This window comes from Citrobacter sp. Cb004, from assembly GCF_030337065.1.
Lineage (GTDB): Bacteria > Pseudomonadota > Gammaproteobacteria > Enterobacterales > Enterobacteriaceae > Citrobacter > Citrobacter braakii.
This window is the reverse complement of record NZ_JAOWCH010000065.1, coordinates 280,158-337,828: the sequence shown is the minus strand read 5'-3', so window position 1 is coordinate 337,828 and position 57,671 is coordinate 280,158. Positions and strand designations below refer to the sequence as shown.

General features: G+C 52.2%; 55 protein-coding genes and 3 pseudogenes (2 of these 58 cut by a window edge). 34 read left to right on the top strand and 24 right to left on the bottom strand.

What is annotated here, in order from left to right; all coding sequences use genetic code 11:
* Positions 1-342, top strand: the final stretch of a protein-coding gene (locus OGV65_RS17280) for an aldo/keto reductase (protein WP_047416655.1). It extends 510 nt beyond the left edge of the window; 342 of the gene's 852 nt are visible here — the last part of the coding sequence; its start codon lies beyond the left edge, outside the window; the stop codon is at positions 340-342.
* Between the two features lie 26 nt (positions 343-368).
* On the top strand, positions 369-1,358 hold the full coding sequence (locus OGV65_RS17275) for an aldo/keto reductase (RefSeq protein ID WP_286455265.1): 990 nt from the start codon (positions 369-371) through the stop codon (positions 1,356-1,358).
* 24 nt (positions 1,359-1,382) lie between these two features.
* Here OGV65_RS17275 and OGV65_RS17270 read toward each other — a convergent pair whose 3' ends face one another.
* Positions 1,383-2,276 (bottom strand): LysR family transcriptional regulator, encoded by an 894-nt coding sequence (locus OGV65_RS17270; protein ID WP_235117160.1) that lies wholly within the window; start codon positions 2,274-2,276, stop codon positions 1,383-1,385.
* Positions 2,277-2,424: 148 nt separating this feature from the next.
* Between OGV65_RS17270 and OGV65_RS17265 the strand changes: the two genes are divergently transcribed.
* A complete protein-coding gene (locus tag OGV65_RS17265; RefSeq protein ID WP_286455264.1) occupies positions 2,425-3,216 on the top strand; it encodes an SDR family oxidoreductase in 792 nt (263 codons plus the stop codon).
* Between the two features lie 142 nt (positions 3,217-3,358).
* Here the strand turns inward: OGV65_RS17265 and OGV65_RS17260 are convergent, their stop codons facing one another.
* The 5 genes from OGV65_RS17260 to ycgZ all read right to left on the bottom strand — a co-directional run bounded on the left by OGV65_RS17260 (position 3,359) and on the right by ycgZ (position 5,136).
* Positions 3,359-3,910, bottom strand: coding sequence for a LuxR C-terminal-related transcriptional regulator (locus OGV65_RS17260; RefSeq protein WP_286455263.1), 552 nt, complete (start codon positions 3,908-3,910; stop codon positions 3,359-3,361).
* On the bottom strand, positions 3,910-4,155 hold the full coding sequence (locus OGV65_RS17255) for a hypothetical protein (protein ID WP_016156767.1): 246 nt from the start codon (positions 4,153-4,155) through the stop codon (positions 3,910-3,912). Before OGV65_RS17255 ends, OGV65_RS17260 begins: the two co-directional genes overlap by 1 nt.
* Positions 4,156-4,283: 128 nt before the next feature.
* Positions 4,284-4,550: a biofilm development regulator YmgB/AriR family protein gene (locus tag OGV65_RS17250; protein ID WP_286455272.1), complete on the bottom strand. Its 267-nt coding sequence runs from the start codon at positions 4,548-4,550 to the stop codon at positions 4,284-4,286.
* 34 nt (positions 4,551-4,584) lie between these two features.
* Positions 4,585-4,857 (bottom strand): hypothetical protein, encoded by a 273-nt coding sequence (locus OGV65_RS17245; protein ID WP_047502190.1) that lies wholly within the window; start codon positions 4,855-4,857, stop codon positions 4,585-4,587.
* A 42-nt stretch (positions 4,858-4,899) separates the two neighbouring features.
* Positions 4,900-5,136, bottom strand: a complete 237-nt coding sequence (gene ycgZ / locus OGV65_RS17240) for a regulatory protein YcgZ (RefSeq protein ID WP_016153345.1) — start codon at positions 5,134-5,136, stop codon at positions 4,900-4,902.
* A 319-nt stretch (positions 5,137-5,455) separates the two neighbouring features.
* Between ycgZ and OGV65_RS17235 the strand changes: the two genes are divergently transcribed.
* From OGV65_RS17235 to OGV65_RS17185, 11 genes are all read left to right on the top strand, one after another.
* Entirely contained in the window at positions 5,456-6,667 is a 1,212-nt protein-coding gene (locus OGV65_RS17235) for a diguanylate phosphodiesterase (protein ID WP_049282651.1), read from the top strand.
* 221 nt (positions 6,668-6,888) lie between these two features.
* Positions 6,889-7,620 carry a MerR family transcriptional regulator gene (locus tag OGV65_RS17230; RefSeq protein WP_032931597.1) on the top strand — a complete coding sequence of 244 codons (732 nt, stop codon included), beginning with the start codon at positions 6,889-6,891 and terminating at the stop codon, positions 7,618-7,620.
* A gap of 320 nt (positions 7,621-7,940) precedes the next feature.
* Positions 7,941-8,471 carry a Csu type fimbrial protein gene (locus tag OGV65_RS17225; RefSeq protein WP_286455260.1) on the top strand — a complete coding sequence of 177 codons (531 nt, stop codon included), beginning with the start codon at positions 7,941-7,943 and terminating at the stop codon, positions 8,469-8,471.
* 14 nt (positions 8,472-8,485) lie between these two features.
* Complete coding sequence (locus OGV65_RS17220) at positions 8,486-9,208, top strand: fimbrial biogenesis chaperone (protein WP_016153349.1); 723 nt, start codon at positions 8,486-8,488, stop codon at positions 9,206-9,208.
* Between the two features lie 55 nt (positions 9,209-9,263).
* Positions 9,264-11,549, top strand: a complete 2,286-nt coding sequence (locus OGV65_RS17215; RefSeq protein WP_286455259.1) for a fimbria/pilus outer membrane usher protein — start codon at positions 9,264-9,266, stop codon at positions 11,547-11,549.
* A gap of 13 nt (positions 11,550-11,562) precedes the next feature.
* Positions 11,563-12,531 carry a Csu type fimbrial protein gene (locus OGV65_RS17210; protein WP_047502182.1) on the top strand — a complete coding sequence of 323 codons (969 nt, stop codon included), beginning with the start codon at positions 11,563-11,565 and terminating at the stop codon, positions 12,529-12,531.
* A 321-nt stretch (positions 12,532-12,852) separates the two neighbouring features.
* Entirely contained in the window at positions 12,853-14,127 is a 1,275-nt protein-coding gene (locus OGV65_RS17205; protein ID WP_016153352.1) for a Glu/Leu/Phe/Val family dehydrogenase, read from the top strand.
* Positions 14,128-14,452: 325 nt separating this feature from the next.
* Positions 14,453-15,523, top strand: coding sequence for a dihydroxyacetone kinase subunit DhaK (gene dhaK, locus OGV65_RS17200; RefSeq protein WP_016153353.1), 1,071 nt, complete (start codon positions 14,453-14,455; stop codon positions 15,521-15,523).
* A gap of 11 nt (positions 15,524-15,534) precedes the next feature.
* The gene (gene dhaL / locus OGV65_RS17195; protein ID WP_016153354.1) at positions 15,535-16,167 is read left to right on the top strand and encodes a dihydroxyacetone kinase subunit DhaL; all 633 of its coding nucleotides are present in this window, start codon (positions 15,535-15,537) and stop codon (positions 16,165-16,167) included.
* A gap of 10 nt (positions 16,168-16,177) precedes the next feature.
* Complete coding sequence (gene dhaM, locus OGV65_RS17190) at positions 16,178-17,608, top strand: dihydroxyacetone kinase phosphoryl donor subunit DhaM (protein WP_286455258.1); 1,431 nt, start codon at positions 16,178-16,180, stop codon at positions 17,606-17,608.
* Between the two features lie 171 nt (positions 17,609-17,779).
* Positions 17,780-19,492, top strand: a complete 1,713-nt coding sequence (locus OGV65_RS17185; protein ID WP_286455256.1) for an alpha,alpha-trehalase — start codon at positions 17,780-17,782, stop codon at positions 19,490-19,492.
* A gap of 332 nt (positions 19,493-19,824) precedes the next feature.
* Here OGV65_RS17185 and OGV65_RS17180 read toward each other — a convergent pair whose 3' ends face one another.
* The gene (locus OGV65_RS17180) at positions 19,825-20,079 is read right to left on the bottom strand and encodes a GlsB/YeaQ/YmgE family stress response membrane protein (RefSeq protein ID WP_181221881.1); all 255 of its coding nucleotides are present in this window, start codon (positions 20,077-20,079) and stop codon (positions 19,825-19,827) included.
* A gap of 200 nt (positions 20,080-20,279) precedes the next feature.
* Between OGV65_RS17180 and ycgR the strand changes: the two genes are divergently transcribed.
* Positions 20,280-21,014, top strand: a complete 735-nt coding sequence (gene ycgR, locus OGV65_RS17175; RefSeq protein ID WP_095715404.1) for a flagellar brake protein YcgR — start codon at positions 20,280-20,282, stop codon at positions 21,012-21,014.
* Positions 21,015-21,025: 11 nt separating this feature from the next.
* Here the strand turns inward: ycgR and emtA are convergent, their stop codons facing one another.
* Positions 21,026-21,637 (bottom strand): membrane-bound lytic murein transglycosylase EmtA, encoded by a 612-nt coding sequence (emtA, locus tag OGV65_RS17170; protein ID WP_016153365.1) that lies wholly within the window; start codon positions 21,635-21,637, stop codon positions 21,026-21,028.
* 98 nt (positions 21,638-21,735) lie between these two features.
* On the opposite strand from emtA, the gene ldcA reads away from it, so the two are divergent.
* Complete coding sequence (gene ldcA, locus OGV65_RS17165; protein ID WP_235117153.1) at positions 21,736-22,650, top strand: muramoyltetrapeptide carboxypeptidase; 915 nt, start codon at positions 21,736-21,738, stop codon at positions 22,648-22,650.
* 97 nt (positions 22,651-22,747) lie between these two features.
* Positions 22,748-24,478: pseudogene (locus OGV65_RS17160) on the top strand (potassium/proton antiporter); the annotation flags it as partial.
* On the opposite strand, the pseudogene OGV65_RS25535 reads toward OGV65_RS17160, so the two are convergent.
* The 3 genes and pseudogenes from OGV65_RS25535 to OGV65_RS17150 form a co-directional block, all read right to left on the bottom strand.
* Positions 24,419-24,541 (bottom strand): annotated as a pseudogene (locus tag OGV65_RS25535) (hypothetical protein); the annotation flags it as partial. The pseudogenes OGV65_RS17160 and OGV65_RS25535 overlap by 60 nt on opposite strands.
* A gap of 53 nt (positions 24,542-24,594) precedes the next feature.
* Entirely contained in the window at positions 24,595-25,665 is a 1,071-nt protein-coding gene (dadX, locus tag OGV65_RS17155) for a catabolic alanine racemase DadX (protein ID WP_286455254.1), read from the bottom strand.
* 12 nt (positions 25,666-25,677) lie between these two features.
* Positions 25,678-26,976 carry a D-amino acid dehydrogenase gene (locus OGV65_RS17150; RefSeq protein WP_141875275.1) on the bottom strand — a complete coding sequence of 433 codons (1,299 nt, stop codon included), beginning with the start codon at positions 26,974-26,976 and terminating at the stop codon, positions 25,678-25,680.
* A gap of 322 nt (positions 26,977-27,298) precedes the next feature.
* Between OGV65_RS17150 and OGV65_RS17145 the strand changes: the two genes are divergently transcribed.
* Complete coding sequence (locus tag OGV65_RS17145) at positions 27,299-28,831, top strand: SpoVR family protein (protein ID WP_003833557.1); 1,533 nt, start codon at positions 27,299-27,301, stop codon at positions 28,829-28,831.
* A 75-nt stretch (positions 28,832-28,906) separates the two neighbouring features.
* Here the strand turns inward: OGV65_RS17145 and fadR are convergent, their stop codons facing one another.
* The gene (gene fadR / locus OGV65_RS17140) at positions 28,907-29,626 is read right to left on the bottom strand and encodes a fatty acid metabolism transcriptional regulator FadR (protein ID WP_016153370.1); all 720 of its coding nucleotides are present in this window, start codon (positions 29,624-29,626) and stop codon (positions 28,907-28,909) included.
* 236 nt (positions 29,627-29,862) lie between these two features.
* Between fadR and nhaB the strand changes: the two genes are divergently transcribed.
* The 3 genes from nhaB to OGV65_RS17125 all read left to right on the top strand — a co-directional run bounded on the left by nhaB (position 29,863) and on the right by OGV65_RS17125 (position 32,531).
* Positions 29,863-31,407, top strand: coding sequence for a Na(+)/H(+) antiporter NhaB (nhaB, locus tag OGV65_RS17135; protein WP_181221714.1), 1,545 nt, complete (start codon positions 29,863-29,865; stop codon positions 31,405-31,407).
* 141 nt (positions 31,408-31,548) lie between these two features.
* A complete protein-coding gene (gene dsbB, locus OGV65_RS17130) occupies positions 31,549-32,079 on the top strand; it encodes a disulfide bond formation protein DsbB (protein ID WP_049282152.1) in 531 nt (176 codons plus the stop codon).
* A 110-nt stretch (positions 32,080-32,189) separates the two neighbouring features.
* Positions 32,190-32,531, top strand: coding sequence for a TehB family protein (locus tag OGV65_RS17125; protein WP_286455253.1), 342 nt, complete (start codon positions 32,190-32,192; stop codon positions 32,529-32,531).
* 29 nt (positions 32,532-32,560) lie between these two features.
* On the opposite strand, the gene ycgN is transcribed toward OGV65_RS17125, so the two are convergent.
* The 3 genes from ycgN to OGV65_RS17110 all read right to left on the bottom strand — a co-directional run bounded on the left by ycgN (position 32,561) and on the right by OGV65_RS17110 (position 34,122).
* Entirely contained in the window at positions 32,561-33,007 is a 447-nt protein-coding gene (gene ycgN, locus OGV65_RS17120; RefSeq protein ID WP_016153373.1) for a cysteine cluster protein YcgN, read from the bottom strand.
* Between the two features lie 92 nt (positions 33,008-33,099).
* Positions 33,100-33,759, bottom strand: a complete 660-nt coding sequence (locus OGV65_RS17115; RefSeq protein ID WP_016156786.1) for a fumarylacetoacetate hydrolase family protein — start codon at positions 33,757-33,759, stop codon at positions 33,100-33,102.
* Between the two features lie 69 nt (positions 33,760-33,828).
* Positions 33,829-34,122 carry a YcgL domain-containing protein gene (locus OGV65_RS17110; protein ID WP_016153375.1) on the bottom strand — a complete coding sequence of 98 codons (294 nt, stop codon included), beginning with the start codon at positions 34,120-34,122 and terminating at the stop codon, positions 33,829-33,831.
* A gap of 126 nt (positions 34,123-34,248) precedes the next feature.
* Between OGV65_RS17110 and minC the strand changes: the two genes are divergently transcribed.
* The 3 genes from minC to minE are packed head-to-tail and all read left to right on the top strand — an operon-like array spanning position 34,249 to position 36,062.
* Positions 34,249-34,956, top strand: coding sequence for a septum site-determining protein MinC (gene minC, locus OGV65_RS17105; RefSeq protein WP_049282151.1), 708 nt, complete (start codon positions 34,249-34,251; stop codon positions 34,954-34,956).
* Positions 34,957-34,979: 23 nt separating this feature from the next.
* Positions 34,980-35,792, top strand: coding sequence for a septum site-determining protein MinD (gene minD, locus OGV65_RS17100; protein ID WP_003020956.1), 813 nt, complete (start codon positions 34,980-34,982; stop codon positions 35,790-35,792).
* A gap of 3 nt (positions 35,793-35,795) precedes the next feature.
* Complete coding sequence (gene minE, locus OGV65_RS17095; protein ID WP_001185666.1) at positions 35,796-36,062, top strand: cell division topological specificity factor MinE; 267 nt, start codon at positions 35,796-35,798, stop codon at positions 36,060-36,062.
* An 86-nt stretch (positions 36,063-36,148) separates the two neighbouring features.
* Here minE and OGV65_RS17090 read toward each other — a convergent pair whose 3' ends face one another.
* Positions 36,149-37,066, bottom strand: a complete 918-nt coding sequence (locus OGV65_RS17090; RefSeq protein WP_016153377.1) for a LysR family transcriptional regulator — start codon at positions 37,064-37,066, stop codon at positions 36,149-36,151.
* Between the two features lie 103 nt (positions 37,067-37,169).
* Here OGV65_RS17090 and OGV65_RS17085 point away from each other — a divergent pair, with 103 nt between their 5' ends.
* The 4 genes and pseudogenes from OGV65_RS17085 (at position 37,170) to OGV65_RS17070 (ending at position 42,315) form a co-directional block, all read left to right on the top strand.
* A complete protein-coding gene (locus OGV65_RS17085) occupies positions 37,170-38,252 on the top strand; it encodes a tartrate dehydrogenase (protein WP_019076964.1) in 1,083 nt (360 codons plus the stop codon).
* Positions 38,253-38,507: 255 nt separating this feature from the next.
* Positions 38,508-40,109 (top strand): annotated as a pseudogene (locus OGV65_RS17080) (BCCT family transporter).
* 45 nt (positions 40,110-40,154) lie between these two features.
* On the top strand, positions 40,155-41,279 hold the full coding sequence (gene yeaW, locus OGV65_RS17075) for a carnitine monooxygenase, oxygenase subunit YeaW (RefSeq protein WP_003833746.1): 1,125 nt from the start codon (positions 40,155-40,157) through the stop codon (positions 41,277-41,279).
* 70 nt (positions 41,280-41,349) lie between these two features.
* Positions 41,350-42,315, top strand: coding sequence for a PDR/VanB family oxidoreductase (locus OGV65_RS17070; protein ID WP_049282147.1), 966 nt, complete (start codon positions 41,350-41,352; stop codon positions 42,313-42,315).
* Positions 42,316-42,364: 49 nt separating this feature from the next.
* Here the strand turns inward: OGV65_RS17070 and rnd are convergent, their stop codons facing one another.
* The 5 genes from rnd to yoaA form a co-directional block, all read right to left on the bottom strand.
* The gene (gene rnd / locus OGV65_RS17065) at positions 42,365-43,480 is read right to left on the bottom strand and encodes a ribonuclease D (protein ID WP_016156789.1); all 1,116 of its coding nucleotides are present in this window, start codon (positions 43,478-43,480) and stop codon (positions 42,365-42,367) included.
* 84 nt (positions 43,481-43,564) lie between these two features.
* Entirely contained in the window at positions 43,565-45,250 is a 1,686-nt protein-coding gene (fadD, locus tag OGV65_RS17060; RefSeq protein ID WP_141875278.1) for a long-chain-fatty-acid--CoA ligase FadD, read from the bottom strand.
* Positions 45,251-45,454: 204 nt separating this feature from the next.
* A complete protein-coding gene (locus tag OGV65_RS17055; RefSeq protein WP_016153384.1) occupies positions 45,455-46,039 on the bottom strand; it encodes a Slp family lipoprotein in 585 nt (194 codons plus the stop codon).
* 94 nt (positions 46,040-46,133) lie between these two features.
* Entirely contained in the window at positions 46,134-46,829 is a 696-nt protein-coding gene (tsaB, locus tag OGV65_RS17050; protein WP_047500618.1) for a tRNA (adenosine(37)-N6)-threonylcarbamoyltransferase complex dimerization subunit type 1 TsaB, read from the bottom strand.
* Positions 46,830-46,887: 58 nt separating this feature from the next.
* Positions 46,888-48,798: a DNA repair helicase YoaA gene (yoaA, locus tag OGV65_RS17045; RefSeq protein ID WP_286455251.1), complete on the bottom strand. Its 1,911-nt coding sequence runs from the start codon at positions 48,796-48,798 to the stop codon at positions 46,888-46,890.
* A gap of 141 nt (positions 48,799-48,939) precedes the next feature.
* Between yoaA and OGV65_RS17040 the strand changes: the two genes are divergently transcribed.
* On the top strand, positions 48,940-49,284 hold the full coding sequence (locus tag OGV65_RS17040) for a RidA family protein (RefSeq protein WP_016153387.1): 345 nt from the start codon (positions 48,940-48,942) through the stop codon (positions 49,282-49,284).
* Positions 49,285-49,290: 6 nt separating this feature from the next.
* On the opposite strand, the gene OGV65_RS17035 is transcribed toward OGV65_RS17040, so the two are convergent.
* The gene (locus OGV65_RS17035) at positions 49,291-49,470 is read right to left on the bottom strand and encodes a YoaH family protein (protein WP_016153388.1); all 180 of its coding nucleotides are present in this window, start codon (positions 49,468-49,470) and stop codon (positions 49,291-49,293) included.
* Between the two features lie 83 nt (positions 49,471-49,553).
* Between OGV65_RS17035 and pabB the strand changes: the two genes are divergently transcribed.
* The 4 genes from pabB to pdeD all read left to right on the top strand — a co-directional run bounded on the left by pabB (position 49,554) and on the right by pdeD (position 54,777).
* Positions 49,554-50,915 (top strand): aminodeoxychorismate synthase component 1, encoded by a 1,362-nt coding sequence (gene pabB / locus OGV65_RS17030; protein ID WP_186336862.1) that lies wholly within the window; start codon positions 49,554-49,556, stop codon positions 50,913-50,915.
* A gap of 3 nt (positions 50,916-50,918) precedes the next feature.
* On the top strand, positions 50,919-51,497 hold the full coding sequence (locus OGV65_RS17025) for a CoA pyrophosphatase (protein ID WP_016153390.1): 579 nt from the start codon (positions 50,919-50,921) through the stop codon (positions 51,495-51,497).
* Between the two features lie 183 nt (positions 51,498-51,680).
* The gene (gene sdaA, locus OGV65_RS17020) at positions 51,681-53,045 is read left to right on the top strand and encodes an L-serine ammonia-lyase (RefSeq protein WP_016153391.1); all 1,365 of its coding nucleotides are present in this window, start codon (positions 51,681-51,683) and stop codon (positions 53,043-53,045) included.
* Positions 53,046-53,175: 130 nt separating this feature from the next.
* On the top strand, positions 53,176-54,777 hold the full coding sequence (pdeD, locus tag OGV65_RS17015) for a cyclic di-3',5'-guanosine monophosphate phosphodiesterase PdeD (protein WP_153690277.1): 1,602 nt from the start codon (positions 53,176-53,178) through the stop codon (positions 54,775-54,777).
* A 6-nt stretch (positions 54,778-54,783) separates the two neighbouring features.
* Here the strand turns inward: pdeD and yoaE are convergent, their stop codons facing one another.
* Together yoaE and OGV65_RS25530 are read right to left on the bottom strand one after the other, a co-directional pair.
* Entirely contained in the window at positions 54,784-56,343 is a 1,560-nt protein-coding gene (yoaE, locus tag OGV65_RS17010; RefSeq protein ID WP_016153393.1) for a CNNM family cation transport protein YoaE, read from the bottom strand.
* Positions 56,331-56,489: a protein YoaL gene (locus OGV65_RS25530; protein WP_407056503.1), complete on the bottom strand. Its 159-nt coding sequence runs from the start codon at positions 56,487-56,489 to the stop codon at positions 56,331-56,333. Before OGV65_RS25530 ends, yoaE begins: the two co-directional genes overlap by 13 nt.
* Before the next feature lie 313 nt (positions 56,490-56,802).
* Here OGV65_RS25530 and manX point away from each other — a divergent pair, with 313 nt between their 5' ends.
* A protein-coding gene (manX, locus tag OGV65_RS17005) for a PTS mannose transporter subunit IIAB (protein WP_047416602.1) crosses the window boundary here: on the top strand, positions 56,803-57,671 show its 5' portion. 94 nt of this gene lie beyond the right edge of the window; 869 of the gene's 963 nt are visible here — the first part of the coding sequence; the start codon lies at positions 56,803-56,805; the stop codon falls past the right edge of the window.

The window sequence follows — 57,671 nt, the reverse complement described above, 5'->3', positions numbered from 1 at the left end:
CCTTGGAATCAAAGCCGTGGCATTCAGCCGGAAGCCTGGGCTCCGTTTGCTGAAGGGAAAAATGGTCTGTTCCAGCATCCCGTGTTAACGGCAATTGGTCAGAAGTACGGCAAAAGCGTGGGCCAGGTTGTTCTGCGTTGGATCTTCCAGCGAGGCATCATTTCACTGGCGAAATCGGTGCGCAAAGAACGCATGGCAGAGAACATTAACATTCTCGATTTTGAACTCAGTTCTGAAGATATGCTGCAGATTGCTGCCCTCGACACTGCAACCAGCGCCTTCTTCTCTCACCGCGATCCGGCGATGGTGGAATGGCTGACCGGCCGCAAACTTGATGTTTAAGTCGCGATAAAAGAGGTATTCATTCAATGCAAAAACGTTATCTGGGCAAATCCCGACTCGAAGTATCCGCGCTTGGGCTCGGCTGCATGGGCTTAAGCCATGGCTACGGTCCGGCGACCGATACCCGTCAGGCTATCGAGCTCATTCGCGCTGCGGTTGAACGTGGCGTCACCTTCTTCGATACCGCTGAAGTGTATGGCCCCTTTCTTAATGAAGTGGTTGTAGGCGAAGCCTTAAAACCGTTTCGTGACCGTGTGGTTATTGCCACCAAGTTTGGTTTTACCTTCGGTGCGGACAACAAGCAGCAGATTTTAAACAGCCGCCCGGAGCATATCCGTGAAGCTGTGGAAGGATCATTACGCCGCCTTAAGACTGATGTCATTGATCTGCTGTATCAACACCGTGTCGACCCGGATGTCCCCATTGAAGATGTCGCGGGAACGGTGAAAGACCTGATAGCGGAAGGCAAAGTCAAACATTTCGGTCTGTCCGAAGCGGGCGCACAAACCATTCGTCGTGCACATGCCGTACAACCGGTCACTGCGCTGCAAAGCGAATACTCTCTGTGGTGGCGCGAGCCTGAGCAGGAAATCCTGCCGTTACTGGAGGAACTGGGTATTGGTTTCGTTCCCTTCAGCCCTTTAGGCAAAGGCTTCCTGACGGGATCGATTAAGCCAGGAACCACTTTTGGCAAGGATGATTATCGCAGCACCGTGCCGCGTTTCGCCGAGCAGGCGATTGAAGCCAATGAAAAGCTGGTCACCTTGCTGGGTGAACTGGCGGCAGAGAAAGGCGTGACGTCTGCGCAAATCGCGCTGGCATGGCTGCTGGCACAAAAGCCGTGGATTGTTCCTATCCCTGGTACCACCAAACTGCACCGGCTGGAGGAAAACCTGGGGGCTGCCGACATCATTCTTTCACAGAAGGATACGCAGCAGATAACCCAGGCGCTGGAAACGATTAACATCGTCGGTGAACGTTACTCTCCTGAGCACCAGGCCCGCGTAGGCCGTTAATATCCGAACGGGTCTACGGACCCGTTATTGGGCGTAGCGAAGTGCATCGATCATCAGCGCAAATGCGGGCGGGTGCTGCTTACGGCTCGGGTAGTAGAGATAATAGCCGGGAAAAGATGGGCACCAGTCCTGCAGAACCTGAATAAGCTCTCCTGACTTTATATAATCCTGCACCCTGTCTTCAGGCATACAGGCAATGCCAAAACCGGATAAAGCAGCATCAATCCTTTCTGCCTGCTGATTAAACGTTACCTGCCCTTCCACTCTGACCCGTAACGGTTTCCCTTCCTTCTCAAACTCCCAGTGATAAAGCCCACCGGCAGTCGGCAGGCGCATATTGATGCACCGATGATTTTGTAGCTCGTGCGGCGTTTCAGGTGGAGGGTTTGCCGCGAAGTAAGACGGTGCTCCCACCACGGCCATGCGCATGTCCGGGCCAATTCTTACAGCAACCATATCCTTATCCACGCTTTCGCCCAGGCGGATCCCGGCATCAAAACGGCCCTCAACAATATCGACAAAGCCGTTATCAACCACCAGTTCGAGATTAATTTCCGGATATTCTTTGAGGAAAGGTTTTAACTTTGGCCATACCAGACTTCGCGCGGCATGCTCCCCAGCAGATAAGCGGATATTGCCGGAGGCAGTGCCGTTCAATTGAACCAGCGATTCCAGCTCCTGTTCAAGATCGGCAATACGCGGTTCAAGGCAGGCAATAATTCTCTCACCGGCTTCCGTAGGGGCAACGCTTCGGGTCGTACGGGTCAGAAGGCGGATATTGAGCCTTTCCTCCAGCGCCTTCATCGCATGGCTGAGTGCAGACTGAGATACACCCAGTTTGCCCGCTGCTTTGGTAAAACTTCGCTCCCTTGCCACCACCAGAAAGATTTGCAGTTCGTTGAAGTTTTCTTTGAGCATCGGCGATTTCCTTATGGTGGCATTCCCTTCATCGCGCACTCATGAAGGGTGTTCATAGACACAATCATTTTAGCCCTATTACTGACAATAATGATAATTGATATTCTGGCTGTAGAGAAAATAAGTCTGAATTATCATAAGGTTTATCATGAAAATACTCATTGCAGGCGCGACCGGAAGTATTGGTCTTCATGTCGTGAATACCGCTATCGAAATGGGCCATCAGCCCGTGGCGCTGGTCAGAAATAAACGGAAAGTAAAATTACTTCCGCGTGGAACGGATGTTTTTTACGGCGATGTTTCAATGCCTGAAACACTTACCGATTTGCCGAAAGATATTGATGCCATCATCTTCACGCTCGGTTCCGATGGCCAGGGGCGTATTGGCTCCAGAGCGATAGATTACGGCGGTGTGCGCAACATTTTACGACTCTTCAGGGATACACCTGTACGCATCGGTTTAATGACCACGATTGGCGTGACTGAACGACTCAGTACCTGGAATCAACGCACTGAGGTTCATGACTGGAAAAGACGTGCCGAACGTCTGGTCAGAGCGAGTGGTCACCCCTATACCATCGTCAGACCCGGCTGGTTTGATTACAACAATGATGATGAACACAGAATCGTTTTGCTCCAGGGGGATCGTCGCCATGCAGGAACACCAGAAGATGGTGTGATATCAAGGCAGCAAATCGCCCAGGTTCTGGTCAGTGCCCTGACTAACGAGGCGGCAAAAAATAAAATGTTTGAGCTGGTGGCCGAACGAGGCGAAGCACAGCCGGATCTTACTCCACTGTTTGCAGACCTGCAGGCTGATGATCCACAAAAAAATGATGGCGTTTTAGATATAGACAATATGCCTCTGTGTGAAGAACCTGAGTGCATTATTAACGAGCTGAACCGCACGGGGTTGCTGAAATCTATAAATAAATCATAAGCATCCCGACAAGGCTGTATCATCGCCCTCTTATAATGCGCGTTAATTTATTTTCAGAACAGAAGACATCATCGATGAGATAACCCGAGCGATTGATTTAAACGTACACAAATCGCTGAAGGTAAGTTTAGCGTATCGATGATCAGGCATGCTTCAGCCAGTTCCGGAATATTTGCGCTTGCAGTATTCCCTGAAAATCAATCAGCCCTGAGCAACCAAGTTTCTTGATCAGATTCTGCCTGGCCTGGTAAATGGTTTTTAAGTGTAGATTTAACATGGCAGATATCTCAAAAACAGTTCGCCCCTCCCCTAGCTGCGTTAAAATATATTTATCTCGCGCAGTCAAGGAGATATTGAGTTCCGATTGATGCTCGTGCTTACCACCAGCACGAGTAATATCAATAATAAATTGCTTGATTGAGGCAACATCGCTATCTACTGGCAGTCTGTAAAGTGAGATGTCATTGAGATACTGATACAGATGGCCATCAATCAGCAGCACCAGACGATATGTATTCAGATCGTAATTTTGCTTTTTTACCGCGTCAAAGTGATTAGCGGTGAAGATGACAAGTCGCGCCTTGTCATCTTCAAAAACGATATCTTCAAGGATATTCTTTAACCCTTCCCTGATAAAGATATCATCAATCCATAAAACTGCGTTTCCAGCATGTTCCTGCATGATGTTCATCATTATGACCTCAACGAAAAATCACCATTGACCTCACCGGGCTGCGAAGTTTTATCGAGTTGAAGATGTGCCAGAATCTGTGAATAGAGATCGGTCAGTATCACATTCTTCTCATTCTTCAACTGCGTGCTGAATGCCTGAATAAGAACATCATTACTGATACAACCCTGTTTTAACATGACATTACGCTCTATATCCTTATACAAAGCGCAGCGGAAAATAAAATCTTCCGGAATTGAATTAGCCATATCAACTCCATAATATGCAGTCATAAAAATAAGAGGATGCTATGTATAGTCTTAATCCAAAAAGCGAAGCGACAGAACTTACATCATACAATAATTGTGCTGTGTATTTATATTAATGTGTTATCTCATTAGACGTCATCAGCCGTATAACGTAACACTATTTCCAGGGTTTTTCTGATAATGTCTGCCTTGACAACGTCAGTTGTTGTCTCCAGCGAACTAATCAGGCTTAAAATGATATTTTTATTATTAACATTATCACCTGCCAGAATTACATTTGTTACCGCCTGCCCCAATACCACTGACTCATCTGCTAATAGTTCACCTGCATTATGGAAGTAACTTGATAAAGCTTTATCCGTCATTACACTGTGGACATTAATTTCATGAAGCATGGTAACCTCGCTTGTATAGTCTGGAGAATTATCTTTAATGTAATTTAGGGTTTTTGCTGGCACTGAAAGCACTCTCATCTCTCGTTTTTTCCGGTTTTCTGCTTATCTTCCCCGGATTAACATTTGTGAAATCATTGATAACGCTGTCAATTAATTGTTTACGTGTACCATCCATTTCACTGGCATGCATAAGCCGCAATTGCTTAATCAGTGCAGCTAACGAAACGTCTGTATGCATTCGCAAAATTTCTAGCACAGCCAAACCTGTAATTTCATGTTTCAAGCGTTCACTGTCAGGTTTCTTCATAACTCCTTCACTACTTACCCATTATCATAGTAGGGCTTTATTTTATTCGAAAAGCAGGCCGATTAACGCATTGTAATGTTTCTGTTCATTCTCACCTGATGCATTTTCAAGACGGTGCAGAAGTTTGGTACACAGTGATTTGCGACTGAGATTGCGCCCATCTTTTAGTATCTCAGTCACGATTTCGCCCAACGTTTCCTGTTGGGTTGGCAGATGCGCTTTAGCAAAGTAACGAGAAATCGCGCTTGCAGAATCAGTGCGAACGGTATGCTGCTGCATGGAGTGCTCCTGTAACAAAATGCTGGTGAATATTAAGTTTTATAACAGTAGCAAAGCTGTACCGAAAATGTGTACAACATAGCACGCTAATTTTTAGCAAAAAATGCTAAATTAATTAAATCATGTAGTTATGAAAGTTCAGATCTACATGAAATCCAATTTCTTTGTACAAATCACTTTGTATTATCAATGATAATTGATCTGTATTAGCCCGATTACTTGTAAAGACAAAGTTAGAATTATGTATTAAAATCAGGGCGTAACCTGGTTTGTCTGATTCTGACCAGACCTCTTCTCCTTCCTTGATCCCGGACTGTCCATGCTCACGACCATTATTTACCGTAGCCATCTACGTGAAGACGCCCCTCTCAAAGCGCTTGAGGATATGGTGACAGCCGCAAATATCAAAAACAGGCGATCAGATGTTACGGGGATCTTACTCTTTAACGGCCATCACTTTTTCCAACTGCTTGAAGGCCCAGAGGAGCAGGTAAAAGAGATCTATCGTTGTATTTGTAACGACCCCCGGCACCACAATATCGTTGAACTGATGTGTGATTACGCGCCTGCGAGAAGATTCGGAAAAGTAGGGATGGAGTTATTTGATTTACAAAAACATGAACGGAATGACGTCCTGCAAGCTGTACTCAATAAGGGTACGTCCAAATTTCAGCTCACGTATGATGACAGAGCATTACAGTTTTTCCGCACATTTGTCCTCGCCACGGAAAAATCGAGCTATTTTGAAATACCTGCGCCTGATTACTGGAGTTTTATAACCGACAATACCTGTACCATCCTGGATGAAAGCACACTTCCGTCAGATACAGATTTCAGCTTTGCTTTTCAACCAATTATCGATCCTATGTCACAGCGCGTCATTGCGCTGGAAGCCCTTATTCGCGGTAAAGACGGTGAAACGCCCGCAACATATTTTGACAAATTCAAACCTGAAGATGTGTATACCGCTGATCTGCAGAGCAAAAAGACTGCATTTGCAATGGCAAGCGCACTGGGACTTAATCACAAAATGCTGTCGGTTAATCTGTTACCCATGACCCTGGTAAACAGACCCGATGCAGTCAGCTTTCTTATAAACGAAATCGCGGCGCATGGACTGGTGCCTGAACAAATCATTGTAGAGTTTACCGAAAGTGAAGTTATTTCGCGTTTTGATACGTTCGCGCAGGCCGTGAAGTCACTCAAGGCAGCGGGAATATGTGTGGCGATAGATCATTTCGGGGCAGGTTTTGCCGGGCTTCAGCTTTTGTCTCGCTTTCAACCGGACCGAATTAAGATAAGCCGCGAACTCATCACTGATGTGCATAAAAGTGGACCACGGCAGGCCATCATTCAGGCCATAATCAAATGCTGCGCTTCACTGGAGATTATGATTTCTGCGGTCGGCGTCGAAAAACCTGAAGAGTGGATGTGGCTTGAATCCGCGGGTATTGAGATCTTCCAGGGTAACCTGTTTGCAAGAGCCTGCCTGAATGGTACTCCGTCTGTCGCGTGGCCAGAGAAAAAATGATTTCTCAGCGTTATAATAATTAACGTATTGTTATTACACAATAATCCCGCCACCTCTTTTATGCTGAACATAAAAATTCAGCATTTACTCCCTACGTGATAGTAAAGTAAATCTTAATTTTGCTAGAATCCTATGTATGTTTTGTACAATTTGATGCATGTTGTACAAAGTAGCAGGAACCGCATATCGGTGACGGAGAATCAGGAGTGTCTGGGGGAATTATGGCTTATTACAGCATTGGGGATGTCGCAGAACGTTGCGGGATAAATCCTGTCACCCTTCGGGCATGGCAACGACGTTACGGTTTACTCAAACCTCAACGCAGCGAAGGTGGCCACCGACTCTTTGATGAAGAGGATATTCAACGTATTGAAGAAATAAAACGTTGGATTAGCAGTGGCACACCCGTTGGCAAAGTGAAAGCATTGCTGGAAACCAGTACCCGTGAAACTGACGACGACTGGAATCAATTGCAAGAAGAGATGATGGGCATTCTTCGTATGGCGTATCCCCCGAAGCTGCGAGCCAAAATTATCGCACTCGGTCGCGCCTACCCCGTAGATGCGTTGATTGATCGCGTTTATCTTCCCGTGCGTCAGCGGTTGATACTTGACCATAATACATCCCGCATCATGAACAGTATGCTTGATGGCGCATTGATTGAATATGTAGCCACCCTGCTGTCTGAAACGCGGCGCAAATCAGGGAAAGATGCCATCCTGATGGCCTGGGATGTTGAAGACCGAACCCGTTTATGGCTCGAAGCCTGGCGTTTATCGCAATCGGGCTGGCATATTGCCGTGCTTGCTGAACCCATTGAATCGCCAAGACCTGAACTCTTCCCCGGGCAAACGCTTTTTGTCTGGACTGGTATCACGCCAACCCGCAGACAAAATGAACTTCTACAACACTGGAACGAACAAGGTTATAAAGTCATTTTTCACAGCCCGTAACCAACATGTATCGCAGTAATGAGCTGAGTAAGATAAATCTTACTAATTCTCATTTTTTGGGTGGTTATTTTGAATGCCATCCAATGAATCTGTGTTCCCTACCCGCCTGACTTAATACCCGCAGTAGCATAAAAACAAAACAATATACTCACCCGTGGGTATTATTTTTTTGCAAACGACATCACCTTTTTCCTAAGTAAAATTTATTAGATCAACTGGCGCACGCCTAATACTTATTCTAGGGTTAAACCATGTCTTCCTGTACCACATTATTGTTTTTCTAAAGTAATAAATGTGGTTATTTGAAAAAGGTAAAGGATATGGCTCTAGTCTTAGACAAACGCTTAATTCTTTGTTGCTGCGCCTTTTCCATTATTCCCGTGGCAAATGCAGCAACCGTTAACGGAACATTTCAGGTACTGATGACGATTCAAAAGGCCTGTACCGTGACTGCTGGTTCGGCTTCAAATATCACGCTTGGGCCGGTGAATACCACGGCAACAAATACCAATGCAAGCAACACGATTTCGATTAATTGCTCAAAAACTACGCCCTATTTTATCGGTCTGGCGCCGTCGGCCGCCAATGGGGGGACGACGACGGGCTCAGGCGCCATGTCCTCCGTGGCTAACGCAGCCACCAATACCGATAAAGTGCCCTACCAGCTAAATCGAACATCAGCAACAGGTCCGGTGTGGGGGAACACCGCCACCGACAGCGCGCCTGGAAACGGCGTAGCGGCGACGGGGACCGGGCTGGTGCAAACGTTTACTGTTTATGCCACCGCACCGAGCGCCAACTTCACTCCTGACGACTATGCCGACACGGTAACGGTTAACGTTAACTACTAACTTCAGGAAGCCACATGAGAGTAAAACTGCCTGTTCAGCAGTGTGCCTGCGCATGCCTGTTAGGGATGGTTGCGAGCCTCAACCCTGCTGCCGCCAGCGGACTGCAAATCGCCCCGGTCACATTAACTTTGCTCGCGACGCAAAATGCCGATGGTATCTGGCTTAGTAATGCGGGTGAAAATGTGCTCAATGCCCAGGTTCGGGTTTTTCGCTGGAGCCAGAGCGCTTACGGCGACAAACTTTCCCCCTCTCAGGGGCTGGTCATTAGCCCGCCGATGCTGGCATTAGCCCCCGGAGAACGTCAGTTGATTCGCGTTATTCGGACCGGCCCACCTTCGGCACATGCTGAAGACGCTTATCGGTTATCGATAGATGAGTTACCGCCTGCAAAAGTAGAAAAAAATAAGCTTCAGTTTGTGCTGCATTATTCCGTCCCCGTTTTCATTCAACCAACATCAGCGGCGCAAACGCAGGCTAAATTGCAATGGAAATTACAACAGCTTGATGGCAAAAAATTTATTGAAGTGAGTAACCAGGGAAATGGGCATGCACAATTATCTGCTGCAACATTTATAAGCCCTGACGGTGCTAAAAAAGTTATTACGCCCGGACTGTTAGGCTACGTTTTACCCGGCTCAACGATGCGCTGGATAGTCTCTCCGTCGGCCAGTAATACTCATGATGGCGGGAAAGTTGAAGTCACAATCAATGGCCAAAAAACAGTACAAGATCTGTAACAGATCCTGGCTTCTGGTGAAATATTGCTTTCTCAATGGAGTATTAATATCGGGAATGGTTTGCGCACAAACGCTGAATAATAACCAGAGCGAAGATGGTGTTATTAATGGCGCAGCGCAGCTCGTGGGGATCAATTTGTATCTCGACGTCACCTTAAATGGGAATCCCGTTGGGCTGGTGCATTTGGGTTACGATAATGGAAAGCTCTATGCAGGGGCAGATACCCTGCGAAAAATGGGCTTTCGCTTTGCGCCTGACGCCACTCACGCCGTCTGCCTGAACGATATCCCCGAGCTAACCATTGACTATAACGTTCAGTTGCAAACGCTTTCGCTTACTGCGCCACTCAGTTCACTCGATCTTGCGACCACGCAGCTTAACTCCCCCGTGGAGACCGCGCCGACGGCGACAACATCACGCGGAGCGCTGCTCAATTACGATATCTATACCCAACAGGGGGATGAAAGCGCAATAAATACCTTCAGCGAACTCCGCGCTTTCAATGCTGCAGGCGTGCTCAGCACCACCCAGTTGACGCAGTATTCCACCGAGGAAAATGCGGATAACAGCGTTGAGCGACTCGATACCAGCTGGCGTACGTCATTTCCCGAAACGATGCTGGCGGTAACCGTTGGCGATACCCTGACCAGTTCACTTATCTGGTCCCGGCCGACGCGTATCGGCGGCATTCAGATAGGAACCGATTTTGGTTTGCGGCCCTATATGCCAACCACCCCGCTCCCTGCATATCTTGGCTCCGCGACGTTGCCGTCAAACGTTGAGCTGTACGTCGACGGCGTCAGGTACTACAACGGAGAAGTCCCCGCGGGTAGCTTTCAGATCAACACAATGCCGAACATCAGCGGCGCGGGAACGGGTCAGGTAATGATGACGGATGCGCTGGGCAGAACGAGCGTACAAAATTTCTCGTTCTACAACGATCAGCAACTCCTGCGGGAAGGATTAACTGCCTGGTCTGCAGAACTGGGTACGGTACGCGAAAACTATGGTTACTCCTCTTTTGATTATGCCAGCGCACCGGTACTGAGCGGTACATGGCGTCGTGGGTTTAGCAATACGTTCACCGCCGGGACTCACGCTGAAACCAGCGATGGACTGATTAACGCGGGCTTCAGTAACGACTGGATCCCAGGCACCCGCAGCGGCACGTTTTCGACCTCAGTTGCCGCAAGTACCGACGCAGGAAAGAACGGTTTTCTGTACAGTTTTGGTTATCGTTGGTCCGGCGAACGGTTTAATTTCAGTACCAGTACAACAGCCACTTCCGGCGATTATCGTGATGTCGCCACCCATTATGGCGAGCCGCCACCGACGCTTAACAGCAATACGGTCATTGGCTATTCGCTGGAAGCTGCCGGTAATGTCAGCCTGAGTTACCTGCAGTTTCGTTATCCGCACGAAAATGCGGTGCGCTACGCCAACGCCAGCTGGTTCAAATCGATTACCGACAACATTTCACTGAATGCCGGATTCAACCAAAACATCGACGATAACCGCGATCGCAGTCTCTATCTGATGGTGACAATGACCACTGATAACAATCTCAGTGCCAGCAGCACCCTACAACGCACCAATGATGAAACCGGCTACCAGCTCAACGCCAGCCTGACGCCTCCTGCCGACGGCGGTTGGGGCTGGAATCTGGCCGCCAGTCAGCAGGCTTCCCGGCAAAGCGGTCAGGGAGAAGTGGGATATCTGGGTCGTTATGGTAAAGCGTACGCGGGATTCAGCCGTTTACCGGATAACCACTACGGCTACGCAGGCGCCACCGGATCGCTTGTTACCATGGGAGGCGGCCTGTTTGCAGCACGTGAAATCAACAATGGCTTTGCCGTCGTATCCACTGACGGCGTTCCTGACGTCCCGATTAAATTACAAAATAACCTGATTGGTCGCAGCGACGACCAGGGGCTATTGCTGGTCACGCCACTGAACAGTTATCAAAAAAACCTGATCAGTATTGACCCAATGGATCTCCCCGCCAATATGCGGATCGCGCGCGTTGAGGCGAATGCAACGCCTGCCGATCGTTCCGGTACATTGGTTAGCTTTGGCATTACCCCGGTACGCGCTGCGCAGGTCATCCTCGTCGACAATCAGGGTAAACCCATTCTCGAAGGCAGCATGGCATACGCCATCAGCGGAGCAGGACAATCGTCTGTCGTTGGTTTTGATGGGATGACCTGGTTCGAAATGCTGGAACAGCACAACGCGCTGCGCGTTGAGACAGACACCGGCAGTTGTCGCGTGCAATTTGACTATCCCACTTCCGCAAAGGGGATTGTGCAAATAGGTCCACTGGTTTGCCGGCCACACTAACAGGAGTGCGCTCATGAGGTTAAGGCATCTGTTACTCATCGCAGCCGTACTCTTTTGTCCGGCGATTAGCCATGCCGTAACCTGTTCGGTGAGCAATGTGCAACCCATAAATTTGGGCTCAGTCAATCCGCTGTCTGCGACAGGCGCAACGTCATCAATGACGTTCAACTACACCTGCACCAAAGAGCTTGGCGACGTGCTGGCAGGGATCAACCTCTGTTTTAATATTGGCGCCTCAGCCGTCAGTGGCCAGGTGACACCTCGAAATATGTCATTAAACGGAACACCTGCCAGAACGCTGGCATACCAGCTTTACCAGGATGCCGGACACACCAAAGTCTGGGGGAGTCAGTATCAGTCGGGAACAACTTTTCCAATGGTACAGCTTAACCTGCTGAACCTGACGCCAGTGACGGGCTCACTCACGGTATCAGCACAGATTGTCACGCCACAAACCTCAGCCGTCCCCGGAAGCTATCAGGATAGCTATACGGCGGCGACAGCCCTTGTCACCCTCAATCCTGGATTGCTTTTCCCGCCGACCACCTGTGGCGATACCGTTGCCGCCAGGCTTCCCTTCACCGTATCGGCGACGGTCAGCAAACAGTGCAATATCACCTCTGCAACCAATATTAGCTTTGCGCCCGCCAGGGCGACCGGGCGTAACCTAACGGCTTCAAATACCGTGGGCGTAGCATGTTCCAATAACACGCCTTACACCATCGGACTTCAGCCCTCTAACGGCAATACGGCAGGCAGCGGCGTGATGGCCGGCACGGGGTCAAATACGGACAAGGTCCCCTACCAGCTTAGCTCGACGCCGGGGCCGTCCGGTACGGTTTGGGGCAATTCATCGCTCAATACTGTCGCGGGCAACGGTACGGGAACCACCACCACCTACCCGGTTTACGCCACCGTTCCCAGCGCGAACTACACGCCTGACAACTATGCTGATACCGTTACCATCGCCGTGACCTACTGACCTCAGCTTAATCGCAATAAAGCAAATACATTTTATTATCATATTATTTACTTTTAGAGGTGCGTCATAAATCTGACAAATTGCGATTTTTATAAATCATGCATATTAAATTACCCAATCAGCAAGATAACCGAAATATCAGCATAATCAGAGAATAACTATTCATTTCCCAGCTAAAGCCCATACCCTTCATGCTGATAAACCGTGTTAGCCGGACAGGCCATTCTATGAAATAAATGTTAAATTTAGGTTCATATGGTGTGATTCACTGTATACCACGGCCAAATTAAGAACATATTACTTTTATAACTAAGGTTTATCATGGATAAGTTATCTTACGCTTCAGATAGCAGCACATCTGCCTGGAATACCTACCTGCAACAAATCGAGCGTGTGGCCCCTTACCTGGGCGAACTTTCCCATTGGGTGGATACCCTGCGCCACCCAAAACGCGCGCTGATTGTCGATATCCCGGTGCAGATGGATGACGGTACTATCCGTCATTTTGAAGGGTATCGCGTGCAACATAACCTCTCCCGCGGGCCGGGCAAAGGCGGTGTGCGTTATCATCCTGATGTTGATCTTAATGAAGTGATGGCCCTGTCCGCATGGATGACCATCAAATGCGCAGCGTTGAACCTGCCGTACGGCGGTGCGAAAGGTGGCGTGCGCGTCGATCCGTTCTCGCTTTCCGAAGGTGAACTGGAGCGTTTAACCCGCCGTTATACCAGCGAAATCGGCATTATCATCGGGCCGCAGAAAGACATTCCTGCGCCGGATGTGGGGACTAACGGAAAGGTAATGGCCTGGATGATGGATACCTACTCCATGAACCACGGCACCACCGTGACCAGCGTGGTCACCGGTAAACCTATTCACCTCGGCGGCTCGTTAGGCCGTGATAAAGCCACCGGTCGTGGTGTTTTCGTCAGCGGTCTGGAAGTGGCGCGACGTGCCAACATCGACGTTGAAGGCGCTCGCGTAGCGGTGCAAGGTTTTGGTAACGTCGGCAGCGAAGCCGCCCGCCTGTTCGCGGCAGCAGGAGCACGCGTGGTCGCGATTCAGGATCACACCGCAACGCTGTTTAACTCAACGGGTATCGACATGGCCGCGTTGTCTGCCTGGCAGCTGGAGCACAAACAGATTGCCGGTTTCCCGGGCGCTGAAACCATTGCCAGCGAAGCCTTCTGGAGCCTGGAGATGGATATTCTGATCCCGGCCGCGCTCGAAGGCCAGATCACCCGTCACCGCGCGGAAACGCTGACCTGTAAACTGGTACTCGAAGGCGCTAACGGCCCAACCTATCCGGACGCCGACGACGTTCTGGCAAGCCGCGGTATCGTGGTTGTCCCAGACGTTGTTTGTAACGCCGGCGGCGTAACCGTCAGCTACTTCGAATGGGTTCAGGACATGGCTAGCTTCTTCTGGAGCGAAGAAGAGATTAACAATCGCATGGACAAAATCATGACCGATGCGATGGTACACGTGTGGGAAAAAGCGGCAGAGAAATCCTGCTCACTGCGTACGGCAGCCTACATTGTTGCCTGCGAACGCATTCTACTGGCACGTAAAGATCGCGGAATTTATCCGGGCTAACGCCGAAATCGACCATGCCGACAAACCACCTGCTCTGCAGGTGGTTTGTTTTCCCTAAACACCCGTGAATCAGCTTCCCGGCCAAATACGGCCCAACCTCTCATTTTCGCTGTTTTATGCACCATGACGTTCCAATACGGAACATTATTATGTTGCTACGTTTCGTATTGAAACGCCCATTACAGCAATTTTCTTTTGCCAACCCGTGTGCAAAATTACCTTATCGGCAGCGAGCAGTCGCCGTGGCGTTGTATAACCCGATACCCTACATCAGATGCCTGCCCGAATCTGGCAGCCATCCAGGACTGTCTGCGGAGCATAAATAATGAAAAAATTGATTAACCGTGTTGAAGACGTACTGACTGAACAACTCGCCGGACTGGCGAAAGCGTATCCTTCCCTGGCACTGCATCAGGATCCGGTATATGTCACCCGCGCAGATGCGCCGGTAATGGGCAAAGTGGCGCTGCTTTCCGGCGGTGGCAGCGGACACGAGCCTATGCACTGCGGCTATATTGGTCAGGGCATGCTCTCTGGTGCCTGCCCGGGTGAAATTTTTACCTCACCCACGCCGGATAAAATGTTCGAATGCGCCATGCAAATTGATGGCGGCGAAGGCGTACTGCTGATCATCAAAAATTACACCGGCGATATTCTTAATTTCGAAACCGCCACCGAGCTGTTGCATGAAAGCGGCGTCAAAGTTACCACCATGGTAGTGGATGACGACGTGGCGGTGAAAGACAGTCTGTATACCGCCGGTCGTCGTGGTGTGGCGAATACCGTATTGATCGAAAAACTGGTCGGCGCTGCCGCCGAACGCGGTGACTCACTGGAAGTCTGTGCGGCGCTGGGTCGTAAACTGAATAACCAGGGCCACTCCATTGGGATAGCCATTGGCGCCTGTACCGTTCCGGCCGCCGGACAACCGTCGTTCACGTTGCAGGATAACGAAATGGAGTTTGGCGTGGGTATCCACGGGGAACCGGGCATTGACCGCCGCACCTTCACTTCCCTCGATCAGACCGTTGATGAAATGTTCGATACCCTGCTGGAAAACGGCAACTACAGCCGTACGCTCCGCCACTGGGACAACGTTCAGGGCGCGTGGCAGGAAGGCAAAGAAAGCAAACGCGCGTTGCAAAGCGGCGATCGTGTCATTGCGCTGGTCAATAATCTCGGTGCGACGCCGCTGTCAGAACTCTTCGGCGTGTATAACCGCCTCGAAAGCCGTTGCCAGGACGCCGGCATCGTCATTGAGCGCAACTTGATCGGTTCTTACTGTACCTCTCTGGATATGACCGGCTTCTCAATCACCCTGTTACAGGTGGATGACGACACGCTGAGCTTATGGGATGCACCGGTTCACACCCCTGCTCTCAACTGGGGTAAATAAGGAGATACATGATGTCCCTCAACAGAACACAAATTGTTAACTGGCTCTATCGTTGCGGTGAGATCTTCACCACCGAAAGTGATTTTCTCACCGGTCTTGATCGGGAAATTGGTGATGCCGACCACGGTCTGAACATGCACCGCGGCTTTAGCAAAGTCGTCGAAAAGCTGCCGTCCATCGCCGATAAAGACATTGGTTTTATTTTGAAAAACACCGGCATGGTGCTGCTCTCAAGCGTCGGGGGGGCCAGCGGTCCACTGTTTGGTACCTTTTTTATCCGCGCCGCCCAGGTGACCCAGGCTCATCAAAGCCTGACGCTTGAGGAGTTGTATCAAATGATTCGTGATGGCGCGGAAGGTGTGATTAGCCGCGGTAAAGCTGAACCTGGCGACAAAACCATGTGCGATGTCTGGCTGCCGGTAGTGGAATCTTTACGCCAATCCTGCGAGCAAAAGCTGAGCGTGCAGGCGGCGCTGGAAGCGGCAAGCCAACAAGCGGAAGCAGCAGCGCAAAGCACCATCACCATGCAGGCCCGCAAAGGCCGCGCCAGCTATCTCGGTGAGCGCAGCATTGGGCATCAGGATCCCGGCGCAACGTCCGTAATGTTTATGATGCAAATGCTGGCTCAGGCGTCCAGAGAGTAAGGATAAAGCGATGGTAAACCTGGTTATTGTTTCTCACAGCGCCCAGTTGGGCGAAGGCGTCGGCGCGCTAGCCCGGCAGATGTTAATGGGTGATGGTTGCAAAATCGCTATTGCCGCAGGCATTGACGATCCTGAGAATCCGATTGGCACCGATCCTATCAAGGTGATGGAAGCCATTGAGTCCGTGGCCGATACGGATCACGTGCTGGTGATGATGGATATCGGTAGTGCGCTACTGAGTGCGGAAACCGCGCTGGAACTGCTCGATCCGGCCATTGCCGCCAAAGTACGTCTGTGCGCCGCGCCGCTGGTCGAAGGCACGCTCGCCGCAACGGTTAGCGCTGCCGCAGGTGCTGACATTGAGCGGGTCATCTGTGATGCCATGAACGCCCTCGATGCCAAATGTGAGCAACTGGGTTTACCTTCGCCATCTGCAGCAAAGCCGACATCTGCCGAATTCGCGCCTGATGCAGATGCTCATTCAGTGGCCATTGTGGTGAAAAACCCAAACGGCATTCATGTGCGTCCGGCTTCACGGCTGGTTTCCACGCTGTCTGACTTTAACGCCGATATGTGGCTGGAGAAAAATGGCAAGTGCGTCGTCCCTGATAGCCTGAATCAGATTGCCCTGCTGCAGGTACGCTGTAACGACACGCTGCGCCTGATTGCCAAGGGCGAACAGGCAGAGGATGCGCTGGCCGCATTCAAACAGTTGGCAGCTGAGAATTTTGGTGAATCGCTCGAGCCCGCGCATGCTGATACCGTGGTGACGAAGGTTCCCTCACAGGTCACGGGGACGGCATTCTGTTACACACCGTTCTCACCGCAGGTAAGCCAACAGCCTATAGCCTCACTCCAGATTGAGCAGCAACGGTTACGGGTCGCTATCCAAAGCACGCTGAGCGACTTAAGCGGGCTAACCGCGCTTGCAGAAGAGAGATATTCCGCAGATATCGCCGCTATTTTCTCCGGCCACCACACGCTGTTGGACGATCCGGATCTGTTCGATATGGCCTGTGATCTAATGCGTGAAACGCAGTGCAGCGCGGCCTGGGCCTGGCATCAGGTGCTGAGCGATCTCAGCCAGCAGTATTTACAGCTCGACGATCCTTACCTGCAGGCGCGATACATCGATATTGAAGATTTGTTGTCTCGTTCACTGCAGTATTTGACGGGAGAGACTGCACAAATTCCCGCCTTCATCCGTCCCACTATTTTGGTCGCGGAGGTCATCTATCCATCTACGGTGCTGCAACTCGATCCGAAGACCATCAAAGGCATCTGCCTGCGAGACGGGAGCGAAGCGTCTCACCCGGCGATTATCGCCCGTGCAATGGGGTTATGTTGGTTGTGTCAGCAAGGCGAGGCCATCAAGAGTATCACGATGGGTGATACCCTGACCCTTGACAGCGTCGCCCAGCGGATAACCCGCGCGGGCTGATGTCGGTTGCACGCCCTTTCCCGACAAAGGGTGTGCATCTTTTCGATTCGCGTCGGGAAATGTCTGTTTATTCGCAAAATGGGGCGTCGATCACGCGCAACGGTCGATCCTGAACTAAGGTTTTCTCATGGTAAATGCCGCTGCTTCGGCACACCCTAAGGAGATTAACCGATGATAACGCCTGCAACTCGCCATCCAGGCCTGCTCTCTGTTGCAATAAAACTGACGCTCGCAAGCACCTTTTTTGCCCTTTCCTCTTTTGCCGTCAACGCCGAGGACGCACCAACCGCTACGCCTCAGCCGCCTGATATTTTGCTTGGCCCTCTGTTTAATGATGTACAAACGGCCAAACTGTTTCCTGATCAGAAAACCTTTGCTGACGCCGTTCCTAACAGCGATCCATTAATGATCCTTGCCGATTACCGGATGCAGAAAAACCAGTCCGGATTCGACTTACGTCATTTTGTGGAAGTGAATTTCACCTTGCCGAAAGCTGGCGAGAAATACGTCCCCCCAGCCGGGCAATCGCTGCGCGAGCATATTGACGGACTGTGGCCGGTACTCACCCGTTCGACAACCGACGCTGAAAAATGGGACTCTCTGCTGCCGCTCCCGGAGCCGTATGTCGTGCCTGGCGGGCGTTTTCGCGAAATATATTATTGGGACAGCTATTTCACCATGCTGGGGCTTGCCGAGAGCAATCACTGGGATAAGGTCTCCGACATGGTGGCAAACTTCGCTTACGAGATTGATTCCTGGGGACACATTCCTAACGGCAACCGCACCTACTATCTGAGCCGTTCTCAACCGCCATTCTTTGCCTTTATGGTGGAACTGCTGGCGCAGCATGACGGGGATGACGCGCTGAAAAAATACCTCCCGCAGATGCTCAAAGAATACACCTACTGGATGGAAGGCGTCGAAACGCTCCAGCCCGGTCAGCAGAATAAGCGCGTGGTTAAACTGGATGACGGCACCATTTTGAATCGCTACTGGGATGACCGCGATACGCCGCGGCCAGAGTCCTGGGTGGAGGATATCGCCACAGCGAAAAGCAATCCGAACCGACCGGCCACAGAAATCTACCGCGACCTGCGTTCTGCCGCCGCGTCGGGTTGGGACTTTAGTTCCCGCTGGATGGATAACCCCAATCAACTAGGCACCCTGCGCACCACCAGCATCGTTCCGGTCGATCTCAATGCGTTGATGTACAAAATGGAAAAGATGATCGCCCTCGCCAGCAAGGCCGCCGGGAATAATGCCAAAGCTGCACAATATGAAGGCTTCGCTAATGCCCGACAAAAAGGGATCGAAAAGCACCTGTGGAACGACAAAGAAGGCTGGTATGCCGATTACGATCTGAAGAGCCACAAAGTACGTAACCAACTCACGGCCGCCGCCTTGTTCCCGTTGTATGTCAATGCAGCAGCAAAAGATCGCGCCAGCAAAGTGGCCGCGGCAACCCAGGCGCATTTGCTGCAACCCGGCGGCCTGGCCACCACGTCGGTGAAAAGCGGCCAGCAGTGGGATGCTCCCAACGGCTGGGCCCCGCTCCAGTGGGTCGCCGCATCGGGATTACAGAATTACGGTCAGGATAACGTCGCCATGGACGTGACCTGGCGATTCCTCACCAACGTGCAGCACACCTACGATCGTGAGAAAAAGCTGGTTGAAAAGTATGACGTGAGCAGCACAGGCACTGGCGGAGGCGGCGGCGAATATCCGTTGCAGGATGGTTTTGGCTGGACCAACGGCGTAACGCTAAAAATGCTCGACCTGATCTGCGCCAAAGAAAAGCCCTGTGACAGCGTGCCCGCATCGCGCCCGGCCCCGGCAAGTACCACGCCAGTCGAGCCTAAAAAACTGGCTCAGCCGACATCTTAATGCCGTTACCTGAAGCGTTTTACTCCCCGAATCCGCGCTGCGTCGCGGATTTTTTCTGGCTTATATTTCGCCATTCCTGTTGTCTCTACGCCATCTAGCCCTTATGGGGTATTCCGGGTTTTCATCCGTGAGAAATTGATTCGCAAGGGTACGGTGATAGTACCCTTAACACGTTCACAGGTCGTATTGCCTCAGAGAAGTGACAAACATAAGGTGAACGTAGCAATATGCCGGAGGCAACAGATTCGTTACCTCCGAATGTGCCACTCTCCGTTGTCGCTACGGCCACTCATCATTAACTGACAAGCATTACCCCGTCAGGGGCCGTTCGATTAATCTCGTCGCACAAGCCGAAAGACACCCAGCACAACAATCGCGCCGACCACGGCCACCAGGAAGCTGTTGAGATTAAACCCGCTGATATCGCCGCCGATACCGAACATCGTAGCCAGCCATCCACCGACCACAGCACCGATAATACCGAGAATGCAGGTCAGGATAAATCCACCGCCATCGCGCCCCGGCATAATCAGTTTGGCGATAACCCCCGCAATCAGACCAAAAATAATCCAGGTAATAATTCCCATTTCCAGGCCCTCTTTCCAGTGAACGCACGCGCAAGACATTCTTGCGCCAGCACGTTAAGTATAGGCAAGCCATCGCTACGTGCTTTTTCCCTCAGACTTAATTCATTGGGTTTGGTAAAAAATTTCATCCATTTGTATTAAGTTCCGTTGATTGATGCCGATAATCCAACGATAAACCAGGCATCCAGGAGTCATTAGGTGTGAGTAACTACAATGAGCAGTTCCTGAAGCAAAATCCGTTAGCGGTGTTAGGCGTACTCCGGGACTTAAATTCGCAGCAGGTTCCGCTGCGTATCTCCTGGTCTGGTGGCCAGTTCATCAGCAAAATACTGGCGGTCAGCCCGGACGAACTGATCATGGATTTTGGTAGTCAGGAATATGAAAACCAGGCCGTGCAGCGGGCCAGTCAGATAACGATTATCGCCGAAACACAGGGAGCCAAAGTGGAGTTCACCCTGCCACAGCTGAAAAAAGGCGAATACCAGCGGCTACCCGCATTTATCTCATCATTGCCGCCATCTCTGTGGTTCGTCCAGCGTCGGGAATATTTCCGTATCGGTGCTCCGCTGCATCCCCCCTATCGCTGCACGGTAAAAATGCCGGATAACAGCACGCTGTGTTTTCGCTTATTCGATTTGTCTCTTGGCGGTATGGGCGGGCTGTTAGAAACGGCAAAACCAGAGGGACTGGTAGAAGGCATGCGCTTTTCACAGGTTGAACTGAACATGGAGCAATGGGGAGTGTATCAGGTGGACGCCCAGCTAATTTCCATTAGCGAACGCAAAGTTATCGACGGGAAAAACGAAACAATTACCACTCCCCGCCTGAGCTTTCGTTTTCTTAACGTCGGCCCGGCGGTGGAGCGTAACCTACAGCGGATTATTTTTTCCCTCGAGCGCGAGGCCCGGGAAAAGTCGAATAAGGTGCGCGATTAGCATCACCTGAATTACATCACATCCAGCGCTTGTTGAAGCTTCCAGATATAGCGCGGAGCCTGCGGCGCCGGATGATTATCCGCAACATGTTCAATAAATTCATCCGGGCTGAGATCGTTTATCTTATTAATGGCTTTTTTCCTGTCGGAGGAGAACGTTCGCAGCAGCGCGCCCGCACCGTTGGCGTACGATACCACCAGCGCATATTGCATCACCTGCGGATCTTCGATCCCGGCCAGCGGCCCGGTCTCAAGAATGCTCAGGTATGCGGCCCCCATCGAGATATTGCGCTCAGGATTTTTCAGCTCGCTGGTCGACGGCTCGCCACTCCACCCCATGCGACGATAAACATCACGCCCTGACGTCGAGGCTTTTAACTGCATCAGGCCAATCGCATTAGACTTACTGACCGCATTCGGGTTTCCACCTGATTCAATAGCGATGATAGCGGTAATCAATTGTGGACTGACACCCCAGGCCGCACCGGCTTTTTCGCTGATCGGCATCCATTGCATTGCGCGTTTAACCGGAACTTCAGCATTCCACGGCGGATTTTTGTAATCCTGTTTTGAACTACAGCCCGCAAGTAATACAACCAAAAAAGCAAACCATCTCAATTTCACGTCATCTATCCTTATAGCCGGAACCTGTCGCTGAGGTGACAACGACATACCTACGCGGCATGATATACATTTGGTTTTAGTTGTAGCAAGGAAATGCCATGTCCCGGTTTCACTTAATTGCCCCGTCGGGCTACTGTATCAACCAGCAGGCTGCCTTACGCGGGCTGGCGCGTCTTACTGAGGCCGGTCATCAGGTCGACAATTCAGCGGTCATTGCGCGCCGCTGCCAGCGTTTTGCGGGTACAGAAGCAGAACGGCTTGCTGATGTGAACGCGCTCGTAAATCTGAACACGCCCGATACCATTGTGATGGCAGTACGCGGCGGCTATGGCGCGAGCCGTTTACTGGCAGATATTGACTGGCAGGCGCTGGCGAACCGTCAGCAACACAACCCGCTGCTGCTGTGCGGACACAGCGATTTTACCGCGATCCAGTGTGGTCTGCTGGCGCAGGGGAATGTGATTAGCTTCAGCGGCCCGATGCTGGCGGCTAACTTTGGCGCCGAGGAGATGAACGCATTTACCGAGCACCATTTCTGGCAGGCTGTTCGCAATGCCCAATTTACCCTCGAGTGGCAAGGTAACGGTCCGGCATGTGCGACCGAAGGTACGCTATGGGGCGGAAATCTGGCGATGCTCATTTCTCTGATGGGCACGCCGTGGATGCCCGCTATCGAAAACGGCATTTTGGTGCTGGAAGACATTAACGAGCATCCTTTTCGCATTGAACGCATGCTGCTGCAACTGTATCACGCAGGAATACTGGCCCGACAAAACGCCATTATCCTCGGCAGTTTTAGCGGCAGCGCACCTAATGATTACGACGCGGGTTACAGTCTTGGCTCAGTTTGTGATTTTCTACGCGCCAGGTTATCGGTTCCGTTGATCGACGGCCTCGATTTTGGTCATGAACAACGCACCGTCACCTTGCCGTTGGGGGCAAGAGCGGTACTGAAAAATGATAAAAACGGCGCTCAGCTCACCTTAAGTGGGCATCCGGTACTTAAATCGTAAAAAAAGCGGTTAACAGGGCTAAGTAAAACGCTGTTTCTGTCGTTATTATGTTAGGGTTTATAAATACGAAACAGCGTAATTCAGGAGTAACCGAACGTTGGATGCCGCAGCAATAATTAGCCTTTTTATTTTGGGTTCCGTACTCGTCACCTGCAGTATCTTACTCAGTTCATTCTCATCACGTCTTGGTATCCCTATTCTGGTGATATTTCTCGCTATCGGTATGTTAGCGGGAGTCGACGGCGTGGGCGGTATTCCTTTCGATAACTACCCTTTCGCCTATATGGTGAGTAACCTGGCGCTGGCGGTTATCCTGCTCGACGGCGGGATGCGCACCCAGGCCAGCTCATTTCGTGTCGCGTTAGGCCCGGCGCTGTCGCTGGCGACCGTCGGGGTGCTGATTACCTCCGGACTCACCGGCATGATGGCCGCGTGGCTGTTTCATCTGGATCTTATCGAAGGACTCCTGATTGGCGCGATTGTCGGTTCAACCGATGCCGCGGCGGTTTTTTCCCTGCTCGGCGGCAAGGGGCTTAACGAACGTGTTGGCTCTACGCTGGAAATTGAATCCGGGAGTAATGACCCGATGGCGGTGTTTTTAACCATCACGCTTATCGCCATGATTCAAAATCACGAGACCGGTTTAAGCTGGATGTTTGCGGTGCATATTATCCAGCAGTTCGGCTTAGGGATCATACTGGGGCTCGGTGGGGGCTACCTGCTTCAGCAAATGATTAACCGCATTTCACTGCCTGCCGGGCTTTATCCGCTACTGGCCTTAAGCGGTGGGATCCTGATTTTTGCCCTGACCACTGCACTGGAAGGCAGCGGTATTCTGGCGGTCTATCTGTGTGGTTTCCTGCTGGGTAATCGCCCCATCCGCAACCGATTTGGCATTCTGCAAAACTTCGACGGTCTGGCATGGCTGGCGCAAATCGCCATGTTCCTGGTGCTGGGACTGCTGGTTACGCCGTCCGACCTGCTGCCTATCGCGATCCCTGCGCTGATTTTGTCTGCATGGATGATATTCATTGCCCGTCCGCTTTCGGTCTTCGCCGGACTGTTGCCGTTTCGTGGCTTCAATCTGCGCGAGCGCATTTTCATCAGTTGGGTGGGCCTGCGCGGTGCAGTCCCCATCATCCTCGCCGTGTTCCCAATGATGGCGGGTCTGGAGAATGCGCGCCTGTTCTTTAACGTCGCGTTCTTCGTGGTTCTGATCTCGCTGCTGTTTCAGGGAACGTCGCTTTCCTGGGCCGCCAAAAAAGCCAAAGTGGTGGTTCCTCCCGTCGGCTGGCCCGTTTCGCGCATTGGTCTGGATATTCATCCGGAAAACCCCTGGGAGCAGTTTGTTTATCAGCTCAGCGCGGATAAGTGGTGTGTAGGAGCCGCACTGCGCGACTTGCATATGCCGGAAGAGACGCGAATTGCCGCCCTGTTTCGTGACAACGTGCTGTTTCACCCATCCGGCAGTACGCGGCTGCGCGAAGGCGACGTTTTGTGCGTCATTGGCCGCGAGCGCGATCTCCCTGCTCTCGGCAAGCTGTTTAGCCAGTCGCCGCCGGTGTCTTTAGACCAGCGCTTCTTCGGTGATTTTATTCTCGAGGCCAGCGCAAAATACGCCGATGTGGCACTGATTTATGGCCTGGAAGATGGCACAGAGTATCGTGATAAACAGCAAACGCTGGGTGAAATTGTCCAGCATCTGCTTGGCGCCGCGCCGGTCGTCGGTGACCAGGTCGAATTTGCTGGCATGATCTGGACGGTTGCTGAGAAAGAAGATAATGCGGTGCTGAAGGTCGGTGTTCGCGTTGCTGAAGATGAGGATGAGGCGCGTTGATGCTTTTTGCCGGGCGGCGGCAGCGCTTTGCCCGGTTTGCGCTCTGCGTCGCATAAACGGTGTAGCCGGATGAAACGCATCAGCGTCGACATCCGGCTTTAGATACGTTACACCGTCACAACCGGCACGCGCAGCGCCAGAGAACACATCAACTCGTAGCCCACCGTACCCGAGGCGCTGGCCACATCGTCAATTTTAATCTCTTTGCCCCACAGCTCTACCGGCGTCCCGATCCCCGCCTGCGGACACGGTGTCAGATCTACCGCCAGCATATCCATTGAGACCGTCCCCACCGTTGTAGTGCGTACGCCGTCCACCAGCACCGGCGTTCCGCTTGGCGCATGGCGCGGGTAACCGTCTGCATACCCGGTCGCCACAATGCCAATGCGCTGCTCGCCGCTGGCCGTATAGCGTCCCCCGTAGCCCACCCGGTCTCCAGCTTTCAGCGTCTGTATGCCGATTATCTCGCTGATCAGAGTCATGACCGGTTTCAGGCCGGTATTGGCGATGTCCCGCCACTGTCCCGAAGGTGACGCGCCATACAAAATAATGCCCGGCCGCACCCAGTCATAATGTGCTTCAGGGTGCCACAGCGTGGCGGCCGAATTGGACAGCGACCGTCTGCACTCCAGCCCTTCTGTCGCCTGTGCAATCCGCGCCATGGCGTCCTGAATACCTTCCGGGTGCTCCGCATCTGCAAAGTGGGACATCAGCGTCATTTCACCGACGTTGGGCATTGCCCGCAGCTGTTGCCAGACCGTTGATACTCTTTCCGGTAAGAAACCCAGCCGGTTCATGCCGCTGTTCACCTTCAGGTAAACATCCAGCGGCGCGTTGAGGCGCGTATTCTGCAGCGCTTTTAATTGCCAGTTACTGTGTACACAGGTGGTCAGACGATATTTGTCATACACCATCAGGTCTTCAGCGTGGAAAAATCCCTCCAGCATGAGTATCGGGCCTTTCCACCCACGCTCACGCAGGGTTATCGCTTCTTCAAGATTGAGCATGGCAAAACCGTCGGTTGTGCCCAGCGCATTCCAGACACGTTCAATGCCGTGTCCGTATGCATTGGCTTTCACCACCGACCAGACGCGGGCGTCCGGCGCGGCCTGGCGGGTAATGGTCAGGTTGTGTTTCAACGCCTGCAGGTCAATGCTGGCCAGTATCGGGCGAGTCATCTCACGTCCTTATCAGTTATGTGCGCCATGTAAATGCCGTGGACGAGATGGGGTAAACCCCGGGCTGTAACGCGCCACGCTCAGATCGTCGTAAGGAATGGCTGGTGTGCGGCCAGACAGAATGTCGCTCAGCAACTGACCCGAACCGCAGGCCATGGTCCAGCCCAGCGTGCCGTGGCCGGTATTAAGCAGTAGATTCTTAAAGCGCGTTCGCCCGATCACTGGCGTACCGTCCGGCGTCATCGGACGCAGCCCGGTCCAGAAGGTTGCCTGCTCCACATGCCCACCGCGTGGGAAGAGATCGCGAACGACCATCTCCAGCGTTTCACGGCGGGGTTGCAGCAATTCCGTATTGAAGCCGACAATCTCCGCCATGCCGCCAACGCGAATACGGTTATCAAAGCGGGTAATGGCGATTTTGTAGGTTTCATCAAGGATCGTTGAAACCGGCGCACCGTCATCTTGCGCCACCGGAATGGTCAATGAATAGCCTTTGAGCGGATAGACCGGAATATCAACGATCCCCTTCAGCATCGCCGTAGAGTACGAGCCGAATGCCATCACATAGGCATCGGCTTTGATTATCTCCTCGCCACACTGAACGCCATAAATCTGCTCACCATCGCTCAGCAGCTTATCGACCGGAGTATTAAAGCGAAATTTCACACCCGCCTGCTCCGCCATCAGCGCCAGACGCTGGGTAAACAGCTGGCAGTCACCCGTTTCGTCATTCGGTAAACGCAGACCGCCGGTCAGCTTGTGTGCCACTTCCGCCAGCGCCGGTTCAACTTCCGCCAGACGGCTTGCTTCCAGGAGCTGATACGGCACGCCGGCGTCTTCGAGGACGGCGATGTCGCGGGTCGCGTTCTCATACTGTTGAGCGGTACGGAACAGTTGCAACGTTCCGCCCTGGCGTCCTTCGTACTCGATACCGGTAGAGGCGCGTAGCGCTTTCAGGCAATCACGGCTGTATTCCGCCAGTCGCACCATCCGGCCCTTGTTTTCCATGTAATGGCTGGTGTCGCAGTTGCGTAGCATCTGCCACATCCATTTCAACTGGAACTGCGTCCCGTCGAGGCGAACGGCCAGCGGCGCATGGCGCTGAAACATCCATTTAATTGCTTTAAGCGGGACGCCTGGCGCCGCCCAGGGTGCTGCATAACCTGGAGAGATTTGCCCCGCGTTCGCCGCACTGGTTTCCAGTGCCGGACCGGGCTCACGATCAATGACGGTGACTTCGTGTCCAGCCTGACTTAAGTACCAGGCGCTGGTCACGCCAACGACACCACTTCCCAGTATGACAACTCGCATAGCCACTCCGTTAACAGTAAAAGAACAATCATCTAATTACATCTTGATAACTCAGTTGAAAATATTATTCAACATATGGCTTTTTTATGGTGACTTATCTCACATATGGCGGTGATGGCGGGGAACTCCCTGCTTTGGTATCTCCTGCTGTGCGTTATTTTTATCCAGCATAAAATTTTGCGGTCATACCGTTTTTCGACGCCTCGCTAACAAGAAATCGCAAAGAAAAAATTTCAGCCGCAGCACGTTTTTTAACACCATGATCTATGCTTGAAATGAGGTACTCCAGACAGAGAGTGCCGCCAACAATGAGGGTGCGCGAATGGCTACGATTGATTCCATGAACAAGGACAGCACACGGTTAAGCGATGGACCCGACTGGACGTTTGATCTGCTGGATGTCTATCTGGCGGAAATAGACCGCGTGGCGAAACTCTACAGACTGGATACCTACCCGCACCAAATCGAGGTGATCACCTCCGAACAAATGATGGACGCTTACTCCAGCGTCGGGATGCCAATCAACTATCCGCACTGGTCGTTTGGTAAAAAATTTATTGAAACCGAGCGTTTGTATAAGCATGGTCAGCAGGGGCTGGCCTATGAGATTGTTATCAACTCCAATCCGTGTATCGCGTATTTGATGGAGGAGAACACCATCACCATGCAGGCGTTGGTGATGGCGCATGCCTGCTACGGACATAACTCCTTCTTTAAAAACAACTATTTATTCCGTAGCTGGACGGATGCCAGCTCCATCGTTGATTACCTGATCTTCGCGCGAAACTATATTACCCAGTGTGAAGAGCGTTACGGCGTGGATGAAGTCGAAAAGCTCCTCGACTCCTGTCACGCGCTGATGAACTACGGCGTGGATCGTTACAAACGCCCGCAAAAAATCTCCCTACAGGAAGAGAAAGCCCGACAGAAAAGCCGTGAAGAGTATCTGCAAAGCCAGGTAAATATGTTGTGGCGTACGCTGCCGAAGAAAGAGGAAGAGAAAACCGTTGCGGAAGCCCGACGTTATCCTTCTGAACCGCAGGAGAATCTGCTGTATTTCATGGAGAAGAACGCCCCGCTGCTGGAATCCTGGCAACGCGAAGTGCTGCGCATTGTGCGCAAGGTCAGCCAGTATTTTTATCCGCAGAAACAGACCCAGGTGATGAACGAAGGGTGGGCCACTTTCTGGCATTACACCATCCTTAATCACCTTTATGACGAAGGTAAAGTCACCGAACGGTTTATGCTGGAGTTTTTACATAGCCATACCAATGTAGTGTTCCAGCCGCCGTACAACAGCCCGTGGTATAGCGGCATAAACCCCTATGCCCTGGGTTTTGCCATGTTCCAGGATATTAAACGAATTTGTCAGTCGCCTACCGAAGAGGACAAATACTGGTTCCCGGATATAGCGGGTTCTGACTGGCTGGAAACCCTGCATTTCGCGATGCGCGATTTCAAAGATGAGAGCTTCATCAGCCAGTTCCTGTCACCGAAGGTTATGCGTGATTTCCGCCTGTTCACCGTGCTGGATGACGATCGTCATAATTATCTGGAGATTTCCGCGATTCACAACGAGGAAGGATATCGTGAGATCCGCAACAGGCTGTCGTCGCAATATAACCTGAGCAACCTTGAGCCGAATATTCAAATCTGGAATGTCGATCTGCGCGGCGACCGCTCGCTCACCTTGCGCTATATTCCGCATAACCGCGCTCCGCTGGATAAAGGACGCAAAGAGGTGCTCAAGCATGTGCACCGGCTCTGGGGTTTTGACGTGATGCTGGAGCAGCAGAATGAAGACGGCAGTGTGGAACTGCTGGAGCGTTGCCCGCCGAGGATGAACGGTCTGTAAATCTTATTGCCGCATGGCGACGCGAAAACGTCTTATCCGGCCTACAATCCATTTCGTAGGCCGGATAAGCTGCGATTAGCGCCCCTGAATAGCTAAATCGCCCGGCAGGTTTTTCTGCATACGATGCCAAATTTCGCCGCTGTCGTGACCATAGCGACGCACCGTTTCATATACCTGCTCATGAGCACCCTGATCACAAAGTTCTGACAGCTTACGGTAAAAGCTCAGCGCCAGCGCGCGGGCTTCCGGATTGGCAAAATAATGGCGGCCAATACGGGTATATAATCCCTTCATTCCATTGAGGATCAAACCGTAAATCGGATTGCCAGAGGCAAATGCCAGGCCGCGGAAAATGTTGTAGTCCAGATCGGCGAAAGCATCAGCATGGTCGGCCACCTGATTTGCCGTTGCCAGAACCTCCTGCGCTTTATCAGGATGCTGGCGAAATGCGGTACGAACAAAGATCGTCGAGATGTTGGTACGCACGGACAGCAGATTATCAATAAGCTGCGGCACGCTCTCGTGATCGAGACGCGCCAGCGTTTCAAGGATATTTAGCCCGGAGGTTTCCCAGAAGTTATTCACCTTCGTCGGCTTGCCGTGTTGAATGGTCAACCAGCCGTCCCGCGCCAGACGCTGTAATACCTCGCGTAACGTGGTACGTGTCACTCCAATCAGTTCAGAGAGTTCACGTTCAGCAGGCAAAATAGTGCCAGGTGGGAAGCGGTTATTCCAGATACTTTCAATGATGTACTCTTCCGCGAACCCAGCCGGGCTTTGCGCCTTAATGACCATAGTGATAATTCCATTACACAGCAAAACATAGTTACAGTTATCATACCAGACGGGCTACATGGCTGATAGCTGACGCAATGAAGAAAAAGTGGATCAAGGCTTCATTTTCCAGATTACGCTGAAGCACAGCCAGCCTTGTCCGTCGCGTGAATAGCTTGCCTGTACTCCCTCCTCCCGCTAAGCTTTGCGGTCAAACATAAAAACATGATTTCATTTTTAAAGGTAGGGAAATCACCATGGAGCTATCATGGGGCCGCGCTATGTGGCGCAATTTTTTAGGTCAATCACCTGACTGGTACAAACTTGCACTACTCGTATTCTTAGTCGTTAACCCGGTTATATTTTTCATCAATCCCTTTATTGCGGGCTGGCTGTTGGTGGCCGAGTTCATTTTTACGCTGGCGATGGCGTTAAAATGTTACCCGCTGCTACCAGGCGGGCTGCTAGCCATCGAGGCGGTCATCATCGGCATGACCAGCGCCACACATGTGCGTGAAGAGGTTGCCGCTAACCTTGAGGTGCTATTGCTGCTGATGTTTATGGTGGCTGGCATCTACTTTATGAAGCAGTTGCTGCTGTTTATTTTCACCCGCCTACTGCTTACGATTCGCTCCAAGATGCTGCTGTCGCTGGCATTTTGCGTTGCCGCCGCCTTCCTTTCTGCATTCCTGGATGCGCTGACCGTCGTTGCCGTGGTAATCAGCGTAGCGGTTGGTTTTTATGGTATCTACCATCGCTTCGCCTCTTCCCGCACGGAAGACAACAATATGCTCGATGATAGCCATATCGATCAGCACAATAAGATCGTACTGGAGCAGTTCCGTGGTTTTCTGCGCAGCCTGATGATGCATGCGGGTGTCGGTACAGCGTTAGGCGGCGTAATGACTATGGTCGGCGAACCGCAAAACCTGATTATCGCCAAAGCGGCTGGCTGGCATTTTGGTGACTTTTTCCTACGCATGTCGCCGGTCACCGTCCCGGTGCTGATTTGCGGCCTGTTAACCTGCATGCTGGTTGAGAAATTGCGCTGGTTTGGCTATGGCGAAACGCTGCCGGAGACCGTCCGCGATGTCCTGCAACAGTTTGACGATCAAAGCCGTCAGCAGCGTACTCGTCAGGAAAAAATCAAACTGATTGTCCAGGCGATTATCGGTATCTGGCTGGTGGTTGCCCTGGCCCTGCATCTGGCGGAAGTCGGATTAATCGGTCTGTCCGTCATTATCCTGGCCACGTCGTTGACCGGCGTTACTGACGAACACGCGATTGGTAAAGCGTTTACCGAGTCGCTGCCTTTCACCGCCCTGCTGACCGTGTTCTTCTCTATCGTTGCGGTGATTATCGATCAACAGCTCTTTTCACCGATTATTCAGTTTGTTTTGCAGTCCTCTGAACATGCTCAACTGACGCTGTTCTATCTCTTTAACGGCCTGCTGTCTTCTATCTCGGATAACGTGTTTGTCGGCACCATCTACATTAACGAAGCCAAAGCCGCGTTGGAACATGGGACCATCAGCCTTAACCAATTTGAGCTGTTAGCGGTGGCGATCAATACCGGGACTAACCTGCCTTCCGTTGCTACACCAAACGGCCAGGCGGCATTCCTGTTCCTGCTGACCTCTGCGCTGGCGCCATTAATTCGACTCTCTTATGGCCGCATGGTGTGGATGGCTCTGCCTTATACTCTCGTCCTGACGCTGGTTGGTCTGCTTTGCGTCGAGTTCACGCTTGTTCCGGTGACTGAGTGGATGACCCAGGCGGGCTGGTTAGCTACACTTTCATAACAATTTACCGGGCAAATCACTGCCCGGTTTGACTTTTTGCATGATAATTATCCGATTACTCAAATTTTCAATTCCTGCTAGTGGCGCATAAATTGAATTGGTTTAAACTGCGCTCTCTACGCATGTTGCAGGGAAATTATTATGTTGCGATTTTTAAACCAGTGCTCCCGAGGTCGTGGTGCATGGTTATTGTTGGCGTTAACCGCCTTTGCGCTGGAGCTTGTCGCGCTGTGGTTCCAGCACGTCATGCTGCTAAAACCTTGCGTGTTGTGTATTTACGAACGTAGCGCATTATTTGGCGTGATGGGCGCGGGGCTGGTGGGGGCTATCGCACCAAAAACGCCGCTGCGCTATGTGGCGATGATTATCTGGATTTACAGTGCCTGGCGCGGACTGCAGTTAGCGTATGAGCACACCATGATTCAGTTGCACCCATCACCGTTTATGACCTGTGATTTTGCCGCACGCTTCCCGAGCTGGCTGCCGCTGGACAAATGGCTGCCGCAGGTGTTTTTAGCATCCGGTGACTGTGCTGAACGCCAGTGGTCTTTTTTAACCCTGGAAATGCCACAGTGGCTGTTGGGGATCTTCGCCGCTTACCTGGTGGTCGCCGTGCTGGTAGTCCTAGCACAGCCGTTTAAACCGAAAAAACGTGACCTCTTCGGTCGCTAACAGAGACGCTCCTTCGGGAGCGTTTTTTTTGCCTTAAATTCATTGCCTGCTGGCATCTATAAGATGTATATTAAATACATCTTATAGATGCCACACCAAGGAGATGTCTGATGTCCCATTTACGCATCCCGGCAAACTGGAAAGTAAAACGCTCTACTCCCTTCTTTACCAAAGACAACGTCCCGGCAGCACTTCTTTCTCACCATAACACCGCAGCAGGCGTGTTTGGACAGCTCTGCGTGATGGAAGGTACGGTAACGTATTATGGCTTTGCCAATGAAGACGCAAAAGAACCTGAAGTGAAAGTGGTGATTAATGCCGGTCAGTTCGCGACCAGCCCACCGCAGTACTGGCATCGCGTTGAATTAAGCGACGATGCGCAATTCAACATTAACTTCTGGGTGGAAGATGACAACCACTCCGATGAGATATATCAGGCGAAAAAGTCTTAACCCTTAACGCCTGCTAATCGATGGGCGGCTCAGTCCGCCCATGAAGGTTTGTTCAGGATATGATCCTGCCAGTCACGCACTTCCGACTCTTTCACCGCAATATGACGAACTGAGATACGTTCACCGTGCATCGCCGCTTTTGATCCTGTCAGCAACGGGTGCCACTCCGGCAGCCCTTTTCCTTCTGCGAGCAGACGATAGGCGCAGGTCATCGGCAACCATTCAAAAGTCGGCAGATTATCACGCGTCAGTTTGATGCAGTCAGGCTCGTACTCGAATCGACGTTCGTAATTACGACACTGGCAGGTTTTAATGTTGAGCTGACGACAGGCGACGTTGGTAAAGTAGATTTCGTCAGTGTCTTCATCCATCAGCTTATGCAGGCAGCATTGACCGCACCCGTCACATAATGACTCCCACTCGGCATCGGTCATTTCATCAAGGGTTTTACTTTGCCAGAAAGGTATGTCGCTCATCAGGGTTTCCGCTATTGCAATAAAGCTGCACCTTATAACCAGTCTGGCACGCTGATGCAAGTTTTGCCGCCCGAAAAGGCGGCAAGCAGAGATTACAGCACGCGGGTTGTTAGCGTTTGACCGTGAAAACTGATGGCCAGTTCGTCGCCGCTGCTTAAAGGTCCCACGCCTGCTGGCGTTCCCGTTAGCACCACATCGCCCGCTTTGAGGGTAAAGAAACGGCTCATATAAGCAATCAAGGGAACGATGTGATGGATCATGTCCGCCGTGGAGCCGTGCTGGCGAGTTTCACCGTTGACCGTTAATCCAAGCATCGTATCCTGCGGATCGCCATTAAATTCCGCCACCGGAATAAATCCAGACAGCGGGCAAGAATTATCAAAACCCTTCGCTTTTTCCCATGGCTGCCCCGCTTTCTTCATTTTGCCCTGAATATCGCGCAGGGTCAGATCCAGCGCGACACCATAACCGGCGATGGCTTTGCGCACATGATCTTCTGTCGCTTGCCGCAGGGTCGCGCCAATCAGCACAGCCAGCTCAACTTCATGGTGGACAGACCCCATATCAGATGGGATCACCAGCGGCTGGCGCAAATCGCACAGCGCGGTTTCCGGTTTAATAAACAGAACCGGTTCTTCCGGGGTGGTTCCGCCCATCTCTTTAATATGGTTAGCATAGTTACTCCCTACGCAAACCACCTTACTCACCGGATAATCCAGCAGAGCACCATGCCAGTTGTGATGTTGATACATTACTTTCCCCTAACGTAGTCATAGATTTCAGGTACTGCATCGATGGAACGTGCTGCTGCCGGATGCAGTTTAACGTTTAGCGTCTGGTGTATTTTGTTTTGCCGCTGCCAGATGCTGTTTAAGTAAATCTTCTGGCGGCGGGGGTATTTGTAAATAATAGCCCTGCTCGGTCAGGGCCTGTTTTACTTTTTCAAGATCGGCATTAACTAATTTTTTACGCCCATCAAGCGGTAACATCATTGCCAGCGTCGGCTGACCAAATCCTCTCATCAGTTCTTCAGGAACGCGCGAGAAATCGTCTTTTTTTTCGACATATAAATAGGTCTGGTCACGTTTGCTGCTTCGGTAGATCACACAAAACATATCTTTTACTCTGAATTCACGGAATGGTGGCTTGCCTCAATATAATACTGACTATAACATGCCTTATAGTCTTCGGAATATCACCCCGCGCTGGGGATGATAAATAGCAAATTGAGTAAGGCCAGGATGTCAAACACGCCAATCGAGCTTAAAGGCAGTAGCTTCACCTTATCAGTGGTTCATTTACATGAAGCAGAACCCGAGGTTATTCGTCAGGCGTTGGAAGACAAAATCGCGCAGGCACCGGCTTTTTTAAAACATGCTCCCGTGGTGGTTAACGTGAGTGGTCTTGAAAGCCCGGTAAACTGGTCAGCGCTGCAGAAAGTGGTCGCGTCTACCGGATTGCGCATTATTGGCGTTAGCGGATGCAAAGACGCCAGACTAAAGGCAGAAATCGACGAAATGGGTCTTCCTTTACTGACTGAAGGTAAAGAAAAAGCTATTCGTCCTGCGCCTGTTGAGGTCCCGGCTCCCGTCGCTTTGCCGCAAAACGTTACTCCCATCACAAAAACACGATTAATAAATGTGCCGGTTCGTTCCGGTCAGCGCATTTATGCTCCACAATGTGATCTGATTGTTACAAGCCACGTCAGTGCGGGCGCAGAGCTTATCGCTGATGGCAATATTCATGTTTATGGAATGATGAGAGGCCGTGCGCTGGCAGGTGCAAGCGGCGATCGTGAAGCGCAAATTTTTTGTACCCATCTGACGGCAGAACTGGTGTCTATCGCAGGTGTTTATTGGCTGAGTGATAAAATCCCAGCAGAATTTTATGGCAAAGCGGCCCGTCTGCAATTAGCAGAGAACGCTTTGACAGTTCAACCGTTGAATTGATCCCTTTTTAACAAGGAATTTCTATGGCACGCATTATTGTTGTTACTTCGGGTAAAGGGGGCGTTGGCAAAACCACCTCCAGCGCGGCCATCGCTACAGGTTTGGCCCAGAAGGGAAAGAAAACTGTCGTTATTGATTTTGATATCGGCCTGCGTAACCTCGATCTGATTATGGGTTGTGAACGCCGCGTCGTTTACGACTTCGTCAACGTTATTCAGGGCGATGCGTCGTTAAATCAGGCGTTAATCAAAGATAAGCGTACCGAAAATCTCTTTATTCTTCCGGCCTCACAGACTCGCGATAAAGACGCGCTGACGCGTGAAGGCGTCGCGAAAGTTCTGGACGACCTGAAAACGATGGAATTCGATTTCATCGTCTGCGACTCCCCAGCGGGTATTGAAACCGGCGCGCTGATGGCCCTGTATTTTGCCGATGAAGCGATTATCACCACTAACCCGGAAGTCTCCTCTGTACGTGACTCTGACCGTATTCTGGGTATTCTGGCGTCGAAATCTCGTCGTGCGGAAAACGGTGAAGATCCGATTAAAGAGCATTTGTTGCTGACGCGCTACAACCCTGGCCGCGTAAATAAAGGTGACATGCTGAGCATGGAAGACGTACTGGAAATTCTGCGAATCAAGCTGGTTGGCGTGATTCCTGAAGATCAGTCAGTCCTGCGCGCGTCTAACCAGGGTGAGCCGGTTATTCTCGACATCAATGCTGATGCCGGTAAAGCCTATGCTGATACCGTAGACCGTCTGTTGGGAGAAGAACGTCCTTTCCGCTTCATTGAAGAAGAGAAGAAAGGTTTCCTCAAACGCCTGTTCGGAGGATAAGTTATGGCATTACTGGATTTTTTTCTCTCGCGGAAAAAGAGCACAGCGAACATCGCTAAAGAGCGACTGCAGATTATTGTTGCGGAACGTCGTCGTAGTGACGCCGAGCCACATTATTTACCGCAACTGAGGAAAGATATTCTCGAGGTTATCTGCAAGTATGTACAAATTGATCCCGAAATGGTCACCGTACAGCTTGAACAAAAAGACGGCGATATTTCTATCCTCGAACTTAACGTGACATTACCTGAAGCTGAAGAGTCTAAATAACGGCTTTGCTCAGTGAGTTATAGTTGCAAAAAAGGCAGATTATTCTGCCTTTTTTATTTTCAGTTTCTTGCCAGGCTGTTGCGGATTTATTCCAAAGTAAACTTTGGATAGTTTTCGGCAAAATAGCGGCGCAAATACTCAACCGTAATACGGATTTTTGCCGACGTCGCCAGCCGAGAAACATAAACCGCCCATATATTTGCTGGTTGATAATACTCGGGTAATACGTGTACCAGATGTCCACCGGCAATGTTATCGCAAACGTCCCACCACGAACGCAGGGCAATTCCCTGCCCATCAAGACACCACTGATGTACCACTTCGCCATGATTAGACGACAGAGGCCCCGTAACTTTAATTGAGTGAGCGCCCTCTTTATTACGCATTTGCCAGATACCAAACGGATGGTCGCGCTCTTTGATAACCAGACAAGGAAAAGTGGAGAGATCGTTGAGTTGCTTCGGCGTCCCGTGCTGCGCCACAAATTCCGGCGAAGCGCACAGAATACGGTAGTTAGTCGCCAGCTTGCGGGCAATCAGGTTCGGCGCGATATCATCCCCGATACGAATATCAAGATCGACGCCCTCATTCACCATATCCACCAGGCGGTCTTCAACATCGAACCTCAGTTCTAACTGCGGGTACGCTTTTGCCAGCGCAGACAGCGCCGGAGCCACCACCCGACGGCCAAAACCAAAGCTACTAATAATGCGTAGCATCCCCTGCGGGATCTGCCTGGCATCAGACAACTCGTCCATCATCTGATCAACATCCTGCAGGATCCGCTGCGCCCATTCGTAGATCCGCTCCCCCTCTTCCGTGATGGTTACACGCCGCGTTGTCCGGTGCAGCAGCACCACGTTCAGTGTCTGCTCCAGCAGGGCTACTCGCTTACTGATAAAAGCCGGTGATACACCCAGTTCCTCGGCAACGGCGGCAAATCCTGCCCGACGGGCAACCAGCATAAAGACGCGTAAATCATTTAGCAGCGGCAGATTATTCATGATCTGTGTTTTATGTTTCACCAGTTAGGGGGATTAACTATTAATCAGTCAATTATAGGATAAGGGGAAAGTCAATTTTGATGGCGTACAAGTGAGAGCTGCTATGAAGAAAACCTGTCGTATTGCCGCTATCCCCGGAGATGGCATTGGTAAAGAAGTGCTGCCTGAAGGCATTCATGTGTTACAGGCAGCCGCCGAGCGTTGGGGGTTGTCGCTCAGCTTTGAGCAAATGGAATGGGCCAGCTGCGAGTACTACACCCATCACGGCAAAATGATGCCGGATGACTGGCATGAGCAGTTGCAATCCTTTGATGCTATCTATTTTGGCGCCGTTGGCTGGCCGGACACCGTACCGGACCACATCTCTTTATGGGGCTCGCTGCTTAAGTTTCGCCGCGAATTCGACCAGTACGTCAACCTGCGTCCGGTACGCCTGTTTCCGGGAGTCCCTTGTCCACTGGCGGGCAAGCAGCCAGGCGACATTGATTTCTACGTCGTACGCGAGAACACCGAGGGAGAATACTCTTCTCTCGGCGGACGCGTGAGTGAAGGAACGGAACACGAGGTGGTTATCCAGGAGTCGGTCTTCACCCGTCGCGGCGTGGATCGTATATTGCGTTACGCCTTCGAGCTGGCGCAAAACCGCCCGCGCAAAACCCTGACCTCGGCGACCAAATCCAATGGTCTGGCCATCAGCATGCCTTACTGGGACGAGCGTGTTGAAGCAATGGCGGCTAACTATCCTGAGATCCGTTGGGATAAACAGCATATCGATATACTGTGCGCCCGCTTTGTGATGCAGCCGGAGCGCTTTGACGTTGTGGTTGCTTCCAACCTGTTCGGCGACATCCTCTCCGATCTGGGTCCGGCCTGTACCGGGACGATTGGCATCGCGCCTTCTGCCAACTTAAACCCGGAACGCACCTTCCCGTCCCTGTTCGAGCCGGTGCATGGTTCGGCCCCCGATATTTACGGAAAAAACATCGCCAACCCGATTGCCACTATCTGGGCTGGCGCCATGATGCTGGACTTCCTTGGCAACGGTGATGCCAACTATAAGGCTGCCCACGACGGTATTCTGGCGGCAATTGAGCACGTTATTGCCAGCGGCCCGAAAACGCCGGATATGAAAGGCAGCGCCACCACGCAACAGGTGGGAGAAGCCATCTGTCAGGCACTACGTTAGAGGTCAAACCACGAAATATGAGCCGCGTCACTGACGCGGCTTTTTTATGCGTTTTGTGGAGCCAATAACCTGCGCTAATTCACCTTTTATTATTTCCGTTCCGTGTTTTATTGCTTCACGCATCGGGCAATTGTTTAATCCATGTAAAGAACAAATAATAAAATTGTTAAATACAAAGTAACTCATTCTACCCCTACAGCATGATAACAACGACAGGCTAATGCCATACGCGGGCAACTGTGCCCAGGAGATCCCATGTTGAGCAACGTCAAGAAAAAAGACATGCCGCTGATAGCCATCAGCCTGGTGGCTATTCTTTTCATCGCCGCCACACTTAGTCTCTTCCCTCAGCAGTCTGCACAAGTCGCAAATACCCTTTTTAACGGCGTTACCCGGATGCTGGGTTCCGCCGTGCAGATCCTCGTTCTGATGGCTATGGGTCTGGTCGTCTGGCTGGCTACCAGCAAATACGGCAATATCCGTCTGGGAGAAGGTAAAGCGGAATACAGCACGCTCTCCTGGCTGTTTATGTTTATATGCGCCGGATTAGGCTCCTCCACGCTCTACTGGGGCGTTGCTGAGTAGGCCTATTATTACCAGACCCCGGGTCTGAATATCGCGCCGCACTCGCAAAAAGCGCTAGAATACAGCCTGCCCTATTCCTTTTTCCATTGGGGGATCAGCGCATGGGCGACCTACACGTTGGCCTCATTAACCATGGCCTACCACTTTCATGTGCGTAAAAACAAAGGACTGAGCCTGTCCGGGATTATCGCCGCCATTACCGGCGTGCATCCGCAGGGCGTCTGGGGTCGCCTGGTTGACCTGATGTTCCTGATCGCGACAGTTGGCGCGTTAACTATCTCTCTGGTCGTCACCGCCGCCACCTTTACTCGCGGTTTGTCTGCCCTGACGGGGTTACCGGATAACTTCACGGTGCAGGCGTTTGTGATCCTGTTCTCTGGCGGCATTTTCTGCCTGAGCTCCTGGATTGGTATCAATAACGGTTTGCAACGTCTGAGCAAAATGGTCGGCTGGGGGGCATTTTTACTGCCGCTGCTGGTGCTGATCGTCGGCCCGACCGAATTCATCACCAATAACATCATTAACGCCATCGGCCTGACGACACAAAATTTTTTGCAAATGAGCCTCTTCACCGACCCGCTTGGCAACGGTGAGTTCACCCGTAACTGGACGGTGTTCTACTGGCTGTGGTGGATCTCCTACACGCCGGGCGTGGCAATGTTTGTCACTCGCGTATCTCGTGGTCGCAAAATCAAAGAGGTTATCTGGGCATTAATCCTCGGTAGCACTGTTGGTTGCTGGTTCTTCTTTGGCGTGATGGAAAGCTACTCCATTCACCAGTTTGTGAACGGCGTGATCGACGTACCGCAGGTTATGGCGACGCTGGGCGGTGAGACAGCCGTACAGCAAGTGTTGATGTCGTTGCCTGCCGGGAAACTGTTTCTGGTGGCGTATCTGGCGATCATGATTATATTCCTCGCCTCACACATGGATGCTGTGGCCTACACCATGGCGGCTACCAGCACGCGCAACCTGCAGGAAGGGGAAGATCCGCAGCGCAGTCTTCGTCTGTTCTGGTGCGTGGTTATCACCCTGATCCCATTATCGATTTTGTTCACCGGCGCGTCCCTGGAAACCATGAAGACCACGGTGGTTCTGACCGCTCTTCCATTCCTCGTCATCCTGTTAGTGAAGGTTGGCGGTTTTCTGCGCTGGGTACGGCAGGACTATGCCCACGTTCCTGCGCATCAAATTGAAAGTCATCTTCCCGAAGCGCCAGTTGACGTCCCGGTCGCGCCACCGGCCGGGACACTACTCAAAGGCGACAATTAAGCGCCAGTACAAAAATCCTCTTACTCACAAATTAAAGGTATTCCAATGAGCAATCTGAGCCCTGAGTTTATTCTGCCGCAAAATTTCTGTGCCAACCCGCAGGATGCCTGGACTATTCCGGCCCGGTTTTATACCGACCATCAGGCTTTCGAACACGAACAAGAAAAGGTGTTTGCTAAAAGCTGGATTTGCGTCGCCCACAGTAGCGAACTGGCGAAACCCAATGATTATGTTACCCGAGAAGTGATTGGCGAGAATATCGTGCTGGTACGTGGGCGCGATAACGTGCTGCGGGCCTTCTACAACGTCTGCCCGCATCGCGGTCATCAGCTGTTGAGCGGCGAGGGGAAAGCGAAAAATGTGATTACCTGCCCTTACCACGCATGGGCGTTCAAACTTGACGGCAATCTGGCGCATGCGCGTAACTGCGAAAACGTCGCCAACTTCGACAGCGAAAAAGCGCACCTTACACCGGTACGCCTGGAAGAATATGCCGGATTCGTGTTTATTAACATGGATCCGAACGCGGGCAGCGTGGAAGAACAACTCCCTGGTCTTGCGGACAAAGTTATCGAAGCCTGCCCAGACGTGCATGACCTGAAACTTGCTGCGCGCTTTACGACTCGTACCCCAGCCAACTGGAAGAATATCGTCGATAACTATCTGGAGTGCTACCACTGCGGTCCGGCCCATCCAGGTTTTTCCGACTCGGTCCAGGTTGACCGTTACTGGCATACCATGCACGGCAACTGGACGCTGCAATACGGTTTCGCCAAACCTTCAGAGCAGTCATTTAAGTTCGAAGAAGGGGTTGATGCCGCTTTCCACGGTTTCTGGCTGTGGCCGTGCACCATGCTCAACGTGACGCCAATCAAAGGCATGATGACCGTTATCTACGAATTCCCGGTAGATGCGGAAACCACGCTGCAAAACTATGACATCTATTTCACCAACGAAGAGCTGACCGAAGAGCAGAAACAACTGATCGAATGGTATCGCAACGTCTTTCGTCCTGAAGATTTACGTCTGGTTGAAAGCGTACAAAAAGGGCTGAAATCGCGCGGGTATCGCGGCCAGGGACGCATTATGGCGGACACCAGCGGCAGCGGCATCTCCGAGCATGGCATTGCCCATTTCCATAATCTGGTCGCCCAGGTTTTTCAGGAATAACCCGGGGCTTTTACGACAGGTTCCGGCGCGTCGCTGAGCCGCGTCGGACAGATTTTTTAGGGAGGCCGCAATGTCTGATTATCAAATGCAAGAAGTCCGGGTCAGCCGGATTGAGACGATTACCGCGCAGGTAAAATGCTTCACCTTAACGGCGACCTCAGGCGAGTCGCTGCCTGCGTTTCAGGGTGGCAGCCATGTTATCGTGCAGATGCGCGATGGCGAGAACCTGTACAGCAATGCGTACTCGCTGATGAGTTCACCACGCGATACGCGCGCCTATAAAATCGCCGTACGCCTGGAGGAAGCGTCCAAAGGCGGCTCACGATATCTGCATCAAAACGTGAAGCCCGGCGACACACTCACGATCTCCACACCAAACAATCTCTTCGCCCTCGCCCCTCAGGCACAAAAACATCTGTTGATTGCCGGAGGTATCGGCATCACACCGTTTTTATCGCAACTCCCGGAGCTGGAACAATCTCAGATGCAATGGCAACTGCACTATTGCTCTCCCAGCCAGGAGACCTGCGCGTTTCATGACGAACTCATGCAACACCCCAGCGCCGATCGCATTCATCTGCACCTGTCGAACGCAGGCACCCGCCTCGATTTAGCCCGTCTGCTGGCAGATGTTGAACCCGGCACGCATATCTACACCTGTGGCCCTGCGGTGCTCAACGATGCTGTCAGAGAAGCGGCTTCCCGCCTTGGGCTGGACAGCAATACGCTACATTTCGAACAATTTGCCGTGGAAGAGAAAGGCGGCGACGCCTTCACTCTGGTACTGGCGCGTTCCGGGCGCGAGTTTGTGGTCCCGGAAGAGATGACCATTTTGCAGGTTATCGAAAATAACAAAGCCGCCCGGGTTGAGTGCCTGTGCCGGGAAGGTGTTTGCGGCACCTGCGAAACGACGATTCTGGAAGGGGAAGCGGATCACCGCGATCAGTATTTCAGCGACGACGAAAAAGCCAGCCAGCAAAGCATGCTCATCTGCTGCTCGCGCGCCAAAGGTAAGCGCCTGGTGCTCGATCTGTAGCGTTGCGCAGGCCGGGTCAGCAAACGCGCGACCCGGCGAGCCTGGTGACTTACTGCGGGTATTCCTGCAGCAGCGCGTTGAGGCGATCGGACATCAATTCGCCACGCCAGCCGGAAACCAGCTCTGGCAGGGATTGCTGCGGCTTTAATTTCCAGTGCCAGTTGAGCAACTGGTTGATCTGGCGACGCGAAGCAAGAAGTTCGACGCTGAGATTATGTTCCGCACTCACCTCGGCAACCAGCGCTTTGATGGCTTTGAACGCCTTGCGATACCCTGGCATATCCATCAAATTCAGCAGCGGCTGCGGCAGCGACTCTTCCGGTAAAGCCTGGGCCTTTTCCACCAAGGCGATCAGCGTTTTACCGTGGAAACGAATTTCGCTCCCGGAAAGACCCAGGCTATCCAGTTCACCCAGGCTGCCCGGCATATAACGCGCCACCGCCCACAGGTGCTCTTCACGCACCACGAAGTTTACCGCCAGATCGCGCTCGCGTGCTTTACGCAGTCGCCAGTCGGCAAGCAATTGCAGGCAGGCTAGCTGACGGGTGCGCAGTTGCCATGCGTTGGTGATGTCACGCCAGGCGTCTTCTGGCGCCAGAATCTCCTGGCGACGCTGTTGCATTAAGCGGCATTCGTCCAGCGCGGCTGGCAGCCAGCCGCTGGCTTCGGTTTCAGCCATCAGTTTTGTGGTGATCGGTAACAGATACCAGACGTCAGCCGCCGCGTATTCGCACTGACGCTCGGTCAGCGGTCTGGCCAGCCAGTCGGTACGCGATTCGCTTTTGTCGAGCGCCACCCCCGTAAACTCTTCCACCATCGAGGCGAAGCCCCACGACAGCGGACGACCGCAAAACGCAGCCAGGATTTGTGTGTCAATTAACGGCTGCGGAAGTTCGCCAAAAGCGTTGAGAAACACTTCCAGGTCTTCACTTCCCGCATGCAGGAATTTGGTGATGGCGGTATCACGCAGAATATCGCGCAGGGGCGACCAGTCGGTGATCCCTAGTGGATCAATCAGAGCAACGTGTTTGCCATCAAAGAGTTGGATCAGCCCCAACTGCGGATAATAGGTACGTGTGCGAACAAATTCGGTATCCAGGGCTATCGCCGGAAATTCACGGACGGCTTCGCACAGCGTGGCTAACGCGTCGTCCGTGGTGATCATTTGATAATTCAAATCGTGCTCTCTTAGGTTTGCGCCAAAAAAAACGCCGGTTTACCCGGCGTTTTCTGCTGGCTGACTTAACGCTCAGCCTTTATTGTCCACTTTGGCGCGCGCTTCGTCACGTAATTCTCGTCGCAAAATTTTACCGACGTTAGATTTCGGCAACTCGTCGCGAAACTCCACCAGCTTCGGTACTTTATAGCCCGTCAGGTGACGACGGCAGAAAGTGATAAGCACCTCATCAGTTAACGAGGCATCTTTCTTCACCACGAAAATTTTCACCGCTTCACCGCTGCTGCCCGACGGAACGCCGACCGCAGCCACTTCCTGTACGCCAGGATGTTGCATAACCACGTCTTCAATTTCATTTGGATAGACGTTGAAGCCGGACACCAGGATCATATCTTTCTTACGATCGACAATACGCAGGAAGCCTTCATCATCCATCACCGCAATATCGCCGGTGTGCAGCCAGCCGTCTTTAACGATTTCGTCGGTGGCGTCTGGTCGCTGCCAGTAGCCCAGCATCACTTGCGGACCTTTCACGCACAGTTCGCCCGGTTCTCCCGGCGGCACTTCGTTATCGTCGTCATCCACCAGTTTGACCTCGGTGGAAGGAACCGGTAACCCGATACTGCCGCTGTGGTAGTCGATATCATGAGGGTTGACGCTCACCAGAGGGGCACACTCCGTCAGGCCATAGCCTTCCAGCAGATACTGACCCGTCAGCTTCACCCAACGTTCAGCTACCGCCTGTTGAACCGGCATCCCGCCGCCTGCCGAAAGGTGCAGTGACGAGAAGTCCAGTTGTTGGAACTCTTTGTTATTCAGCAGCGCGTTAAACAGCGTGTTGACGCCGGTCATGGCGGTGAACGGATACTTCGCCAGCTCTTTTACCAGTCCCGGAATATCACGCGGGTTGGTAATCAGCAGGTTTTGACCGCCCAGCTCAATAAACAGCAGACAGTTCATCGTCAGCGCAAATATGTGATACAGCGGTAGGGCCGTCACCACCAGTTCTTTACCCGGATGCAGCAACGGGCCATACGTGGCGTTAACCTGCTCAAGGTTAGCCAGCATGTTACGGTGCGTAAGCATCGCGCCCTTAGCCACACCGGTAGTCCCCCCGGTATATTGCAGGAACGCCAGATCTTCCGACACTACTTCGGGTTTCACATACTGCATGCGATAACCGTTTTGCAGCGCGCTACGAAAAGAGATGGCATCCGGCAGGTGATATTTCGGTACCAGACGCTTGATATACTTGACGACAAAGTTAACCAAGGTCCCTTTGGCGGTCGACAGCTGATCGCCCATACGCGTCAGGATCACGTGTTGCACCGACGTTTTGTCGACGACTTTTTCCAGCGTGTGGGCAAAGTTAGACACGATGACAATCGCCGACGCGCCGCTGTCGTTGAGCTGATGTTCCAGCTCGCGAGGCGTGTACAGCGGGTTCACGTTCACGACGATCATGCCGGCACGTAAAATCCCAAACAGTGCGACCGGATATTGCAGCAGGTTCGGCATCATCAGCGCGACGCGATCGCCCTTCTTCAGCCCGAGTCCCTGTTGCAAATAGGCCGCAAATGCCCGGCTACGCTCTTCAAGCTTGCGGAAGGTCATCACCTCCCCCATGTTTACAAACGCGGGCTGATCGGCATACCGTCTTACTGAGTGTTCAAAGAGTTCCACCAGGGATTGATAACGGTCAGGATTGATCTCCGCAGGAACACCAGCGGGATAACGGTTAAGCCAAACCTTTTTCAATACATCACCTCTAAAATGCGTATTCGTCGTCATCACAACCCCAGGCAATAAACAAACTGTTAACATAATATTAACTCAGCGTACCAGTTTGTTTATTACACAACGACAAGGTTGCGAAGCACGTCACTATTTATTTTTCTTATATCCACGTTAATGCAGAAACAGCGGACGAGCCGCTGTTTCTTTTACTCATAAAACAAAGAGTTACTCAGTTACTATGGTCTGAACCTGTGCCGGGCCGGGATTGTACCATCCCCATCCGCCGTAGCCACCGTAAGGCCAGCCACGCGCACCGTAGAACCAGGGGTCGATCGGCTGCGGCGGCATAACAATTTGCTGAGTAATATGCCAGCGTTTATAGCCAGTTACCTGCATCAGCATGAATTTATACGGTGTATTACCGATTTTTCCATCCACAGTACCGCTAATCGGACCGACGACGGTAACCAGTTGTCCGCGGAAGTCCACCGGGTCGAGGAAGCCATTTACATCAGCATAAATTCGCCCGCGGGAGGCTTCGCCCAGCACCGGTCGCGCCCCGCTATCAAGAGGAACAGTGGCAATTTCCAGACGGGATTTCCCCTGCTGGTTCTGAATATCCACCACTTTACCGCCGAAACGCGCTTCCTGTCCGACATACAGCTGTGGCGCATTCATCACCCGCACCAGATCCTGCTGCGGCGTAGGGCTCGAACCTTTAATCGCGTCAGGGATGGTGACACAACCGCTAAGCATTAACGCGAATGCGCCCGCCAACACACCTTTCAATAACTGCTTTTGCACCGCCATATTGCGACTCCCTTTTCTTAGCTTCTGCCCCGACCAATTCACCATGCTGCGCACTGACGGCTGTGCGAATTGACCAGGGATGTACTACTAAGATTCATTCTTTACCGGGAAGTTTCTTCCATGCCACGGTGTTACGTAAATAAACCGGTTCCGCATGTTCAACCGCCACGGTCTTACCGGCAGCCAGCATTTGCGTGGCAACAGGCAGCATATCTTCAGCCGCCGGAAGCAAAACGTCGCCATCGCTCAGCGTCAGACCGCTGTCTTTACCGAGCTCAGGCCAGGCAGGCCAGCCCGTTCCGACCGTTACCCACTCGCCAGACAGTTGCAGTAAACGCGCATGCACCTGCTCGGGGGTTAGCACCGCTTCGGTTTCTTCACCGTGCCAGTTGCCGTTCTCATCACGCAGGTATTCGGCCCAATAGACTTCGCCCATTCGCGCGTCGATCGCGGCCAGTACGCGGGTCGCGCCCGACTTACGCCAGGCTCCCTGCGCCATTGTTGCCAGGGTGGAAATGCCGATCATCGGTAAATTCGCGCCTAACGCCAGCCCCTGAGCAATGCCAATCCCAATACGTACACCGGTGAAACTGCCAGGACCGCGACCAAACGCCAGAGCGTCGATATCGGTTAACGTGAGATCGCCAGCGGCCAGGATTTCCTCGACCATTGGTAAAATTCGTTGGGTGTGTTCTCGTGGGCAAAGCTCGAAATGAGCCTTGGTAGTACCGTCATTCCACAGGGCAACAGAGCACGCCTCTGTGGCGGTATCGATAGCCAGAATTCGCATGGGTGTTTGTGATCAGGTCAATAAATTTGGCGCGCATCTTACCACACTCCGTAACAAATTACTCAGTCGTTGGTATGGCAAGAAAACGAACAGCGCGAGCAATATCACGCGTCCGCGGCGCAGGCGGAAGGCTTGCCAGGAAAGTGGCACCGTAAGGTCGCATCACCAGACGGTTGTCGCAAATCACCAGCACCCCGCGGTCGTCGGCGTCACGAATCAGACGCCCCACGCCCTGTTTCAGGGTGATTACCGCATCCGGCAACTGAACGTCTTCAAACGGATCGCCGCCGCGCAAACGGCAGTCCTCCATCCGCGCTTTTAACAGCGGATCGTCCGGCGAGGTGAACGGCAGTTTATCAATAATCACCAGCGACAACGTATCGCCACGCACGTCCACCCCTTCCCAGAAGCTGCTGGTGGCAACCAGTAACGCATTACCTGCGCTGACAAACTGCTGTAACAGTTGCCCTTTACTGGTTTCGCCCTGCAGCAGCACGGGAAGGGTCATGGTGGCGCGGAATTGTTCAGCCAGATCGCGCATCATCGCGTGCGAGGTACACAGCATAAAGCAGCGCCCGTTGTTCGCTTCGATAATGGGACGCAGCATGGATGCCAGCTGACGCGCCGCTCCCGGTTGGTTGGTTTGCGGGAGATTACGCGGCACGCACAGCAGCGCCTGGCGGGTGAAATCAAATGGACTTGGCAGCAGCATCGACTCGGCATCTTCAATACCCAGCCGCGCGGTGAAATGATGAAGGTCATCGTTTACCGACAGCGTCGCGGAGGTAAAAATCCAGCAGCCCGGCTTCTGTTCCATCACTTCTTTGAATTTATCCGCCACCGTGAGCGGCGTCAGCGCAAGGGTGAAATGGCGCGAGGTGCATTCATACCAGTAGCTGAAACCTGGCTGGTTGATCTCTTTCAGGCGCTTCAGACGAGTACGGTAAAGCGTGGCACGTTCAAACGCGGCATCCAGCAAGGCGGAACGTCCGAGAGACAGTTTCGCCACGTCGTAACACAGCTCCAGCGTGTCATCGAGCAACAAAAACGCGCGCTGCACGCGCGGGTCGGCCAGCAGTTCCCGCAAGTTTCCTCGATAGCCCGGCTCGCCCAACTGCAGACGGAAGTCCTGCGCGCTTTGCGCCAGCCGGTCGGCGCATTTTTGAAGCTGCTGAGTGTCTTTCAGCTCGGTGCGATAGGCAATGGTGATGTCTTTCGCCAGATCCAGCAGTTGGCGGCTGGAGAGCGATTGACCAAAATACTGGCTGGCGATATCCGGTAACTGATGCGCTTCATCGAAGATCATCACTTCAGCTTCCGGGATCAGCTCGCCAAACCCACTCTCTTTCACCACCATATCAGCGAGAAACAGATGGTGGTTTACCACGACGACATCTGCATCCATCGCCTTCTTGCGCGCTTTCACGACAAAGCACTCTTTGTACAGCGGGCACTCGCTCCCAAGGCAATTATCATTTGTGCTCGTCACCAGCGGCCAGGCCTGAGAGTCTTCCGCCACGCTGACGCAGGTGCTGATGTCACCATCAAGGGTTTGATTTGACCAGGAACGTAGCAGAATGACGTCACTTAAAGTCTGTACCGGCAGGTCACCGCCCGCCAGCGCCTGTTGTTCGAGACGCTCAAGACACAGATAGTTTGAACGCCCTTTCAGTAGCGCCAGTTTACCCGTGAATTCCAGAGCCTTCGCTACTGTGGGTAGATCGCGGCTGTATAGCTGATCCTGCAACGCCTTCGAGCCCGTGGAGACAATTACTTTCTTTCCGGCACGCAGCGCGGGGGCAAGATAAGCGTAGGTTTTACCCGTTCCTGTTCCGGCTTCGACAACAAGCGGCTGTGATTTTTCGATGGCATGACTGACGGCGAAGGCCATCTGCCGCTGTGGTTCACGCGGTTTAAAACCGGGTATCGCTTTAGCCAACTGACCGTCTGCTGCAAAATCGTCCGTCACACTGCCCCCTGTTCATTTGAACAGGGATTATGTCAGGCCAGCGGCTCTTTCGCCAGTTGAAGAGGTGACGTGGACACAACATTATGGCAGTCTTGGCGCAACCCGAAGCCATTATGAAAAAACGTAAATGAGGAATGATTTATGACGATTGTGCGCATTGATGCCGAAGCGCGTTGGTCCGACGTGGTTATCCACAACAACACGTTGTATTACACCGGCGTACCGGAAAATCTGGATGCCGACGCCTTTGAGCAAACGGCAAATACGCTGGCGCAAATTGATGCGGTGCTGGAAAAACAGGGCAGCAGCAAGTCACGTATTCTTGATGCCACCCTGTTCCTGGCGGACAAAAATGATTTTGCCGCCATGAACAAAGCCTGGGACGCATGGGTTGTTGCTGGTCACGCGCCGGTACGTTGTACCGTTCAGGCCGGGTTAATGAACCCGAAATACAAAGTTGAAATTAAGATTATCGCTGCGGTATAAGCGGCGTTATTCGTCTTCATCTTCAAAACGCGCCACGATCCGCTCGCCGGTATGGCTGGCGCGTAATTCAGCAGCCACTTTCGTAATCGCCTCGCCACTGCTCATCCCCTGGGATATCAGTTCATGAATGCGTTCAACCGCCTGTTGCTGCTGATCGTGCGTGAGTGAAGGTAAACCTGCAATCATGGTGAACTCCTGCTAAATTATTAGCGCTAATTATTTCATGCTACCCGGCACATAGCCAGTGAAGTAGCAACGAGTCAGGACTGATGAAGACGTTATCTCCCGCTGTAATCACACTCCCCTGGCGTCTGGACGCCGCTGAGCACTATTTTGCCACATTAAGCCACCAGCCCTGGGCAATGCTTTTGCATTCAGGCCATGCCGACCATCCGCATAATCGCTTTGATATTCTGGTCGCCGACCCCATTACCACGCTGGTCACACATGCAGAAGAGACCGTTGTGCATGACCATCACGGCACTATGCAAACGGTTGATGATCCGATGACGGTTTTACGTTCGGCGCTGACATCGCTGACTATTCAGCCCGATTATAATCCCGATTTTCCCTTCCAGGGAGGCGCATTGGGTCTGTTCGGTTATGACTTAGGCCGTCGTTTTGAATCTCTGCCAACGGAAGCCGAACAGGATATCACGCTACCGGACATGGCGGTTGGCATTTACGATTGGGCGCTGATTGTCGATCATCAGTTGCAAAGGGTGTCGCTACTTAGCCACTCCGATGTACAGGCACGACGCCGTTGGCTGGAAAATCAACAGATACCCGTGCGCGAACCGTTTTCGTTAACATCCTCGTGGCAGTCCAACATGACCCGCGCGCAGTATGGTGAAAAGTTCCGTCAGGTGCAGCGTTATCTGCACAGCGGCGATTGCTATCAGGTCAATCTTGCCCAGCGTTTTCAGGCGCATTATCAAGGAGATGAGTGGTTGGCGTTTGTACGTCTCAACCATGCGAACCGCGCCCCGTTCAGTGCGTTTATACGTCTTGAGGAAGGGGCGATTCTCAGCCTTTCACCTGAACGTTTTATTCTGCTGGAAAACCAGCATATCCAGACGCGCCCGATTAAAGGCACGCTGCCCAGACTTGAAGATGCCGATGCCGATCGTCTACAGGCTCAATCTTTGGCGAACTCGCCAAAGGATCAGGCGGAAAACCTGATGATCGTCGATTTAATGCGTAATGATATCGGCCGCGTTGCCGAACCCGGTTCGGTACAGGTTCCGGAACTGTTTGTTGTCGAACCGTTCCCTGCCGTTCATCATTTGGTCAGCACCATTACCGCGCGTCTGCCAGAGTCATTGCACGCCACTGACCTGCTGCGCGCCGCCTTCCCCGGCGGCTCTATTACCGGTGCGCCAAAAGTGCGGGCAATGGAAATTATTGACGAACTGGAACCGCAAAGACGCAACGCCTGGTGCGGTAGCATTGGCTATCTGAGCTTTTGCGGCAATATGGATACCAGCATCACCATTCGCACGCTGACAGCCACCAACGGACGCATTTATTGTTCCGCTGGCGGTGGCATTGTGGCGGACAGCCAGGAAGATGCGGAGTATCAGGAAACGTTTGATAAAGTGAATCGTATTTTGCACCAACTGGAGAACTGACACGTGGAATACAGCAGCCTGACGCTTGATGATTTTTTATCGCGCTTTCAACTCCTGCGCCCGCAGGTTAATCATACTGCGTTAAACCAGCGTCAGGCCGCCGTACTGATCCCCGTCGTGCGTCGTGCACAGCCGGGGTTACTATTAACTCAGCGTTCCGTTCATCTGCGCAAGCATGCCGGACAGGTCGCCTTTCCCGGCGGCGCGGTGGATAGCAGTGATGCCTCGTTAATTGCCGCCGCCCTTCGCGAAGCGCAGGAAGAAGTGGCGATCCCACCATCCTGCGTGGAGGTGATTGGCGTTCTGCCGCCGGTGGACAGCGTGACCGGTTTCCAGGTCACGCCGGTGGTAGGCATTATCCCGCCAAATTTGCCGTATCGCGCAAGTGTTGATGAAGTTTCCGCCGTGTTTGAAATGCCGCTGGCACAAGCCCTGCATTTAGGTCGTTATCATCCGCTGGATATCTACCGTCGCGGCGATTCACATCGTGTATGGCTTTCCTGGTATGAGCAATATTTCGTCTGGGGAATGACCGCCGGAATAATTCGTGAGCTGGCGCTGCAAATTGGCGTCAAGCCCTGACTATACTTATCTTTACGCACACCATAGACAACTTGAAACTCAGGTCACAACATTAGTAAAACCGCGGTTATCTATTAGTTTAATTCATGTGAATAGTTAAGCCGATCGCCGCGTTCCCTCTTACACTATGCGCAGTTATAACATCGTTACTGGAAACCCCAGTCGCCCTGTAGGAGTATTATCGTGATTAGTCTATTCGACATGTTTAAGGTGGGGATTGGTCCCTCATCTTCCCATACCGTAGGGCCTATGAAGGCGGGTAAACAGTTCGTCGATGACCTGGTCGAAAAAGGATTACTGGACAGCGTTACTCGTGTCGCCGTCGACGTGTATGGTTCACTGTCGCTCACGGGTAAAGGTCACCATACCGATATCGCCATTATTATGGGTCTGGCGGGCAATGAGCCTGCTACCGTAGATATTGACAGCATCCCCGGATTTATCCGCGACGTGGAAACGCGTGGACGCCTGCTGCTTGCGCAGGGCCAACACGAAGTGGATTTCCCGCAGAATGACGGAATGCGTTTTCACAACGGCAACCTGCCGCTGCATGAAAACGGAATGCAGATCCACGCGTACAGTGGCGAAACCGTCATTTACAGCAAAACCTACTACTCTATCGGCGGTGGATTCATCGTTGATGAAGAACATTTTGGTCAGGATGCCGCGGGCGAGGTCAGTGTGCCTTATCCGTTCAAATCCGCCACTGAAATGCTGGAATACTGCAACAGCACCGGCCTGTCTCTCTCTGGCATGGCGATGCAGAACGAACTTGCTCTGCACAGTAAAAAAGAGATTGAAGAGTACTTTGGTAACGTCTGGCAAACCATGCAGGCTTGTATCGATCGTGGTATGAACACCGAAGGCGTGCTGCCGGGTCCGCTGCGCGTTCCTCGTCGTGCTTCAGCCCTGCGTCGTATGCTGGTTTCCAGCGATAAGCTGTCCAACGATCCGATGAACGTGATCGACTGGGTGAACATGTTCGCGCTGGCCGTTAACGAAGAAAACGCCGCGGGTGGTCGCGTAGTTACTGCGCCAACCAACGGTGCCTGCGGTATCGTGCCTGCGGTACTGGCCTATTACGATCATTTCATCGAGTCCGTTAGCCCGGATATCTATACCCGTTATTTCCTGGCGGCCGGCGCGATTGGCGCGTTGTATAAAATGAACGCGTCTATCTCTGGTGCAGAAGTGGGTTGTCAGGGTGAAGTGGGCGTAGCCTGTTCCATGGCTGCCGCGGGTCTGGCGGAACTGTTAGGCGCGAGCCCTGAGCAGGTGTGTGTTGCTGCTGAAATCGGCATGGAACATAACCTCGGCTTAACCTGCGATCCGGTGGCGGGACAGGTACAGGTTCCGTGCATCGAACGTAATGCCATTGCGTCAGTGAAGGCGATCAACGCTGCGCGTATGGCAATGCGCCGTACCAGCGCTCCGCGCGTCTCGCTGGATAAAGTCATTGAGACCATGTACGAAACAGGTAAAGACATGAACGCCAAGTACCGTGAAACGTCACGCGGTGGCCTGGCAATCAAAGTTCAATGTGACTAATACTTATTTTTCGCCCATCTGCGACGGATGGGCGAATTTGCCCCCTCTCCCTCGTCTGGCGTAATTTTCCCCACTACACTTGCTCTGTTGCTGTTGGCTACTGTGACCAACGGCTTATCGGGCGGCCCGCATGCAAACAGCGCAAAGGATCATCAAGAACTATCGCCGGAATCGCTTAATCGTCTGCACACTATGTGCACTACTGACGCTCATTCTCACATTAACTGTCCGATTTATTTCGGAGCGTAATTTAAATCATCGCAATACCGTTACCTTTGCCAACCACGCCGTTGAAGAGTTGGATGACGTGCTTTTGCCCCTACAGACCGGACGCGATGTACTGCTACCGCTGATTGGGCTTCCCTGCTCAGTCGCGCGTTTACCTCTGAGTAAGCATGCAGCCAGACTGCAAACGGTACGTTCTATCAACCTGATTCAGAGCGGGGTCCTTTATTGTTCCAGCATTTTTGGCTATCGCAATGTGCCTATTCGCCAACTGGAGCCTGAATTACCCAGTCGGGAGCCGCAATTGCTGCTGTCTACCGACCATTCGTTGATTAAGGGCAGTCCGATCCTGACGCAATGGTATCCAGCATCTGCCGATGGTTCAGATGGCGTGCTGGAAATCGTGAATATTGATTTATTATCGTCCATGTTGCTTGAACCCCAGCCACCGCAAATTACCCATGCCAGCTTAACCGTCGGTAATCGCCATTTGCTATATGGACAGGGTGTTGTCGATACGCTACCTGAACTGGATAATGAAAAACGCTACCAGCTCTCATCGCAACATTTCCCCTTTACTATCAGCGTCACCGGTCCGGGTGCCAGCGAACTGGCTATAAAACATCTACCAACACAACTGCCGCTGGCGGTGATCCTAAGTTTTTTAGTGGGCTACCTGGCATGGCTGGCGACCGCCAGCAGAATGAGCTTCTCCTGGGAGATAAATCTGGCCCTTGCTGCACGGGAATTCGAGCTGTTTTGCCAGCCGCTACTTAATGCGCAAACCCAGCAATGTATGGGAGTGGAAATCCTTTTACGCTGGAATAACCCGCGCCAGGGTTGGATCTCTCCCGAAGTGTTTATTCCCATCGCAGAGGAGCACAACCTGATTGTGCCGCTTACCCGTCATGTCATCGCAGAAACCATTCAGCAACGGCACGTATTCCCGATGAGCAGCCAGTTTCATATTGGGATAAATGTTGCCGCCAGCCATTTTCGTAACGGTACGCTGCTAAAAGATCTCAACCAGTACTGGTTCAGCCAGCACCCTATTCAGCAGTTGGTTATCGAACTCACCGAGCGCGATGCGTTACTGGATGTGGATTATCGGGTCGTGCGCGAGTTAAATCGGCTTGGCGTAAAGCTGGCAATTGACGATTTCGGCACCGGCAACAGCTCGCTCTCCTGGCTGGAAAAGCTTCGCCCGGATGTGCTGAAGATTGATAAATCATTTACCTCGGCAATCGGGACAGACGCCGTGAACTCAACCGTCACAGACATCATTATCGCTCTGGGGAAAAAACTGAATATCGAACTGGTGGCGGAAGGCGTTGAAACACAGGCGCAGGCACAGCATTTACGCCGACACGGCGTACATTTATTGCAAGGCTTTTTGTACGCAAAGCCGATGCCGCTGCGCGATTTTCCCAAATGGCTGGCGGGCAGCACGCCGCCGCCCGCCCGGCATAACGGGCGACACAGTATGCACGTTATGCCGTTTCGCTAACCCCGCTTACTCGTCTTCGTCGTGAGCGGGTTGTTCTTTAACAATGCGAACTAAATCCACACGATAGTCATTGGCTTCGACAATCGTAATGCTCAACGGTGCAACATCGATAACATCACCTACGCGTGGAATATGGCCGTTAGCGGCAATGACTAAACCTGCCACCGTGGCAATGTCTTCATCTTCATTCACTAACGTATCCACGTCCAGCGCCTGTTGCAACGCATGCAGATCGGTACCACCTTTCACCAACCAACCGCCTGCATCAGCAATAATTTCAGGCGTTTCATCGGCATCCGGGAATTCACCGGCAATAGCTTCTAATACGTCCAACGGCGTGACCAGACCCTGGACTACACCAAACTCGTTAGTGACGATAACAAAGCTGCCGCGAGCGCGTCGCAGAACACCTAACAGATTGATAGGATCCAGCGTTTCCGGGACAATAATAGCCGGAGACGCAGAGGCAATGGCCGCCACATCCACACCGTCTTCCAGCGCGACCAGCAGCTCTTTAGCACGCACAATACCGATGATTTCATCCAGTTCGCCACGACACACCGGGAACAGGCTGTGTGGTGACGAGAGCAATTGCTCGCGAATTTCCTCCACGCTCAGGTCTGCATCAACCCAGCTAATTTCGCCACGAGGCGTCATAATGCCACGTAATGAACGCGACGCCAGAGACAGGACGCCGTTGATCATATAGCGTTCTTCTTCCACAAATGCGCCTTCCGGGACGGGAACCGGCACCGGGTTGTCGGATTCCATCTGCGCGCTGGCCTGACTTTTACCCCCCATCAGACGCAGGATTGCATCGGCAGTGCGCGCACGCAGCGGCAGCGTCGACTGGTGGCGAATAAAGTTCCGACGGGCAATCTGGTTAAACAACTCAATGATGATTGAGAAGCCAATCGCCGCATACAGATAGCCTTTCGGAATATGGAAGCCAAACCCTTCGGCAACCAGGCTCAGACCGATCATTAACAGGAAGCTCAGACACAGCACCACCACCGTCGGATGTTGGTTCACAAATCGTGTTAGCGGCTTAGAAGCCAGCAGCATCACGGCCATAGCAATCACGACCGCCGCCATCATCACCGGCAGATGGTTGACCATACCGACCGCCGTAATAACGGCATCCAGCGAGAACACCGCATCGAGGATGACAATCTGCGTCACAACAACCCAAAAACTCGCATACCCTTTTGCCTGGCCGGTATCATGTTCACGGTTTTCCAGCCGCTCATGCAGCTCTGTCGTGGCCTTGAACAAGAGGAAGATCCCCCCCAGCAGCATGATCAGATCGCGCCCCGAGAACGAGTAGTCCATTACCGTAAATAGCGGCTTAGTTAGCGTCACCATCCACGAAATCACGGACAACAAGCCCAGGCGCATAACCAGTGCCAGTGACAAACCGATTAAACGCGCTTTATCTCGCTGTTTTGGCGGCAGCTTATCAGCCAGGATCGCAATGAAGACCAGGTTATCAATACCCAGAACAATTTCGAGAACGACAAGCGTGAGCAAACCCACCCAAATCTGCGGGTCCATTAATAATTCCATGACAAGCTCCTGCTTAAGAAATGACCAAACTGCGCGCTGAGGATCTCAGGCGTTGAAGCGATATGCAGAGAAAATTTGTGGCAAAAAGTGCCAATCTGACAGGCTTGATTCGGCCTGATAGTGAAATGACGTCGGTGACGATCCATATGGTGAGCTACTGCCCTATACTCCTGAGTAATTAAACCGATGCTAAACATAACAGAGACAACTGTTTTTTAGCAAAGATTTACCTTCCTTTGCAATAAGTTGTTTCGGAGATATTTTACCCTTCGAAATTTCTTTTCATCGGAAGTTAAATTACGGATCTTCATCACATAAAATATTTTTTTCGATATCTAAAATAATTCACGAAAATAATAGGTTTTTCTTTGTAACCCTTATCTGAATCGATTCGATTGCGGACGACGATTCAAATACATCTTCACGTTGATGTGTTAACGATAATAAAGGAGGTAGCAAGTGACCATTGCTATTGTTATAGGCACACATGGTTGGGCTGCAGAGCAGTTACTTAAGACAGCAGAAATGCTGTTAGGCGAGCAGGAAAACGTCGGCTGGATCGATTTCGTTCCAGGCGAAAATGCCGAAACGCTGATTGAAAAGTACAACGCTCAGTTGGCAAAACTCGATACCAGTAAAGGCGTGCTGTTTCTCGTTGACACATGGGGAGGCAGCCCGTTTAACGCTGCGAGCCGCATTGTCGTCGATAAAGAGCATTACGAAGTCATCGCCGGTGTAAACATTCCCATGCTGGTTGAAACCTTCATGGCGCGTGATGACAACCCCAGCTTCGATGAATTAGTAGCACTGGCCGTTGAAACCGGTAGCGAAGGCGTGAAAGCGCTGAAAGCAAAACCGGTGGAGAAAGCCGCTCCAGCACCAGTCGCGGCGCCAAAAGCAGCAGTTCCCGCCAAACCGATGGGTCCGAACGATTATATGCAGATCGGCCTGGCGCGTATTGATGACCGCTTAATCCATGGTCAAGTGGCAACTCGCTGGACCAAAGAAACCAACGTAACACGCATTATCGTCGTCAGTGATGAAGTTGCCGCCGATACCGTGCGTAAAACGCTGCTGACCCAGGTTGCACCTCCGGGTGTGACGGCGCATGTGGTTGATGTCGCGAAAATGATCCGCGTCTACAACAACCCGAAATATGCAGGTGAGCGTGTGATGCTGTTGTTTACCAACCCGACCGACGTAGAACGTATCGTTGAAGGTGGTGTGAAAATTACCTCTGTAAACATTGGCGGTATGGCTTTCCGTCAGGGGAAAACGCAGGTAAACAACGCAATTTCTGTCGATGAAAAAGACATCGAAGCCTTCAA

Excerpts from the sequence above, each read along its gene's own strand:
- OGV65_RS17255 (WP_016156767.1), bottom strand. The coding sequence starts at position 4,155 with ATGGCTAATTCAATTCCGGAAGATTTTATTTTCCGCTGCGCTTTGTAT.
- OGV65_RS25530 (WP_407056503.1), bottom strand. The coding sequence starts at position 56,489 with ATGGATCGTCACCGACGTCATTTCACTATCAGGCCGAATCAAGCCTGT.
- minD (WP_003020956.1), top strand. The coding sequence starts at position 34,980 with ATGGCACGCATTATTGTTGTTACTTCGGGTAAAGGGGGCGTTGGCAAA.
- dhaM (WP_286455258.1), top strand. The coding sequence starts at position 16,178 with ATGGTAAACCTGGTTATTGTTTCTCACAGCGCCCAGTTGGGCGAAGGC.
- OGV65_RS17275 (WP_286455265.1), top strand. The coding sequence starts at position 369 with ATGCAAAAACGTTATCTGGGCAAATCCCGACTCGAAGTATCCGCGCTT.
- fadR (WP_016153370.1), bottom strand. The coding sequence starts at position 29,626 with ATGGTCATTAAGGCGCAAAGCCCGGCTGGGTTCGCGGAAGAGTACATC.
- OGV65_RS17180 (WP_181221881.1), bottom strand. The coding sequence starts at position 20,079 with ATGGGAATTATTACCTGGATTATTTTTGGTCTGATTGCGGGGGTTATC.
- rnd (WP_016156789.1), bottom strand. The coding sequence starts at position 43,480 with ATGATCACCACGGACGACGCGTTAGCCACGCTGTGCGAAGCCGTCCGT.
- dhaK (WP_016153353.1), top strand. The coding sequence starts at position 14,453 with ATGAAAAAATTGATTAACCGTGTTGAAGACGTACTGACTGAACAACTC.
- OGV65_RS17245 (WP_047502190.1), bottom strand. The coding sequence starts at position 4,857 with ATGAAGAAACCTGACAGTGAACGCTTGAAACATGAAATTACAGGTTTG.
- tsaB (WP_047500618.1), bottom strand. The coding sequence starts at position 46,829 with ATGCGAATTCTGGCTATCGATACCGCCACAGAGGCGTGCTCTGTTGCC.
- dsbB (WP_049282152.1), top strand. The coding sequence starts at position 31,549 with ATGTTGCGATTTTTAAACCAGTGCTCCCGAGGTCGTGGTGCATGGTTA.
- OGV65_RS17125 (WP_286455253.1), top strand. The coding sequence starts at position 32,190 with ATGTCCCATTTACGCATCCCGGCAAACTGGAAAGTAAAACGCTCTACT.
- OGV65_RS17265 (WP_286455264.1), top strand. The coding sequence starts at position 2,425 with ATGAAAATACTCATTGCAGGCGCGACCGGAAGTATTGGTCTTCATGTC.
- OGV65_RS17070 (WP_049282147.1), top strand. The coding sequence starts at position 41,350 with ATGTCTGATTATCAAATGCAAGAAGTCCGGGTCAGCCGGATTGAGACG.
- minC (WP_049282151.1), top strand. The coding sequence starts at position 34,249 with ATGTCAAACACGCCAATCGAGCTTAAAGGCAGTAGCTTCACCTTATCA.
- ycgN (WP_016153373.1), bottom strand. The coding sequence starts at position 33,007 with ATGAGCGACATACCTTTCTGGCAAAGTAAAACCCTTGATGAAATGACC.
- OGV65_RS17110 (WP_016153375.1), bottom strand. The coding sequence starts at position 34,122 with ATGTTTTGTGTGATCTACCGAAGCAGCAAACGTGACCAGACCTATTTA.
- OGV65_RS17210 (WP_047502182.1), top strand. The coding sequence starts at position 11,563 with ATGAGGTTAAGGCATCTGTTACTCATCGCAGCCGTACTCTTTTGTCCG.
- OGV65_RS17205 (WP_016153352.1), top strand. The coding sequence starts at position 12,853 with ATGGATAAGTTATCTTACGCTTCAGATAGCAGCACATCTGCCTGGAAT.
- pdeD (WP_153690277.1), top strand. The coding sequence starts at position 53,176 with ATGCAAACAGCGCAAAGGATCATCAAGAACTATCGCCGGAATCGCTTA.
- OGV65_RS17185 (WP_286455256.1), top strand. The coding sequence starts at position 17,780 with ATGATAACGCCTGCAACTCGCCATCCAGGCCTGCTCTCTGTTGCAATA.
- OGV65_RS17260 (WP_286455263.1), bottom strand. The coding sequence starts at position 3,910 with ATGATGAACATCATGCAGGAACATGCTGGAAACGCAGTTTTATGGATT.
- OGV65_RS17235 (WP_049282651.1), top strand. The coding sequence starts at position 5,456 with ATGCTCACGACCATTATTTACCGTAGCCATCTACGTGAAGACGCCCCT.
- OGV65_RS17055 (WP_016153384.1), bottom strand. The coding sequence starts at position 46,039 with ATGGCGGTGCAAAAGCAGTTATTGAAAGGTGTGTTGGCGGGCGCATTC.
- nhaB (WP_181221714.1), top strand. The coding sequence starts at position 29,863 with ATGGAGCTATCATGGGGCCGCGCTATGTGGCGCAATTTTTTAGGTCAA.
- OGV65_RS17145 (WP_003833557.1), top strand. The coding sequence starts at position 27,299 with ATGGCTACGATTGATTCCATGAACAAGGACAGCACACGGTTAAGCGAT.
- OGV65_RS17215 (WP_286455259.1), top strand. The coding sequence starts at position 9,264 with ATGGTTTGCGCACAAACGCTGAATAATAACCAGAGCGAAGATGGTGTT.
- dadX (WP_286455254.1), bottom strand. The coding sequence starts at position 25,665 with ATGACTCGCCCGATACTGGCCAGCATTGACCTGCAGGCGTTGAAACAC.
- OGV65_RS17035 (WP_016153388.1), bottom strand. The coding sequence starts at position 49,470 with ATGATTGCAGGTTTACCTTCACTCACGCACGATCAGCAGCAACAGGCG.
- OGV65_RS17150 (WP_141875275.1), bottom strand. The coding sequence starts at position 26,976 with ATGCGAGTTGTCATACTGGGAAGTGGTGTCGTTGGCGTGACCAGCGCC.
- OGV65_RS17115 (WP_016156786.1), bottom strand. The coding sequence starts at position 33,759 with ATGTATCAACATCACAACTGGCATGGTGCTCTGCTGGATTATCCGGTG.
- yoaE (WP_016153393.1), bottom strand. The coding sequence starts at position 56,343 with ATGGAATTATTAATGGACCCGCAGATTTGGGTGGGTTTGCTCACGCTT.
- OGV65_RS17220 (WP_016153349.1), top strand. The coding sequence starts at position 8,486 with ATGAGAGTAAAACTGCCTGTTCAGCAGTGTGCCTGCGCATGCCTGTTA.
- OGV65_RS17090 (WP_016153377.1), bottom strand. The coding sequence starts at position 37,066 with ATGAATAATCTGCCGCTGCTAAATGATTTACGCGTCTTTATGCTGGTT.
- OGV65_RS17040 (WP_016153387.1), top strand. The coding sequence starts at position 48,940 with ATGACGATTGTGCGCATTGATGCCGAAGCGCGTTGGTCCGACGTGGTT.
- ldcA (WP_235117153.1), top strand. The coding sequence starts at position 21,736 with ATGTCCCGGTTTCACTTAATTGCCCCGTCGGGCTACTGTATCAACCAG.
- minE (WP_001185666.1), top strand. The coding sequence starts at position 35,796 with ATGGCATTACTGGATTTTTTTCTCTCGCGGAAAAAGAGCACAGCGAAC.
- yeaW (WP_003833746.1), top strand. The coding sequence starts at position 40,155 with ATGAGCAATCTGAGCCCTGAGTTTATTCTGCCGCAAAATTTCTGTGCC.
- OGV65_RS17250 (WP_286455272.1), bottom strand. The coding sequence starts at position 4,550 with ATGCTTCATGAAATTAATGTCCACAGTGTAATGACGGATAAAGCTTTA.
- OGV65_RS17270 (WP_235117160.1), bottom strand. The coding sequence starts at position 2,276 with ATGCTCAAAGAAAACTTCAACGAACTGCAAATCTTTCTGGTGGTGGCA.
- ycgZ (WP_016153345.1), bottom strand. The coding sequence starts at position 5,136 with ATGCAGCAGCATACCGTTCGCACTGATTCTGCAAGCGCGATTTCTCGT.
- dhaL (WP_016153354.1), top strand. The coding sequence starts at position 15,535 with ATGTCCCTCAACAGAACACAAATTGTTAACTGGCTCTATCGTTGCGGT.
- pabB (WP_186336862.1), top strand. The coding sequence starts at position 49,554 with ATGAAGACGTTATCTCCCGCTGTAATCACACTCCCCTGGCGTCTGGAC.
- OGV65_RS17230 (WP_032931597.1), top strand. The coding sequence starts at position 6,889 with ATGGCTTATTACAGCATTGGGGATGTCGCAGAACGTTGCGGGATAAAT.
- OGV65_RS17085 (WP_019076964.1), top strand. The coding sequence starts at position 37,170 with ATGAAGAAAACCTGTCGTATTGCCGCTATCCCCGGAGATGGCATTGGT.
- OGV65_RS17225 (WP_286455260.1), top strand. The coding sequence starts at position 7,941 with ATGGCTCTAGTCTTAGACAAACGCTTAATTCTTTGTTGCTGCGCCTTT.